Origin of the sequence: Henriciella algicola (genome assembly GCF_003576245.1) — a bacterium.
Taxonomy (GTDB): Bacteria; Pseudomonadota; Alphaproteobacteria; order Caulobacterales; family Hyphomonadaceae; genus Henriciella; species Henriciella algicola.
In genome coordinates, this window is the sequence record NZ_QWGA01000005.1 from 1 (window position 1) to 42,798 (window position 42,798).

The following is a 42,798-nucleotide window of genomic DNA, read 5'->3' on the forward strand; positions in this document are numbered from 1 at the left end:
CGAGCTTTGGCTGGTCGCCGCGGGCGCGGACGGCCCGGCCGCGCGCGTCGGATCGGTCCTGGCGTTCCTTGGCTTGCTGGGTCTTGCGTTCGGTGGCTTTGAGGCGGTTGGCGGCGCTGGTCGCTTCGGCCCTTGCGCGGGCGCGTGCCGCATTGCGGGCGGCTTCAAACTCTGACCAGCCGCCGCCGAAGACGGTGCAGCCGACAGGGGTCAGCTCCACGATCCGGTCCATCCGCTCCAGCAGGGCGCGGTCATGGCTGGCGATCAGCAGGCCGCCGGGCCCGCTCTCGATGAGGGACATGACGCTGGCGCGGCCTTCAGCGTCGAGATTATTGGTTGGCTCATCGAGGAGGATGAGGTCAGGCTCTGCCAGCAGAAGGCGGGCAAGGCCGATGCGCGTGCGCTCCCCGCCGGAGAAGGTCCCGATCTTGCGGGTTGTATCGACTCCAGCGAGGCCGGTGTCGGCGAGCGCCTTTTCGAGGCGCGCTTCCAGCGTCCAGTCAGCGGCGTCGAAATCCTCCGCTGTGCCATCGCCAGCGGTGATGCGGGCGAGGCGGGCAAGGTCTGTCCGGACGCCAAGGGCCTGGGCTACGGTTTCGGCCTCATCGAAGCTCTGCTGGAGCATGGCGGCGCGGCCATGCACGTTGATCTGGCCGCGCGCAGGGGCGAGGTTGCCCGCGATCGCTTTCAAGAGCGTGGACTTGCCACAGCCATTGCGTCCAACGAGGCCGACAGCCTCGCGTCCGAGTGACAGGGTCAGATTGTCAAAAAGTGTGTCGCCTTCAGGCGTGGCGAGCGACAGGGAGTCGAGGGTGAGACAGGAAGACATGGGGGACCTCTCGGGTCAGGTAAACAGGCAGCGCGAATTGGGTGCGTGCTTGATCCATGTCTTCGGTGTCCTTTCGGCCTCTTGAGGGGCCTTAATAGGGGGCAGCGGCGCGGGGCGCAAGGAAAACCCGTGGACGGTAAGCGCAGGCTGGGTCATGCTGGCGAACGCGACGGGAGGGCCACGATGACCAGCATTCTTGAACAACCCCTTGATCTGCCATGCGGGGCGCGCCTGCCGAACAGGCTGTGCAAGGCGGCGATGACCGAGCAGCTGGCCGGGCCGCTGAACTGCGCCGATGAGCGTCACGCGAAGCTGTATGAGACGTGGGCGGGCAGTGGCTGCGGCCTGCTTCTGACCGGCAATGTGCTGGTCGACCGGATGCATCTGGAAAGCCCCGGCAATGTCGCGATTGTGGGGGACCAGCCGCCGGAACACCTCGCAGCGCTGAAGGCGTGGAGCGCGGCGGCGAAATCGCAGGGCGCGGCGGTGTGGATGCAGATCAGCCATGCCGGGCGCCAGACGCCGACCATCGTCAACAAGACGCCTGTGTCCGCCTCCGACATCCAGCTGGCGCTTCCGGGCAACCAGTTCGGCAAGCCGCGGCCCATGACGGGGCAGGAGATACAGGCGACGATTGCGGCCTTTGCCCATGTCGCCAAGGTCGCAAAGGAAACCGGCTTTGACGGGGTGCAGGTGCATGGCGCGCATGGCTATCTGATCAGCCAGTTCCTCTCGCCGCGCTCGAACATCCGCAATGACGAGTATGGCGGCTCGCTGGAGAACCGGGCGCGCTTTCTGCTGGAAACGGTGGATGCGGTGCGCGCGGCGGTCGGGCCGGATTTTGGCGTCGGGGTGAAGCTCAACTCGGCTGATTTCCAGCAGGGCGGCTTCAGCTTTGAGGACTGTATCCAGGTGGTCGAGTGGCTGAACGAGAAGTCCATCGACCTGCTTGAGATTTCAGGCGGCAATTATGAGCAACCGGCGCTGCTCGGCATTGAGGGCATGCAGGCGCGCGAGGAGCAGGCCGTGCGTGCCAGCACCAAGGCGCGCGAGGCCTATTTCGTCGACTATGCCGCCATGGTGCGCGAGCGCGCGAAGATGCCGGTCATGGCGACAGGCGGCTTCCGCTCCAGAGTGGCGATGGAGGAGACGGTGTCCTCAGGCATGGCCGACATGATCGGGCTTGGCGCGCCGCTCTGCGGTGATCCGTATGGGCCTGCGCGCCTGCTGTCCGGCGAGAGCGAGCGGCTGGAAAACCATGCCAAGAAGATGCGCCTCGGCCCAGGCTTCCTCGGCCCCAATAGCGGCATCGGCATGATCAAGATGGTCAACGCGCTGGGCCAGATGGCGTGGAACTACCTCGCAATCGAGGCGATGGCGGAAGGGCGGCAGCCGCCAAAGGCCAAAGGGCTGCTGTCCAGCTTCATGAAGCACCAGGCGAGGCAACAGAAGCAGGCCAAGGCTCTGGAGCGTTAGACTAGCGGGATTGAGAACCAGCCAGCGATTTTGCGCGCCAGCTTGTCGCCGGAAGGCCCGTACTCTTCGCGCAGATGGTAATGCAAACCCATCATGAAGGCGATCAGATCACGCTCGGCTTCCGCGACAGCCGCGTTCAGCTCCGCATAGGTGACTTCAAGTCTTTCGGGCGGGGTGTGGCTGGAGGCCGAAACGGTTCCGCCGCCTGAGTGTAATACGACCAATTGGTCCAAGGCCTCTATCGTGGGCGAGGGGTCGTGACCGAGCCATGGGCTGTCTGCGCCCGGTTTGATGCCTTTCCACTCGGTCCAGCCTTCGAGGCCGCAGCAACAGCCGGGCACAAGGAGAAATTCGTCTTTCGATGCGATGAGGCCGCCCGAAATGACGCACTGTTCCTCGTCCGCCAAGCGTTGAATGCTCTCACCTAGAGTTCCCCGGGGTGTGTCCTGATTGTAGTCGCAGAGAGATATCAGGAATGCATCATAGTCGGCTTTGGTGGCCGTCGCCTTGATCGGGCGCAGCAGGGGCTCATCCGGCCCGCCGGTTGCGTCTTCAAAGACGGGTGTGAGGCGAAGCTCGCTCATATCTGGCCGCGCTCGCGGATGCGCTGGATGTAGTCGCGGACATCGTACTGCTCGTCGCCGTCATGGCGGGGGGCGTAGCGGGCATAGGACTGCTTCAGGGCATCCATGCGTTCATCGATCCTGACAGTATTGTAGGCGTGCGAGACAACGAAGCGTTCACCCTCGAGGATTTGCGGATAGATGATGCCCGCGAACTCATCGGCATGCATTGCGACGTCCTCAAAGCCGGGGGTGAGCTCGGTTGAGACCCAGCCGGGAATGATGAGGCCGACGGTGATGAAGTCTGGCATCTGCTCACGGAAGGTTTCTGTCAGGCCGAGGACGGCGTGTTTGGAGGCGATGTAGGCAGCCGCATTGGTGGCGCAGAAGAAGGAGTTCTCTGAGCCGGTATTGTAGATCATGGCAGGCGTGCCTTGCTCCTTCATGCGCGCGCCGAACACGCGGCAGCCATGCCAGACGCCCCAGAAGTTGACGTTCATGATGTGGTGCGCGTCGTTCATCGGCACGTCAGGCAGACGCTTCTCGCGGCTGCCGACGCCAGCGTTATTCAGAAGGACATCGCAGCCACCATAAGTTTGCCAGACATGATCAGCCAGTGCTTCGACCTGGGCCAGATCCGTTACATCGCAGACGCTGTAGCTCGCTTCAGTGCCAATCTGGCTGAGTGCCTCGCAGGCTTCCTGAAGCCGATGCTCGCGCGGTTCAGCCAAGATGATCCGCGCGCCATCCGCGCCAAATTGCTTGGCCAGCGCAAAGCCAATGCCGGTTGCGCCGCCTGTGATGACGACGGTCTTGTCTTTCATGCTGATTGCCATGCGATAGCCCTCCCTTTGGTATTTGCCCTCGATTTCCGAGATGCTTTCGGCAAGGATGACGGCATGGGCGCGAGGGGGCAATCGAAACCATGTTACTTCGTCGGTTGAGCCGGCATATCGGCGAGCAGGACTGGCTCGCTGTGGTGCTGGATTTCTTCATCGTCGTGTTGGGTGTGTTCATCGGTGTGCAGCTTGGCAACTGGAACAGTGCGCGTGCCGATCGGGCGGCGTATGAGGATGCGCTGGAGCGATATCGCGCGGAACTCGCCGTCAATCTGGAAACGCTGGAGACCGAGAATGCGAATGTCATGACGGGTTTGGGCGTTGTGGGGGACGGTATCGACGCCTTGCAATCGTGCGATGACAGCGAAGAGGCGACCGCAGCGGTAAACCGCGCGATCAACCTTGCCATGGGCACGTTTGGCATCTCTGTGCGCGATAGCGCCTTGAGAGAGCTTACGACGTCGCCCCGCCTATTGTCGCTGAAGGCTGATGATGAGAGGCGGCGCTTCAGTGATACCGCCCACATCGTCGATGTGTATGCGCGGGAGGCAAATTTCATTGAGGTCATCCCTCTGGAAAAGCGCTTACAGGACAATCCGTTGATAGGTGTGGGCCAACCAGACACCGTGCAGACGACGTATTTCGGGCAGGATTTTTCCCGCCAGAACAGGCGGCTTGAACTGGCCGTCCCGGTCTCGGTTGCCTGCGCCGACAATACGCTCATCAAGGACCTTTTCACCTGGGAACGCTGGCAGGCGGCGCAGCCTGCGGTGGGCCGCATATTGGCCGAGCGATTTCAGGAAGACCTCGACTGGCTGGACGCGCGAAGCTGAGCGGCAGCGATTTTCCCAACGTCATGTCTTGTCGCGCGCGCGCGCGAAGTTAGGTCTGCGGCAGTGAGGAATTTGCTTTAGAGGGAAGCGTCCAATGTCCGTGCCATCCATTTTTTCCAATCTGCGTCTGCCGGTCATCGGTTCGCCGCTTTTCATCATTTCCGGCCCAGAGCTTGTCATCGCCCAGTGCAAGGCCGGCGTTGTCGGCTCTTTCCCGTCGCTGAATGCGCGCCCGATTTCGCAGCTCGATGAGTGGCTGGATCAGATCACCTCTGAGCTCGACGCCTATAACAAGGCCAATCCGGACCGTCCGGCCGCGCCTTTCGCGGTGAACCAGATCGTCCACAAGACGAATAACCGCCTCGAAGAGGATCTTGAGCTTTGCGTGAAGTACAAGGTGCCGTTCGTGATTACGTCGCTGGGTGCGCGCACCGAAGTGAATGACGCGATCCAGTCCTATGGCGGCATCGTCATGCACGACGTCATCAACACGGTTTTTGCGCACAAGGCGCTTGAGAAGGGTGCTGACGGCCTGATCGCGGTGTGCTCGGGCGCTGGTGGCCATGCGGGCACGCTGTCGCCGTTTGCGCTGATCCAGGAGATCCGCCAGTTCTTCGACGGCCCGCTGGCGCTGTCCGGCTCTATTGCGCATGGCGGATCAATCGCGGCGGCGCAGGCCATGGGCGCTGACTTTGCGTATATCGGCTCTGCCTTCATCGCCTGTGACGAAGCCCGCGCGGCAGATGGCTATAAGGACATGATCGTCGATAGCGCGTCGAAGGACATCATCTATTCCAACCTGTTTACCGGCGTGCATGGCAACTATCTCGCCCCGTCCATCGCGGCAGCTGGTCTCGACCCGAACGACCTGCCAGAAAGCGATCCGAGCAAGATGAACTTTGGCTCTGGCGGCAACCAGAAGTCCAAGGCGTGGAAGGATATCTGGGGCTGCGGCCAGGGCATTGGCGCCATTGAAGAGCGCATGCCGACGGCAAAGTTCGTCGACAAGCTCGAGCGCGAATACAATGAAGCCATCGCAGCCCTGTCGACGGGCCGGGCCTTTGCGCCTGCAGGCTGATCTTTGCTGAAAGATGAGTGGGCTGATGCATCGCCTTCGGGCGGTGCATCAGCTGCTTGCGCGATGCAGAAAATTCGCGCTTTGCTGAGAAGCAGAACATGCTGGCTTTCTGTCGGGGGGCAGGAGCCGGTATGCGTAGATGAAACCGGAAGGGGACCCCGGAATGAAACATCAATTCCTGAAGCTTGCGCTTGGCCTGTCACTGAGCTTTGCGGTCGCATTGCCTGCTGCTGGCGATGCGGTGCATGACGCAATCGAATGCGAGCAATTCCTTGTCATGTCGGCGGGCTATGTCCCGCGCGGCTCTGATGCTGAGACGCAGGTGAAGGAAATGACCAGCGCCTGGTCTACGCACGCGAAGTTGCTGACCGGTGAGGCGGAGACGCTGACAGAGGACCGGGCGCAGATAAGCCAGGCTTTGTTCCAGGTCATGTCGTCCGGTGACGCAGCGCAGCAACAGGCGCTGAAGACATCCCTGCAGAGGTGCACGACACGGCCGGATTTTGAAACTGCGACCTATCCGGACCTCACCTGCGCGCGCCTTGCCCACTATGTAGAAAAGGCTTCAGAGGACACGATCGTCCAGCAGGAGGCCAAGGCCGCCGGTTTTGAGAGCGCTGGAGAAGCCGACAAGGCGGCTATCGCGCAGGGTTATGTCGATGCGGCGCGCCGGCGCCGGGGGCCTGCCTCCGCTATCAAGCACGCCTTCTTCAATGCGCAGCCAAACACCCGCGTCGAGCCGCACCATTTCGGCCTGTTTGGCGATGAGAGCGAGCCCGTATTGGCCGCCTGTACGGCATCGATGGGTCTTGATGAGTAGATAAAGCGGCGTCGTCCCATCCCGGTGGACGCCGTAGTTCCGCCGGATCCGGGCGGGACAACGCCCGCCCTTGCGGGGGCCTCCACGGGGCGGAGCGAATTGGTCCGCCCCCTGACTGGCCCGGTCATAGTGTCTTCCGTCGAAGGAGGACACGGCACTTGCTTTATGCCAACCCTGAAAGCGCGGTCCGCGCATTGTCAGCCAGCTGGCGCTGGCCGCATTTTGCCGTGCGGGAGCTTGCTTGCAGATGCGCGGGCAGGTTCTGCAGCGGGCAGTACTGGCACGATGCTGAGTTTCTGGATGCGCTGGAGGATATGCGGGCGCGGGCAGGCAGGCCGCTCGTCCTGACATCGGGACACAGGTGTGCCGGCTGGAATGCGGCGGTCGGCGGAGCGCCGCTATCGCGCCACAAGCAGATCGCGGCGGATATCCAGATCGCGGGGCATAGCCGTGGGGCGTTGCTCGATGCGGCGATCGAGGCGGGGTTCACCGGTCTCGGCCTTGGGCGAAGCTTCCTTCATGTCGACAGGCGGGCGCGGCCAGCGCGCTGGTACTATTCGGGAAGCGAAAGACTATGGATCCAATAACGGGCCTTGCCGCAAGTGCGGCAGGCGGCGGGCTGTTTGGCCTTATCGGCACAGCCCTTGGGCGGGTGGCAGGCCATTTCGAGACGCGCCAGCGCCTGCAGCACGAAACAGAGCGCTGGGCGCATGAGACAAAGCTGCTTGAGCTTCAGCGGCATGCGCGCGCGGAAGAGACCGAAGGCGAGCTGGCGCTTGCGGAGGTCAGCGGGCGCTGGGCTGGGCTGTCGGCGTCCATGGCGGCGGATGCAGCTATTGGCGAGAGCTATAGATGGGTGAGCGCAGTGCGCGGCGTCACCCGGCCAGCGCTGACACTGCTGCTCTGGTTGATTGCCGGGCTGATCTGGATTGGCGCCGACGGGGCAGGGCGGGCCTCGATCATTGAAACGGCGACATTCGCAGCGACGGCCGCAACGCTCTGGTGGTTTGGTGACCGGGGACCACGGCGCGGGCCCACCGCTTAGCAGGCAAGAAAAAAGGCGGGCCGATGAACGGCCCGCCTTCCTTGATTTGGTTTCAAGCCTTGAGGCTTAGAACGACTTCTGCAGGCGAGCGAACACGCTGCGGCCGCGATAGTCGTACTGCGTACCAACCAGGGCAACAGAGCCGCGGCGGGTTGCAGCACCGGTCGAAACGATCGGTGGAGCTTCGTCGAAGACGTTCGTCACACCGAAGGTCACGCGCCAGTCGTCAGCACGGTACTGAGCCGACACCGAGTGCAGGAAGTAAGGCTCGGTGTACTGCTTGAAGTAGCGAACCTGACCGTCACGGTACGGGAACAGCGAACCACCGAAGATCTCGTCGTTCGAGGTACGGCTGACGAAGTCGGTGAACCAGTTAAGGGTCACGTCGCCGGTGACGAACTGGATACGGCTGTTAGCCGTGAAGTCCGGATCACCAATCGTGCCGTTGTTCTCGTCGACGTCGGAGTCGATGCCACCGAACAGCTCGACGTTATCTTCGAACGTCCAGGTACCCTGGAGGTCGACGATGAGGTCGCCGAGGTCGAACTCGTGCTCGTAACGAGCGGTGAGGTCGAGACCGCGGTTGGTCTGGCTGTTGATGTTCACGTAGCTGTCGTTGACGTCCGTGATCTGCAGGTAGGTTGGGCTTGCAGGGTCAAGGTCGCGGTTGAACAGCTGGCAGAGTGCGTCGTTCGGGAACGAGTCGGATGCATAGCAACCCGAAACGATCGAACCGGCACCGAGCTGAGCAATCTGGTCGTTCACTTCGATTTCGAAGTAGTCGACAGCAACCGACAGGTTAGCGAAGGTTGGGGTGTAGATCGCACCGACCGTGATGGCTTCGGAGGTTTCAGCATCGAGGATGCCTGCGCCGCCGCCCGTGGTGATCAGAGCGGACGAGCCGAACGGATCATAGTCAGCCGGAACTTGCGTCAGACAGTTCTGACGGATGTTCGGGTTGGCTGGTGGGTTAGCCGGATCGGAGAAGTCACACGGGTCGATCGCAGCCTGGCCGAGGAACGAGGTCTGGTTGCCCAGGAACAGCTCGTAGAGGGCCGGGGTACGGTACGACGTGCCGTAGGTACCGCGAACGCGGACCGACGGGGTGATCTGATAGTTCAGACCAGCCTTGTAGACCGAGTCAGAGCCGTAGGAGTCGTACTCGAAAACACGACCGGACACGTTGAGCGTGAGCTCTTCTGCGAACGGCATGCCTGCGAGGATAGGAATTTCGACTTCGCCGAAAGCTTCGATGACGTTGTCGCTACCTGCGGTCACACCAGCAGAGGAAAGACCCCACTGCATGTTGTTGCGCGAGTAGAAGCCTGGCTGGTCGTCGAGTTCGTAGTCACGATACTCAACGCCGAGAGCCACACCGACATCACCAGCTGGCAGCGTGAAGAGCGAACCGGTCACGATGCCCGAAAGCGTCAGCTGCTCGTAAGTGGTCGAACCGCTGTCGTCCTGGATAAGGAAGTCGAGAACGTCTGGAGCGATGTTACCTTCAACGAAATCACGGGTGAAGTAGTTGTAGGTGACAGGGCAAGGCACGTAGGTGCCGTTCAGGCCGTTGTCGGCGTAGTCCTGGTCTTCAATGTAGAAACACTGGAAGTTGCCAGGCGTACCGACGTTGACTGCACCGCCAGCGCGGATCGGGTCGACAACGCGGTTAAGCGGGAAGGTCTGACGGGTGTAGTCGCCTTCGGACTTCGAGTAGACAGCCGAGGTTTCCCACGTCCAGTCCTGAAGCATGTTGCCGAAGTCGCCGCGCAGGCCAGCCGTGACGGAGTAGTAATCGATTTCTACGCCGGTGCTGAATGGAGCGATCGTGATCGGACGCGCAAAGTTGCCGTATGGGTTTTGCGGGTCAGCAGGCGATGCCCATGGGAAGAACTGGCGGTAGTATTCCTGCTCAGTCTTACGGTTGGTGTAGAGCGCGTCAGCGAAAAACTCTGCCCAGCCGAAGTTGTAGTCGGCGGTTGCAAAGATGCTGGCACGTTCCGTTTCCGGGATCACAGCCGTGTCGCGGTACTTCTCGTTGTAGTACTCACGCTCTGCGAAGGCCGACGGACGGAAGTCGCCGAGGTCTTCGTCATAGATGAGACGTGGGCCAGCGTTGATGTCGATCGCGTCCGTGATGGACAGAAGACAGATCGGACGGCCGGTGTTCGGGTCGAGCGTGTCGACGCGGGTGCCGCCTTTACGGTCATAGACATACTCTTGCGGGCAGTCGAAGTAGTCGCGGTCGCGGAAGGTCAGTGGCTCGAGCTTCTGGTAGGAAGCGGAGATGACTGCGTTACCACGGTCGAAGTTGAAGCCGTATGCACCGTCAACAGACCACTGCTCACCACCGCCCTCGTAAGGAACGTTGAAAGAGACGTTGAGCTCTGGAGCGTCGATCGAACGACGGGTGATGACGTTGACCACACCGGCAACAGCGTCGGAACCGTAGATGGACGAAGCGCCGTCCTTCAGGATTTCAACGCGCTGGACAGCGGAAGTCGGGATGACGTTGAGGTCAACCGCGCCAACCTGGCCCTGGACACCGGATGGGCCGATACGACGGCCGTTGAAGATAACCAGCGTACGCTGTGCGCCGAGGCCACGCAGCGAGATGGTGTTCACACCGGTACCACCTTCGACGACGAAGCCACCGAAGTTACCGTTGATCTGGGTTGAACCGGAAGCAACCGACTGCGACTGGATGATGTCGGTCGCGTCGATGAGACCTTCAGCCGTTGCGGTTTCAGCGGTGATCACCTGGATCGGAGAGGACGAGCTGTACTCGTCACGGCGCAGAAGCGAGCCGGTGACGACAACGCGTTCCTGACGCGATTCTGCTTCGTCTTCATCGTCCTGACTCTCGGTCGTAATGATCGGTTCGTCAGTTTCGGTTTCTTGCGCATATGCAACGCCGGTAATGGCGAAAACGCTGTAGGCTACGGAGCCAAGCGCAAGATACCGCAGATCGTTTTTAATCGACATGGATACCCCTTCAAAAATCGGAATAAATTCCCTGAGTCCCGCCCTGAGTGCCGGGATGGTCAAACGAATGCACCCATCATTACAATTCCGCAAACCCTAGTTGCATGGATTTTGGACGTTGAAAGATTGTGTGACATTTCGGTAACGGGAACGGGCAAGTCTTGCCCCGAATTCGCGCTTAGGGGGACAAATATGCGCCTGCAAGGCGAAGTTGACCAAAGCTGCACATTCGGCAACTGTTCCCAACTCATGCGTGATGGAAGGGAGCATCTATGAAGCGGCAAATTATTGCGGCGGCTGGCCTTGCCGGGCTGGCATTCGGAGCTCAGGCGGATCCGGTCTCGATTGAGGCCTTCGCCAAGGAGCCAAATATCAGCAGCCTGTCGATGTCGAATGACGGGACCTATATGGTCGGTCTGATTGCGACGCCGGGCGAAGACAATGAAACGCTGTCACTGGCCAGCTGGGAGCTGCCAGACACGATCGACACCTCGAAGCCATTGGTGCCAACGCGCATCACGCCGCCGAACAATAAAATGCGGTTTGCCGCCATTCAGGCGCTGCCAGGCGATAAGGTGTTCGTCGTTGGCCGTCAGGCCTGGACAGGTCAGACGTTCTGTACTGAAGGCGGCGGCTTTGGTGCTACAAAAACCTTTGTTGTGAAGTTTTATGTCGGGTCGAAAGACCTCGACGACCTCGACGAGGGTATCGCGGGGCTTGGCACCGAGCGTCTGCGTGACAAACAGCTGGCTCAATGCCGCGACATCAATAATACGACCGGCATCTCGAATACGCTTCCGCTTGAAGAAGACCACGTCATTGTGACGTATAACAATATCGCGAGTGGTGAGACCGAGTATTACCGCGTCAACATGCGGACCGAAGAGAAAACGTTCCTCTATAACGGCTCTGGCCGTCAGGGCATCAGCTTCACCGATCCGCGCAATGGCCGCATCCTCGTCCGTCAGGGCATTGAGCCTGCCGGCGACGGCGACTGGCGCGTTGAGACCTACATGCTCAACGAGGATACGGGGGCGATGGAGCGCGAAGAGCCGCTCGATTATCTCGCCTCAAACCGTTATCAGATGGACGTCGCTGGTTATGACGAGGCGTCCGGCCAATACTACATGATCACCGACAAATTCTCGGACAAGGCAGCGGTCTATTTCTATGACCCGAAGACCAACCAGTTCAGCAATGAACCGGTCTTTGCTCATCCGGATTTCTCGGCGACGGGCGTGGTCCTGGGTACGGATAAAGAGAACTGGAACGAGCCGCTCGGCTTCCGCTACGCTGCGGCAACCGTCGAGACGTACTGGCTCGATCCGGAGCTGCGTTCAATTCAAGAGGGTCTGGAACAGGCTTTCCCAGGTCAGATCGTCGATATCATCGATGGAGCGAAGGATGGCAATCGCGTCCTGTTTTCGACGGAAGCAGCTGACCAGCCGCCAGCCTATTACCTCCTGATCAACCGCAACAAGGTGGTGATGATCGGCGACAGCCGTCCGTGGATCGACGAGTCGGACATCGGCACGACTGAGCTGATCTACTATCCGGCACGTGACGGCCTCAACATCCCTGGTCTTCTGTCCCTGCCGGATAGCTATGACAAGAACACCGATGGCCGTATCCCGACTGTGATCCTGCCGCATGGCGGCCCTTGGGCGCGCGACTATGCCGGCTGGGATATCTCCGGCTGGGTGCCTTTCCTGACTTCGCGTGGCTATGCCGTGCTTCAGCCTCAGTATCGCGGTTCAACCGGCTTCGGCCGTGAGCTGTGGTTCGCTGGCGACGAGGAGTGGGGCCAGGCCATGCAGGACGACAAGGATGACGGCGCACAATATCTCGTCGATCAGGGCATTGCTGATCCAGACAAGCTGGCGATCTTTGGCTACTCCTATGGTGGATTCGCAGCCTTCGCAGCGACCGTCCGTGAAGACGGGCCGTACCAATGCGCGATCTCAGGCGCCGGTGTGTCCAGCCTCGCTCTCTTCCGGAGAATTGTGAGTGCGAACCGCATCTCTCGCATCGTGCAGGGCAACACGATCAACGGCATGGACCCAAGTGCCAACACGTCCAAGGCTAACATCCCAATTCTCGTTTACCACGGCGACCGGGATGTTCGCGTGCCAATCGCTGAAGGCCGCGATTTCTACAACGCTGTCAAAGGCCGCGTGAATGCCAAGTTCGTTGAAGTGAAAGACATGCCGCACAGCCTGCCTTGGTGGCCTGATCACCATCGTCAATCGCTGAAAGCGATTGATGACTGGCTGAAGAGCGACAACTGCTTCGGCTAAGGCGAATGCCAGAATGAATGAAAAGGGCCGCGCCATATGGTGCGGCCCTTTTTGATTTCAGTGGGTATGATCAGCGGGCGGTCCGTGCCCATGGCTACTGCGTCTTGTCATTGTCCTTGGCGGTGCTGCCTGGCTTTTCCTTGCGGGCGGCCTGCTTGCGGCGTTTCAGGTTGTCACGCAGCGCCGCCTTGAGGCGCGCCTCCCTACTGTCTTCGTTTTGTTTAGCTGCCATTTGTTCAGTTCCGTGCATTAAACGGCCTTTTCATCATTAGCGGCTTAAGCTAAGGCCCTCGCACGCTAGCGTAAACGCCGCGGTAGCTCAGTGGTAGAGCGCGTCATTGGTAATGACGAGGTCGACAGTTCAATTCTGTCTCGCGGCACCATCCTTCCCTGAATCATTTTCGGGAAAGCGCACGCTCCAGCGCCCCCATGCATCACTGAATTTTCGACAGATGCCCGGAGACGGTCTCGTTCTTCGGTCGCCCGCCCTCGAAATTTGGGGATAAGCAGGCGGCTGAAAAGCCCGGTGGGCAAAGGGATTTCATAGATATCTCCGAAAACCGATTTTTAAAATATTTCTGACTAAATAGAAAATATGAAACGGGTCGGACTTTCGCTTCTATCGATGCTCGCCATGGCACTTTCCGGGCGGGGCCATGCGCAAATAGCGTGCGCCTCGCTGAATGCGGCTGGTGATGCACTACAGGAAGTGCGGCTGATGCGGGTCAATCAGCGCCCGGCCGAAGGCTCTGCTACGCGGGACGAGCTTGCGCGGCTTCTCGTCGACGTGCCACTGCTGGATGGGCGCCAGCATCGCGGGGCAAAAACTGCCCTTTTCGATCCACATGAGTTCGACTGGTATTTCAAACGTCTTGGCGATGCGGTTGCAGCCTCCCAGACTGATGGTGAACTGAAGGCCCGCCGCGTCGTGAAGATGGCGGTTCCCCCGGAAGTCGGGATGACCCTTCTGGCTTATCTTCGCTCTGAAGGGTGTGTCGCATCCGACGAGGGCGTTCGCACCCTCTCGGACGGCGGCGCGGCCATAGGCGCGCGCTATGCCGATCGGCAGCAGCGCGAGTCGGTAGGGGCGCGTTTTTCAGACGAGCGTGAGCGCCCAGCTTCGTCAGTTGTGAAGAAAGAAGAAGATGTACCCGTGGCGGAGGCACAAGCTCCAAGTCGTCTCACACAGTTCATTCTACCGATTGCCTTGATCGGGGCGTCTCTATCGCTGGCAGCCTTGCTGTTTCGGCCCTGGATGCGTCAGAGAAGTTATGAGTCGACGCCGCGTATCCTCTGCGAGCGCCAGGGCCTTATGCTTCAGGGCAACAAGGAGCGGAAGGTTACCATTGTCGACTACAACCGTGACGGCATCCGGGTGAAGCATTCCGGGCTGTTGCGAAGGCGCGATGCCTCTGTCGCTCTGGCTGGCAAGACGCTGGACGGCACGCTTGTGTGGCGCAACAGGACCTATGCGGGGTTTGTCTTCGAACTGCCGCTCGACGACGACACCTATGAATGGCTGATCGATGCGCTGACCGGAACTAGCGCTGACGGCGAGGATCCACCGATCTCCTCAGCGGCTTGACCTGATCTGACCTGGCCATGTCGTGCTTGCCCGGCACCCCGGCTGGTGCGGCGTGTCACGATCTTTCACGAAAGCCTCACATTCCGGCCTTTCCCGGACCATGCGGCGCATTATAAGTCCTGCACATGGACAGTCTAAAAATCATTGGCGGACAACCGCTTTCCGGTGAGATCCCGATCTCGGGTGCGAAGAATTCTGCGCTGAAGCTCATGGCGGCCTGCCTGCTGACGGCAGAGCCGGTGACGCTCACCAATATGCCCAACCTCGCTGACACGCGTTTCCTGTCGCAATTGCTGCAGACGCTGGGCGTTGAGGTCTATTGGCCGAAGGGCGATTCGGAGTGCCGTCTGAATGCCGAAAACCTGACTTCGACGATCGCGCCGTATGAGCAGGTCCGCAAGATGCGGGCGAGTTTCAACGTGCTGGGGCCGATGCTGGCGCGCTATGGCCATGCGACCGTGTCGCTGCCGGGCGGCTGCGCCATCGGTGCGCGCCCTGTCGATCTTCACCTGCAGGCGTTCGAGGCGATGGGCGCGGACCTTCTGGTCGAGCAGGGCTATGTAAAAGCGGCCGCAATCCACGGGCTGAAAGGCGCACAGATCGTCTTTCCTTTCGTGTCTGTTGGCGCGACCGAGCATGCCATGCTGGCAGCGACGCTCGCCAAGGGTGAGACCGTGCTTGAGAATGCCGCGCGTGAGCCTGAGATCGCAGACCTTGCCGATTGCCTTATTTCCATGGGCGCAAAGATTGAGGGCGCTGGCTCTTCGACTATCACCATCCAGGGCGTCGACGAGTTGCATGGCACGCATCACAAGGTGATGTCTGACCGGATCGAGGCGGGCACCTATGCGATGGCGGTCGCTGCCGCTGGTGGGCACGTCACGCTGACTAATGCGCCAGTCGGGGCGCTGAGCGCGCTCAACCATGCGCTGCGCAATGCGGGTGTGAAGGTTGAGGCCGACAAGGACGCCGGCACGATCGAGATTGAAACAACAGGCCAGCCGCTGGCGGCCGTAAACGTCGATACGGCGCCGCATCCTGGCTTTCCGACTGACCTGCAGGCGCAGTTCATGGCGCTCATGTCGGTGGCGCGCGGGACCTCCATCATTCGTGAGAATATTTTCGAGAACCGGTTCATGCATGCGCCTGAACTCTCGCGCCTTGGCGCCAATATCGCGGTGCGCGGTTCTGAGGCGATCGTGACGGGCGTTGAAAAGCTGAAGGGCGCGCCCGTGATGGCAACCGATCTGCGCGCCTCTGTCTCTCTTGTCATTGCAGGCCTTGCTGCCCAAGGTGAGACGACGGTCAGCCGTATCTACCACCTCGATCGTGGCTTTGAGCGGCTGGAAGAAAAGCTGAGCGCTGTCGGGGCGAATATCCGCCGGACGAGCGAAGAAGATGAAGGCTAGGGGCTGAACACGCCATGGCAACAGATAAACCGCTGCGGCTCATCGCTGAGGATAGCGAAGACCTGAAAATCATTTCAGCCGCTGTGCAGGACTGCGTCATCAAGGCGGAGAATATCAGGTTTGAGCGCAGCCAGCGTCGCTTCGCGCTCGAGATCAATCGTTTCCGCTGGGAAGATGCCGCTCATAAGGGCAAGCGTGAGCCGAAGACCCGCGTGCGGTCGCTGCTGGCGTTCGACGGCGTCCTGTCTGTGAAGACACGCGGTGTTTCGCGCGCTGACCCTGACATGGTCTATTCTTTGCTCGCGGTTGAATTTGAACCAGATCAAGACCCGCCGGGCGGCATTGTGCGCCTTCACTTTGCTGGCGACGGGGAAGTGGAACTGGCTGTCGAAGTGCTCGATGTGACGCTGCTCGACAGTGACTATGAATGGACAACGCGGCACACGCCGCAGCACGACCGCAGGAGACGCTAGCATGGCCAGGTGGCTGGACGGCACAAAAGGCGACTTTGCAGACGAGCTCGCAGCCTTCCTCGCTGAGCCGCGCGGAGAGGTCGAGGATGTCGCGCAGACGGTGATGGATGTGCTGGCCGACGTGCGCGCCAAGGGCGGCGAAGCCGTGGCGCGCTATACGTCCAAGTTTGACCGGCTGACGCTGGACCCTGTCACGCTGCAATCGGACAATGTGGACCTGCATGCGCTGGCAGCCGGTTGCCCAGCGGACCTGCGTGAGGCCATCGACTATGCCGCCGAGCGCATCACCGCCTATCATGAGCGCCAGCGTCCTTCGGACAATTTCTTCAAGGACGCCGAGGGCATAGAGCTTGGCTGGCGCTGGACGCCGCTCGACAGTGTTGGTGTCTATGTGCCGGGCGGTCTCGCGTCCTATCCAAGCTCTGTCCTGATGAATGCCGTGCCGGCGAAGCTGGCCGGCGTAAAGCGCGTTGTGATGACCGCGCCTGCGCCGGGTGGGCAGCTCTCCAATGCGGTGGCCTATGCTGCGCTGAAGGCAGGGGTCGACGAGTTCTACCCGATTGGCGGGGCGCAGGCGGTTGCGGCACTGACCTTCGGGGCAGGGCATCTTAAACCTGTCGACAAGATTGTCGGGCCGGGCAATGCCTATGTCGCTGAAGCCAAGCGGCAGGTCTTCGGCCGTGTCGGCATCGATACGATTGCTGGGCCGTCTGAGATTCTGGTCATTGCAGACGAGAGCGCGAACCCGGACTGGATCGCCGCTGACCTGCTTAGCCAGTGCGAGCATGATACCTCTTCCCAGTCGATACTGATCACTGTGGAAAAGCCTGTGGGTAAGTCTGTGGAAGAAGCTGTGGAAAAGCAGTTGAAAACGCTCTCCACCGAAGTGCGCGCGAGGACCTCCTGGGAAGCGCATGGCGCTATCATCCTGGCTAGGGACCTGGACCAAGCCGCGGACATCGCAAACGAGATTGCGGCCGAGCATCTGGAGCTCGCCGTAGGTGACCCTGATATCCTGCTGCCGCAGATACGGCACGCCGGGGCGGTGTTCCTCGGGCACCATACGCCAGAGGCGCTGGGCGACTATGTGACCGGGTCGAATCATGTGCTGCCAACGAGCCGGGCAGCGCGTTTCAGCTCTGGCCTTGGGCTGACCGATTTCATGAAACGGATGAGTGTGCAGCGGGCAGGCCCTGAAGGGTTTGCCGCGTTGGCCCCAGCTGTCCTGCGCCTTGCCGAAGCCGAAGGCTTGCCGGCTCACAGGCGGTCTGTGTCCATACGTACCAATAGTGGTGGGAGCGATGGCGGATAAGCGACTTGTTGCCGTCGAGATCGATGAGGACACGCTCTCATCAAGTGGGCCGGATGCCGAGCATGAGCGGCGCGTGGCCATCTTTGACCTGATCGAAGAAAACTCTTTTGGGGTCAGGGACGATGACCGCGGGCCGTATGTGCTTCACCTCTCCATGATGGAGCGCAAGCTCGTCTTTGATATCAGGCTGGAGGACCAGACAAAGGTTCACATGTTCATCCTGTCGATCTCCCCGTTCCGGGGGATCATCCGCGATTATTTCATGATCTGCGAGAATTATTATTCGGCGATCAAGACCCAGTCGCCGCATCAGATCGAGGCCATCGATATGGCGCGGCGCGGTATCCACAATGAAGGCTCGAACCTGCTGGCAGAGCGGCTGGAGAACAAGATCGACGTCGATTTCGATACGTCGCGGCGTCTCTTTACGCTGATCTGCGCATTGCATGCCGGACAGACCCGGGCGCCGACCTAGACTTTCGGAAAAGCGATCTCTTCTGGCGGGGCCATAGGATGGAGTAGCCGGGCGGTCAGTTCCAGCCGTAGGCCATCCTCCTCGAAGACGCGGTCATAGCTTACATTCGGCATGAAGTTGAACAGCTGTGAGCCGAAGCCTGTAGCCTCTGGCGCCTTCACGCCGGTCAGGCCGCTTTCTTTCCAGCACACTTTGACAGAGTGGGGGTCATCGCCGTGCGCCGTTTCAATGCGCAGGGCACCGCCCGGGACCGAGAAACAGCCGTATTTGGCGGCATTGGTTGCCATTTCATGGATCAGAAGTGAGGCGTGCTGGGCGCCGCGCGGACTGAGGCGCACGTCTGGCCCGTAAATGGTCACGCGCTCGCAATTGCGTCCGCAGAACTGGTCGAGCCCGTCTCTCAGGACAGAATGCAGCCAGAGGCCTTCCCAATTATGATCGCGTAGCTGGTCATGGGTGCGTCCCATGGCTGCGAGGCGGGCGGCGAATTCGTTGCGGAACTCTTCGATGGTTTCGGCTTGGCTACCAGACAGCATGGCGACGGCCTGGATGACCGAGAAGATGTTCTTCACCCGATGGTCGAGTTCCTGCTGGATAATCTCGTTACGCTGGCGAAGTTTGTCGGATTCAGTGATGTCTTCGGCGTGCTGGACGATGTAGGCCACATCGCCGTCGATGCCGTAATACGGCGTCTGCACGCATTGCCAGCACTTGGTGCTGACGGTGCCGTCGGCGTGGCGGAAGTGGTAGTAAGTGCGCTCAAGCTGCGTTGTCTCGCCATTCAGTGTGCGGATGAAGGTTTCACGGACGGGAGCGGTTCGGTCGTCAGTGTCGGGGAAGGCGTGAAAGATGTTCTTTCCGACGATTTCAGGAAGCTTGCGTTCGACGGAGTCGAGATAAGCCTGGTTCGCATACATGATGGTCAGGCTTCTATCCATGATCATGTACGGCGTAAGCATGCCGTCCACGAGATGGCGAAAGTTCAAGAGTGCCGAGCCTGCTGGCAAGGCATTATGGGTCGCAAGTCGATGCGGCATGACACACACCAGGAATTGATTTTTCCTGATCTGACACCAAATTTCTTCCCAAGCCGTTACCAGACGCAATGCGCCAGCGTAGCCGCGTTGCCTTTTACGGCTTGCCCTTCCAGGTGACGAAAGTTACGAACCGCGCCATATCTGGCCCGCAGGGATGGTTTGACAGTCTCTGCGGCTGAACAAGGAGTGCCAATGTCAAAAGAAGAACTGATCGAGTTCAACGGAACGATCATGGAACTGCTGCCGAACGCGACCTTCCGCGTGAAGCTGGAAAATGATCACGAAATCATCGGCTATACAGCCGGCAAGATGCGCAAGAACCGCATCCGCATCCTGACGGGCGACAAAGTCCTCGTCGAAATGACGCCTTATGATCTGACCAAGGGCCGGATCACCTATCGCTTCAAATAGTCATGATGCCAGCGACGCGCGCGCCCCTGATCCTGGCGAGCGCGAGTCCACGGCGGCTCGACTTGCTGGCGCAAGCCGGAATTGCACCAGACCATGTCCGGCCTGCCGATATTGATGAAACCCCGCTAAAAGACGAAGCGCCTGCTGCGCTGGCCGAACGCCTGGCGCGCGAAAAGGCGTTGCACGTGCACGATGCTGGCAGCTTCACGCTCGCCGGTGACACCGTCGTGGCGATGGGGCGGCGCATTTTGCCAAAGGCAGGCGACGCAGCTGAAGTCATCGATTGCTTGAGAATGCTGTCGGGCCGCGCGCATCAGGTCATTTCCGGCCTTGCCGTCTGTGCGCCAGATGGGCGGATGTCAGTGCGGGCCGTCCGCTCCCGCGTCCTGTTCAAACGCCTCACCGATGACGAGATCAAACACTATGCCCATGCCGGCGATGGCGTCGGCAAGGCGGGCGGCTATGCCATTCAGGGGCAGGCGGCGCCATTCGTGCGCCGGATCAACGGTTCATACACGGCGATTGTGGGCCTGCCGCTCTATGAGGCGGTGTCCATGCTGCAGGGGCTCGGCTATCTTAGCGGCGCGGCCTCACCAAGCGGCGCGGAATAACGCATCAGGTCGGCTCGCCCGCTTTCATGCTGCGGAGCATGAGTGTTTGTCAGGCTGGCGGATACCATTGCACTTTCTGGAATGGGCTGAGCCAGCGGCATGAGGAATGTCCGCCGGGTTTCTGGCAGCACAACGAGGCTTGCCAGGGGCAGGGATGTGCTTTCGCTATTCGCGTCCATCTGGATCGTGCCCTGAAGGCGCGCATGGGCGGTACCCGTATTCGAGACGACCAGTCGAAGCGCGGTTGAGCCGTCTGCGAGCAGGACGCGCGTGATGGACTCTATGACGGGCAGACTCTTAGCGTCCGGTCCCGTCAGATAGATAAGGCTGGTTTTCTCGATCTTTCGAAGGATGTTGCCGCCGTCCGACGTCGTCACAGGTGCGATCGCTGAGGCGAGGAGGGCAATCCGGCGCGAAGCAGTCGGCGGCGCCGTGTCTGGGATCTTGATATCGACGAGGATTTCGCGGGCCTCTCCCGGCGCAAGTGAGACATAGGCCGGGCTGAAGCGGACCCAGTCTGTCATGCTGTCAGGCGCATCACCGGGCGGTTCAAGTTCGAGCTGGCCGTTTGCGCTGATAGCCCAGTCAGCGAGACCGATTGTGAGCTCCACCGTCTCCGCCGCGCTGTCATTGTGCAGGGCGACGAGGGCACGTTCGCGCGAACCCGGCGCGCCGGCCAGTTCCAGCGATGTCGGTTCCAGCGAGACCTGCCTGCCATGGGCGGGAATGGAAATGCCGCCAAGGCAGGCGAGCAGGAGAAGGCCTGCGCGAATAGAGCGGGTGAGCTTCATGTCCTGTCCCAGCTGACCGGTCGCATTACTGTGCGTTGACGATAAAGCTAGATGGCCCCGGTTACCGGGGGGTTTAGAGGCGCAGCGTGCGCGCCAAGCTTGCGCGGATCGCCGGGCTTGGGTAGCCAAAACAGCGATGACCCAGCCTGACCAAGAGCCAGAGCGCAAAGCGCCGCTCAAGAAAAAGAAGAAGCGCAAGAAGCCGCCGCACATTGCGCCGGACCTGACGACGGCGAATGGACGCCGCCGCGCGCAGATGGAGCTGGTGCTGGGCGATCACGGCTTTCTGCGCGAGGGCTTTCAGAACCTGCACCAGATCAGCCCCGAAATGTGGCGTTCGAACCAGCCGAATCCTCGGCAGGTCGCCGAGCATGCGAGCGCGCGCGGCATCAAGACGATCATCAATCTGCGCGGCGATAGCACGAAGGGGTATTACCTCCTCGAGAAGGAAGCTTGCGAAGCGGTTGGTATTACGCTCGTCGATTTCCAGGTCTTCTCCCGCGACACGCCGACGCCTGAGCGCATTGAGGCCGCTCGCGACCTGTTTGAGACCATTGAGTATCCAGCGCTGATGCACTGCAAGTCGGGCGCGGACCGGGCCGGTCTGATGAGCGCGCTCTATATGATCATCCGTCAGGACATGCCGGTGGAGAAAGCACTGAAGCAGCTGTCTGGCCGTTACCTGCATGTCAAAGCAGGCAAGACGGGCATGCTGGACGCCTTCTTCGAAGCCTATCTCGAGAGCTCGCGCGAGACGGGAAAAGACTTTATGACGTGGGTGAAGGAAGATTATGATCGCGACGCGGTGAAGGCTGAATTCCTTCGGAAGCGGCAGGGGCGCATCAGCTTCGACCGGATTCTCCGCCGGGAATAAACTCAGTCTTTTCTGGAGCCTCCAAAGGGTTCGTGAGAAGACTGAAGCCTAGAAAGCCTTAGAAGGACGCCACGATGAAATTCCCAGTCTCAATCCTGCTTGCCAGTATCGCTCTTGCGGCCTGCAACGGTAGCTCAAGAGACCGGGCAGCGATCATGGAGTTCTGCGAGACTGAAGTCGGTATGGAGAAGGCAGAATGCGAGTGCCTGACCGATGCGGCAGAGGAAACGCTAGACGATGAGCTGTTCGCCAAGTTTGCGGAAATTGCCCGCAACAATGGCGAAGGCGAGGTGGCCATCTCCGGCAACTCGGCAAATGAGCAGCGTCAGGTTTTCGAGTTCATTCTGGAAGCGGCACCGCGCTGCGTTTTTGGCCAGGAATAGTCCTGTAGCCAGGCTTTGTTATTTGGGGGAATAGGAATGAAGTTCTTTATCATCAACAGCTTCCGGGCGATGGTTTATATTGCCTATCTTGCGATCATCGCGTGCGGCGTTCTGCTCGGGATCTATCAGCATGGGCAGTTCGCTGCTGGTTATGGCCTCACCGGCGATATCGCGCGTGTTGCAGAGATCGTTGGTTTCACGATCGCGGGCTGGATCGTGGCCAGCGTTATTTGCGGCCTGATCGTCGCCGTTCTTGATATCCGCGACGACATCAATGACCGCCTGCCTGACGCGCGGCGCGACAGCTAGGCACGGCGCAGACCATTTTGAAGGCCGTGGTGGGACACGATGTCCTGTCACGGCCATTTTCGTTCGACTTTGTCCCGGCCTGCATGCTTAGCCTAGCGGCGTGACTTCAGTGATCTTGCAAGCAGGGTAGCGGGTTTGGCCTTACACACCGCCACAATTTCGAGAGATACTTTCAGCCATGCGCGCAAGGTGGCGATCCCGACATTGCCGGGCCTGCTTCTCATGGCGGCTGCCGTCTTTGCGCAGAGTTATGTGAACCGCTTGGCGAGCGAGGGCGGCGAGCCGGTATTTTACTGGTTTGCCATGGGGCTTCTGGTGATCTTCGTCGGAAGCTTCTGGTCTGCGACCATGTACCGGAAACTGCTGCCTGAGGCCGGAACATCAGGTGTGTTCGGGGATGCGAGCCGGTTGTTTCTCGCCAACCTTGCGGTCTACGGGCTCTATTTCATCCTTCTCTTCCTGATGACGCTGTTCTTCTCGATCTTTGCCGGCGTGCTGATTGATGCGTCGGGCTATGACCCGTCAGAAAGCGGGCAGGCGGCGGATGAGGTGTGGCGGTCGATCGATGCGCTGTCCGGTTCTGGCGCGGCGATCATCCTGTACCTGTTGCTGCTCGTGTCGGCAGGCGCGCTGATCTGGCTGGGGCTGCGGCTTTTCCTGTTCGGCGCGGCAACGATTGCAGAGCGTCATGTCACCATTTTTCGCAGCTGGCCATGGACCGCGAAGCATGTGTCCAAACTGGCGCTTGTCTGGGTCAGCCTGCAGCTTTTGCCGTGGCTTGTTCTTTCTCTGATCGCTTCGCTCGTACTGCATGCGGGCGGGATCACGACGGTGATCAGCGTCTACGCGCCGCCACCTGAATCGGCAGAGGCACTGGGTGATCTTGAATTCGCGGGCCTTGCCGCGGTCGCCTTCCTAATCCTTGCGCCTTTCTACTGGCTGGGTCACGGGCTGGCGGTCGCGCTTTATCAGCGTCTCGCCCCCACCCGTGTTGACGCGGAGACGACTTTCGGCTGATTGCTGAGGCTGTATCAGGTCCGGGGAGGGGCAGGGTGGAGCATCGTTTCAGTTTCGCGAATGCAATGCTGCATTTTGCGCAGGCGCGCGGGCCGGGCGGCTTCATCTGGAAATATGCGCTCACCTATCTCATCGCCGTGCTCCTCATGGGCGGGCTGGCCTATCTCCTCTTCCAGCCACTGATCGGGCTTTTCACGAACGCATTACTTCAGGTCGCACGCGGCGCCATGACTGGCGATGACGTGGAAGTTGTCATCACGCGCGAGATCACGGGAATGGCTGGCCGGATCATCTTTTCCTATATCGGCCTTCTGCTGCTGACCGCGCTTGTCTGGTCCATGTTCGAAGCGGCCATCCAGCGGCGCTATGTGCGCGAGGAGGGCTTCAGCATTGGTGTCGGTGCCGATGAATTCCGCCTGCTGCTGGTCGCGGTCATGTGGATCCTGTTCAACATTGTCGGTTATCTCGCGAGCGCGATCATCGCGGGCATTCTGGGCGCGATGATCATGAGCATTGGCGGGGGCGAGAATTATGCGCTCGGCTTCAGCTTTCCGATCGTCTTCCTGCTCGCGGCGTTTGGCTGGATGTATTGCACGGTGCGTTTGTCACCGGCGGCGGGCCTTACGATCCGCGATCGGCGGCTACAGTTCCTGAATGCATGGGGCGCAAGCCGCGGCCGCTTCCTGCCGCTCTTCTTTGCCTATGTGTTCCTGGGCATCATTTTCTGGATCATCGTCACGGTGCTCTATACGGGCGGGGCAGCCGCGACGATTTCCATCTTCATCTCGAACTTTGGCGACTTTGAGCAGGTCGAGCAGAATCCTGCAGAACTGATTTTCTTCATCCTGCAGGGCCGGTTCATTGCCAGCATGATCGGCATCTACGCCGTCCTGCTGACCTTCAATGGCCTGCTTGCCTATGTCTGGGCAGGCCCGGCATCGCTGGCGGCCAAGACCGATCCGCGCGGCGGCGGCATTGCGCAGGCCCCGGACGTGTTTGCGTAGAGGCAGGCGGCGCTATTCGGCCGCCTGTTTTGCTTTCAGGCTTTTGGCGTACGACGCGCGGCGTTCATCCTGACGACGGAAAGTTTCCGCAAGGAAGCGTCCGGTCCAGCTTTCTTCGATGGCAGCCACCTCTTCAGGCGTGCCGACAGCAACGATCTTGCCGCCGCCATCACCGCCCTCGGGGCCGATATCGATGAGGTGATCGGCGGTCTTGATGACGTCGAGATTGTGCTCGATCACCACGACCGTGTTGCCGGCATCGACGAGCTCATGCAGCACTTCGAGAAGCTTGCGAACGTCCTCGAAGTGAAGGCCGGTGGTCGGTTCATCGAGAATGTAGAGCGTGCGGCCCGTTGCGCGTTTGGAAAGCTCTTTCGCCAGTTTGACGCGCTGCGCCTCACCACCTGAGAGCGTCGTCGCCTGCTGGCCGACCTTGATATAGGTGAGGCCGACCCGGCTCAGCGTTTCCATCTTGGACTGGATGCTTGGCACGGCGTGGAAGAACTTTTCAGCCTCTTCCACGGTCATGTCGAGCACGTCTGCGATGGACTTGCCCTTGTAGAGGACTTCCAGCGTCTCGCGGTTATAGCGTTTGCCGTTACAGGTCTCGCAGGTGACGTAGACGTCCGGCAGGAAGTGCATCTCGATCTTGATGACACCGTCGCCCTGACATGCCTCGCAGCGCCCGCCCTTCACATTGAAGGAGAAGCGGCCCGGCTTGTAGCCGCGCGCCTTGGCTTCTGGCAGGCCGGCGAACCAGTCACGGATCGGCCCGAAGGCGCCGGTATAGGTCGCCGGGTTGGAACGCGGTGTGCGGCCGATGGGCGACTGGTCGATATCGATGACCTTGTCGAGATGGTTCAGGCCTTCGAGGCTCTCATAAGGCGATGGGGCCTGCGAGGCGCCGTTCAGTTTGCGGGCAAGCGCCTTGTAGAGTGTCTCGATGATGAGCGTGGACTTGCCGCCGCCGGAGACACCCGTAATCGCCGTGAAGGTGCCGAGCGGGATGGTCGCGTCGACATTTTTCAGGTTGTTGCCGCTCGCGCCTTTCACGGTGAGCGAGCGGGACTTTTTCTTCAGGCGGCGCTTGGCCGGGATGGCGATCTCTTCCTTGCCTGACAGGAACGCGCCCGTCAGGCTGTCCGGGTGGGAGATGACTTCTTCTGGCGTGCCTTCAGCGATGATCTGGCCGCCATGGACGCCCGCGCGCGGGCCCATATCGATGACATGGTCAGCGGTCAGGATCGCGTCTTCATCATGCTCGACGACGAGGACGGAGTTGCCAAGGTCGCGCAGGCGCTTCAGCGTTTCCAGAAGGCGTTCATTGTCGCGCTGGTGGAGCCCGATGCTGGGCTCGTCGAGCACGTAGAGCACGCCCTGCAGGCCAGAGCCGATCTGGCTGGCGAGCCGGATGCGCTGGCTTTCGCCGCCCGACAGCGTGCCGGAGGCGCGTGACAGGGAGAGGTATTCAAGGCCGACCGCATTGAGGAAGACCAGCCGGTCATTGATTTCCTTCAGGATGCGGGTCGCGATTTCCTTTTGCTGATCGTTCAGCGTGTCGACGACCTTGCCGAACCAGTCGCCAGCCTGCTTGATCGAGAATTCGGCGCTGTCGGAAATATCGAGTCCGTCGATCTTTACCGCGAGCGCTTCGGGCTTCAGGCGCTTGCCGTTACAGGACGGGCAGGGGGCGGCGGACTGGAACTTTGAGATCTCGTCGCGGGCCCACTGGCTGTCAGTTTCGCGGTAGCGGCGGTTGAGGTTCGGGATGACGCCTTCGAAGGTCTTCTTCACTTCGTAGCGGCGCAGGCCATCATCATAGACAAACTGGATTTCCTCATCGCCGGTGCCGTTGAGGATCACGTCGCGCACCTTCTGCGCGAGCTTGTTCCAGGCGGTGTCGAGGTCGAAATCGTAATGGTCGGCCAGCGCCTGCAGCGTCTGCGTCTGGTAGGGCGACGCGGCGCGGGCCCATGGGGCGATGGCACCTTTTGCAAGCGACAGATCCTTGTCAGGCACGACAAGCTCAGGGTCGACCTTGGACTGTTCGCCAAGGCCATCGCAGGCCGGGCAGGCCCCGAACGGATTGTTGAATGAGAAGAGACGCGGCTCAATCTCCGGAATCGTGAAGCCGGAGACCGGGCAGGCGAAGTTGGCAGAATAGGTGATGCGCTTGTGCTCGGTCTCGCCTTCTTCGAGGTCGGCATATTCCAGCACGGCGATGCCGTTGGCGAGGCCGAGGGCGGTCTCGAAGCTCTCTGCGAGGCGCTGCTCCATGCCTTCGCGGATGACGACGCGGTCCACGACAACATCAATGTCGTGCTTGAACTTCTTGTCGAGCGTTGGCGGGCTTTCAAGATCGTGAAACTCGCCATCGACCTTCACGCGCTGGAAGCCGTTCTTCAGAAGTTCGGCGAACTCTTTCTTGTACTCACCCTTACGGCCACGGATCATGGGCGCGAGCAGGTAAAGACGTGTCTTTTCCGGCAGATCCATCGTGCGATCGACCATTTCCGAGACGGTCTGGCTCTGGATCGGAAGGCCTGTGGCCGGCGAATACGGAATGCCGACGCGCGCCCAGAGAAGGCGCATATAGTCGTAGATCTCGGTGACAGTGCCGACGGTCGAACGCGGGTTCTTGGACGTGGTCTTCTGCTCGATCGAGATCGCCGGGGAGAGACCTTCGATGCTTTCGACATCGGGCTTCTGCATCAGTTCGAGGAACTGGCGCGCATAGGCAGACAGGCTCTCGACATAGCGCCGCTGGCCCTCGGCATAGATCGTGTCGAAGGCGAGCGAGGACTTGCCCGAACCGGACAGCCCCGTCAGCACGACAAGCTTGTCGCGAGGAATGTCCACGTCGACATTCTTCAGATTATGTTCTTTCGCGCCGCGCACGCGGATCATGCGAAGATCGGGTGACGTCATCGACATAGCCTTTCGGGACCGCGCCTCGTCTTGCGTTGAAGTATCATGTGTAACTGGAGTCCAGCTTGACGACCAGAACAAAAAATGAACATTGTGCCGTCTGCAGCCATTTAAGCTGCCGATTGTGGAAATATGGGGTGTGAGGGCGACATGCGCCAAGTGACGTATTACACCCGGAAGCTGGATTCGAACCCGAAATGAATGGAGCGCGATATGGCAGGCTCAGTGAACAAGGTCATTCTCATTGGCAATCTGGGTGCAGACCCGGAAGTGCGTCAGTTCCAGAATGGCGGCCAGGTCTGCAATCTGCGTATTGCGACGTCTGATACCTGGAAAGACAAGAACACCGGTGAGCGCCGCGAGCGGACCGAGTGGCACCAGGTGGCAATCTTCTCTGAAGGTCTTGTGCGGATCGCGCAGCAATACCTGAAAAAGGGCTCCAAGGTTTACATCGAAGGCAAGCTGCAGACCCGCAAGTGGCAGGACCAGAATGGCCAGGACCGCTATTCGACCGAGGTTGTCCTGCAAGGCTATGACGGCACGCTGACCATGCTGGACAGCGCTGGCGGTGGCCAGGGCGGCGGCGGTGGCGGCCGCATGGGCGGTGGCGGCTACGGTGGTGGCGGCGGCGGTGGCCCGCGCCAGCTCGACGGTCCGCCGCAGGACTTCAACCAGGACTTCGAAGACGAGATCCCGTTCTAGACCTAGCCTCTTACGCTCGTCGCGCGGAACCGGTGGACTAGCTAGCCGTTTTCGGCCAGCGCTATCAGGAGTTCCGTGCGATGATCAGACTTCTACTATTATCTGCGGTCACCGCGTTCGCCCTTTCGGCTTGCGGCGGCGGCGACGAGACGTCGGAAGGCGGTCTCATCTCGCCGGGCAATCCCGAAAACGCTGAGGCGCAGGCGCCGAGCGAGGCTGACAGGCAATCGGCTGCCGAACAGGCAGTGATTGAGACGCCGGAAGCGGAAGCTGCATTGCAGCGCTGGGCCAACGCCCTGGAAGCACGCGATTGGGAAACCGCTCGCCAGGTCTGGGCTCAGAATGGCGAGGCAAGTGGCCTGTCGGCAGAGGAGTACGCCGAGGCCCACGAGAAGTATCAGACCGTCTCCATCACGATTGAAGATGGTCGTGCGGAAGACAATGCCGGCAAGCTCTACTTCGAGGGTCAGGTGACCATGGAAGGTGAGCTCCAGAATGGTGACGCCTATATGATGCAGGGTCCGGTCGTGCTCAGCCGCGTCGCGGATCTGCCCGGCGCCTCTACCGAGGAGCTGAGCTGGCGCATCGAAATGAGTGACTTGCGCCCGCGCCCGGTAGATGAAGAGACCGGCGAGCCGCAATGAGCTGTCCTCTCAGGCGTCGCCCGCAAGGCGTATGATCCTGTCGACAAAAGCTCGTTTGGCGCGCGTATAGGCCTCGCGGTCTTTGCTATAGCGCGCCGCAAGGCCTTTCTTGAGCTCGGCATAGGAGTGCGCTTCTTCGGGATGGTCGTTGAGGTACTCCAGGAAGGCGAGGCGACGATGCATTTCGCTGCCGGGTTCACAGACATGAAGGTGATGCGTTCGTCTTTCGCCGCGCGGTGGCATGCCCCGCACAAAGAAGAGACGGTCGGTCTTCGGATTTTCCGCCCAGAAATCGTAGCCAAGCCTGTCCAGCCTCTCCGGTAGAACGGCGCGTGCGCGCGCCAGATCGGACACGATCATCAGCATGTCGATGATTGGTTTTGCGGGCATGTTCGCAATCGCGGTGCTGCCGAAATGAACAAGATCGAGCATATCGATATCAGTTGTCGCCGCAGCGAGTCGGCTGCGCTCGCGTTCGAAGGCGGTCGGCCAGTCCGGGTCGTAGGGCGCAATTTCAATCTCATCCATGAGGCGCAAGATTAGCAGCGCCGGGACGCCTGGACTAGCTCATCCCGCGATAGCGGCCGGGGCGGTGATTGATCGCGACAGTGAGGTTCAGCACGAACGCACCGACAATGGACAGCGCGACGAGCTTCAGCGGCAGCATGAACAGCGCGATGACCAGAATGATCAGATCGACGATGAGCTGGAACAGGCCGGCGCGGATGATGCCGCGGTCCTGAAGGAACTGGGACAGGATGGTTACGCCGCCAATGCCTGCGCGGTGGCGCAGCAGGACGACGAGGCCGACGCCCATCATGGCTGCGCCTGCGACCGCTGCGAAGGCGGGGGCGAGGAAGCTGAAATCCACCCAGAGCGGCAGGAGCCGGGTCTGCGCCGAGACGAGCGCCACCGAGGCGAAAGTCCGGAGGGTAAAGCCCCAGCCCATGCGCAGGATGGACAGCGCAAAGAAGGGCAGGTTCAGCACGAAGAAAACCGGGCCGAAGGTCAGGGAGGTGCCGAACTCCACCAGAAGGCTGGTGCCCGCGACGCCGCCGGTAATCAGCATGGCTTCGCTATAGAGGATCACGCCGAAGCTGAGCAGCAGGGTGCCAAGGATGAGCGCCTGCACATCTTCGTACCATTTGTGTGGAACGACTTCGGCTTCGGTATCGGCTTCAGGTGTGTCGGACATGCGCGCTCTTTGCGCGGGGCGCTCGCTGCGTCAAGGCGTGTATATCTCTACTGCGGCGCTGGTCCGGCTGCCGCCGCGCTCCAGCGCGCCGCCGATGAGATATATGTCTGAGCCGACCGTGACGCCGCCAAGGCCGTGACGGGGCTTCGGCATATCCTCGATCGCGGACCAGCGGTCATTGCGTGGATCGTACACCCAGGCGTCTTCATAAACGCCGCCGCCATTGTCGAACCATTCGCCGCCGAATGTGTAGAGCTTGCCGTCCACCACGCCGCTGGCGAGACCGCCCTGCGCGCGCGGCATGGGGGCGAGCGTTTCCCAGCGATCCGTGCCGGGGTCATAGACTTCATGCACGGCCGTATTGCCACCATCGACAGTGCGGCCGGCGACGATGTGAAGGCGTCCGTCGAGCACACCCGCAATGGCGCTATTGCGCGCTGTTGGCATTGAAGCGAGCACTTCCCAGCGCGCGCCGTCGAAGCAGAGCAGGGTGCCCACATCGGTGTGGTCATTCCAGTCGAGATTACGGGTGCCCGATGGCTGGCGCCCGCCCGCGAGATACAGCTTTCCGCGGATGATGCCGCCGCTGCTCTCGCCGTTCACGACGGGCAGGGACGTCGCCGGGAGCCAGGCGTCGCCAGTGGCATCATAGCGCCATGCAGTGCTTTGCATCTGCCAGCCGCCTTCGGGGCCGGACTGGAAGCCGCCAATGCAGTGAAGCGCGCCATTCACGCTGACGAGTTGCGGATGATGCCGGGCGACAGGCAGGTCAGCGAGCGGCGTCCATTTGCCGGTTTCCAGGTCAAGCGCGTTGTGGGCCGCGGTCGGGCCGGTGATGCGGCCATCTTCGGCAATGAACCCGCCCGCAAGATGGATGCGGCCAGCATGGAGGCAGGGATAGATTTCCTGAACGGGGAAGGGGAGCGACGGTCCATCGCGCCAGCCACTGGTCGTTTGGGGCTGCTCGCTGTTCGCCGGGCGGGCGGCGCATCCAGCAGCCAGGCCTGCGGCGAGCCATTGGATCGACTGGCGGCGCGTCGGTGTCAGTTTCATCTACAGAATCCTCTCTACCCATCGCGGGAGACCATAGGCTGGCGCGCAGCATTGGCAAAGCTGGGGCGCGTGAGAGGAGAATTCTTGTCTTCATCGGGGCGGAGCGACGCGGCGGCAGGCCTGTGCAGCCTGCGCAATCCTGCCTAGCCTGTCCCCAGATAACGATCAGGGAGAGAAAATATGGCTATCGATTTCACCATTCCGGAAGACGCAAAGAAAGTCCGCGAGAAGGTGCGCCAGTGGGTGCAGGACGAGTGTATTCCAGCCGAAAAGCGCCTTACCGATGGTGAGGACTATAAGACCGTCCTGAATGAGCTGCGCGCCAAGGCGCGCGCCCAGGGGCTGTGGCTGCCCTTCATTCCTGAGGAGCATGGCGGCATGGGACTTGGCCCGCTCGCCAATGCGCTAGTCCAGATGGAGCTCGGCCAGAGCCATCTTGGCGCGCTGTCGATGAACTCTCAGGGGCCGGATGACGCGACCATGCTGACGCTGCTCGCGCACGGCACTGACTATCAGAAAGAAAAATTCCTCAAGCCGATCCTGAATGGCGAGAAGCGCGTCTGCTATTCGATGACGGAAAAGGCGGCCGGCGCCGACGCGACCGGCATGCAGACCCGCGCGGAAAAGGACGGCAACAGCCATTACGTGCTGAACGGTGAGAAGTGGTATTCCTCGGCCGCCAGCGTTGCTGACATCGCCGTTGTCATGGCGAAGACCAATCCGGAAGCGCCGCGCCATGAGCAGTTCTCGACCTTCATCGTCGAACTGCCGAATGAGGGCTATAATATCGTCCGCGATATCCCGACCATGGCGGTGCATGGCCCCCTCTATGAGATCATGGGCGGCGGGCATGCCGAGGTGAAGATCGAGAACCTTCGCGTTCCGCAGGAAAATCTGCTCGGCGGCGAGGGCAAGGGCTTTGCCATGGGCCAGCACAGGCTTGCCTATGGGCGCCTGCGCCACGGCATGCACAATGTCGCCATGGCGCAGCGGGCGCTGGACCTTGCGACCGAGCGGGTCACGAGCCGGACCACGTTCGGCAAGGGCCTTGAAGACCGTCAGGGCGTCCAGTTCATGCTGGCGGAGTGCGCAAGCCAGCTCTACATCGCGCGCCTCATGCTGATGCACATCGCCTACAAGGCCGAGAACGGCATGGACCTTCGCCAGGAGAACGGCATCGCCAAGGTCTTCCTCGCGAACATGGTCCACAAGGTGGTCGATACGGCGATCCAGCTGCACGGCGCGCTTGGCTATTCGCTCGATACGCCGCTGGCCGCCTGGTACACGCACATCCGCTCACAGAGGCTCGTCGATGGCCCGGATGAGGTCCACAAATGGATCACCGGCAAGAACGTCATCCGCGCCTTCAAGAAGGACGGTACGACCGCAGCGGCGGCTGGCGGCGACCTGCTGTAATTACAAGGCTTTGTAGCCGCTTTCGCGTCACGGGGGAGCGCTGCTGAAAAGCGGCGCTCCTGTTTGTGTCGGGTGCCTGCGTTTGCTAGTCTGAAAGCTAGTGATCGCGGGCGATTCGAAGCCGCGCGCAAAGCAGACAAAGAGGCCTAAAGCCCGTGAGCGACGAGACCACTCCGCCGGACGAGCCGGAAACGCCAGAAACCCCGTATGAGGATGGCATCGACCCGGTCGATATCGAGGACGAGCTAAAGCGGTCCTACCTCGATTATGCGATGAGCGTGATCGTCAGCCGTGCGCTGCCGGACGTTCGTGACGGCCTGAAGCCGGTGCACCGCCGCATCCTCTATGCGATGCATATTAACGGCAATACGCCGGACAAGGCCTACAAGAAGTCCGCCAACATCGTCGGTGCCGTGATGGGTAACTTCCACCCGCACGGCGACAGCGCGATCTATGACGCGCTCGTGCGAATGGCGCAGCCATTCTCCATGGGCCTGACGCTTGTCGACGGCCAAGGCAATTTCGGCTCGATCGACAACGATCCGCCAGCTGCGATGCGTTATACGGAATCGCGGATGACCAAGGCGGCGCAGTACCTGCTTGCCGACATCGACAAGGATACGGTCCAGTTCCAGGACACGTATGACGGCGTCCAACAGGAGCCGATGGTTCTGCCGGCGCAGTATCCGAACCTTCTCGTCAATGGCGGCGGCGGTATCGCTGTCGGTATGGCGACCAACATTCCGCCGCACAATCTGGGCGAGGTCGTCGATGCGACGCTCGCCATGATTGACGAGCCGGGGATTGATGACGAAGCCCTGCTTGAGATCGTGCCCGGCCCGGACTTTCCGACGGGCGGTCTGATCCTTGGCTATGCCGGCTCGCGCAAGGCGCTGCTTGAAGGTCGCGGCTCTGTCCTGATGCGGGCACGCACCGAGATCGAGGACGTGAAGTCTGGCCGCCAAGCCATTATTGTTTCAGAGATTCCCTATCAGGTGAACAAGGCCTCGATGGTCCAGAAGATTGCCGAACTGGTGCGCGATAAGCGCATCGAAGGCATTGCGGACCTGCGCGACGAATCCGATCGTCACGGCATTCGCGTGGTCATCGAGATCAAGAAGGATGCAAGCGCAGACGTCGTGCTGAACCAGCTCTTCCGCTTCTCGCCGCTGCAGACGTCGTTCCCGGTCAACATGCTGGCGCTGAATGGTGGTCGGCCGGAGCAGCTGAACCTGCGCGCCGTGCTTCAGGCCTTTATCCAGTTCCGCGAGGAAGTGGTTGCCCGGCGCACCAAGTTCGAGCTGAACAAGGCGCGCGACCGCGCCCACGTTCTCGTTGGCCTTGCGCTGGCTGTCGCCAATATCGACGAAGTCATCCGCATCATCCGAAACGCACCGGACCCGAATGCCGCGCGTGAGCAGTTGCTCGCCAAGGCGTGGCCGATGATGGATATGGGCCCGCTGATCGACCTGATCGCTGACAAGCGGACACGCCGCGCTGAAGGTGACACCATCTATCTATCCGATGAGCAGGCCCGCTCTATCCTTGCGCTGCAACTGTCGCGTCTTACCGGTCTTGGCCGGGACGAGATCGGCAATGAGGCCAAGGGTCTATCGGACAAGATTGCCGACTATCTCGATATCCTGCGCTCACGTCCGCGTATCCTCGACATTATCCGGGGTGAGCTGAATGAGGTGAAAGAGAAGTTCGCTGTGCCGCGGCGCTCGGAGTTCACCTTCGTGGATGCCGATCTCGATGATGAAGACCTCATCGAGCGCGAAGACATGGTCGTGACCGTGACGCATGGCGGGTATGTGAAGCGCGTGCCGCTTTCGACCTACCGCACGCAGCATCGCGGCGGTAAAGGCCGCTCTGGCATGTCGATGAAGGACGAGGATTTCGTGACGCGGCTGTTTACGGCCAACACGCACACCGAGATCCTGTTCTTCAGTTCAGAAGGCATGGTCTACAAGGAGAAGGTCTGGCGTCTGCCCGTCGGCTCCCCGCAGGCGCGTGGCAAGGCGCTGGTCAACATTTTCCCGCTGGCAAAGGATGAGCGCATCGAAAGCGTGATGCCGCTGCCCGATGATGAGGCCGCGCGCGAGGAACTCGACCTCATGTTCGCGACCCGGTCCGGCACGGTGCGCCGGAACAAGCTGTCTGACTTCACGCGGGTGAACCGCAACGGCAAGATCGCCATGAAGCTGGACGAGGGCGACGGCATTGTCTCGGTGAAGATCTGCTCCGAGCAGAATGACGTCATGCTGACGACGGTGCTGGGCAAATGTATCCGCTTCCGGGTCGATGATGTGCGCGTCTTTGCGGGCCGCAACTCGACCGGTGTGCGCGGTATCCGTTTGGACAAGGGCGACGAGGTTATCTCGCTCGGCATTCTGCACCATCTCGACTTCACGTCTGCTGAGGCGCGTGCCTATCGCAAGCATGAGATTGCGAAGATGCGTGCGATCTCTGGCGAGGAAGAGGACGAGGGCGAAGCCATCGCCGACGATGAGGAGGATGCAGGCGAGGACGAGGTATCGCTCAGCCCTGAACGCATCGCCGAAATGGGCGCGGCCGAGGAGTTCATCCTGACGGTTGCCGACGACGGCATGGGCAAGCGCTCGTCTTCCTATGACTACCGCGTCACCGGGCGCGGCGGCAAAGGTCTCGTGGCGCACAATATCTGGGGCTCTGACAAGAAGAAGGGTCCGGTCAAGCAAATCGCGCAATCCTTCACGGTCGACGACAATGACCAGGTCATGCTGGTGACGAATGCGGGCCAGCTGATCCGTACACGCGTCGACCAGATCCGTATCGCAGGGCGCGCGACTTCAGGCGTCTGGGTGCTCCGCACCAATGAAGGCGAACGGGTTGTCTCTGTGGCACGCCTTGTAGAAGACGGCGAAGACGATACAGAGGAAGAATAAGCCGTCCCCGCCCGGGGCGGCGCCAAAAGATGACTAGGCGAGGAGAGTGTCCATGCAACGTGTCGGGCTTTATCCGGGGACGTTCGACCCCATCACGGCGGGGCACCTCGACATTATCGGCCGCGGGCTGAAACTGGTCGACAAGCTGATCGTCGGTGTTGCCGTCAACGAAGCCAAGAAGCCGCTTTTCTCTCTCGATGAACGCACCGCGATCGTCGAGGAAGAAACGGCCAAGCTGCACAATCCGCGCGGTGTCGAGATTGAGGTTCGTCCGTTCGACAATCTGCTGATGCATTTTGCAGAGGCGTGCGGCGCCCATGTCATCATCCGGGGGCTGCGGGCTGTTTCGGACTTCGAATACGAATTCCAGATGACGGCCATGAACGAGCAGCTGAACCGCGAGATTGAAACTGTCTTCCTGATGGCGGATGTTCAGCATCAGGCTGTGGCTTCGCGCCTCGTGAAGGAAATTGCGAAGTTCGGGGGCGATATTTCATCGTTCGTCACGCCAAGCGTGCGGGCCAAGCTTCTGGAGAAGTATAAGTGAGATTTTCGACATTTGCGGTAAGCACGCTGGTTCTTGCAGGCATGGCGGGCGCAACCGCGTGTGCGCAAGGGGCCTCTGAAGCCCCAGAGCCGCCAGTCTACACGATGGATGATGTCGAGGCGTCGCCAGATGCCTGGCGCGAAGCCGATGCTGAAAACCTGATGGTGATGGAGACCACCAAGGGCCGTATCATTATCGAGATGCTGCCGCAGGTGGCCCCGGCCCATGCCGATCAGTTTCGCACCATCGCTAGCGAAGGCAAATGGGACGGCACTGTCTTTCACCGCGTCATTGATGACTTCATGGCGCAGGGCGGCGATATCACGGCGCTGAATGGCGAAGGTTCTGGCCTGCCAAATATCAATGGTGAGTTTGTCTTCCGCGCCAATCCAGGCGAAATGCCGATGAACGTCATCGGTCCGATGGATTCAGCGACACAAGGCCTCTATATGGGCTTCCCGATGGGGACGCAGGCCCAGTTCCTGGCTGAGCTGACCGGTGATGCAGCCGTTGAGCGCTGGATCCCTCACTGCCCGGGCGTCGTGTCGACCGCCCGCACGAGCGACCCCAATTCCGCGAACAGCCAATTCTTCCTGATGCGTCATCAGGCTGATCATCTGGACAAGCAGTACACCGCTTGGGGGCGCGTCGTTGACGGTTTTGACGTCGTCCGCGCGATCAAGCACGGCCCAGCTGGCACAGGCGTGCCGATCGCTAATCCGGACGTTTTGCAACGGGCGTACATGGTGACCGATTTGCCAGAGAGCGAACGCCCGCAAGTGTTCGTCCAGCGCAGCGACACCGAGGAATGGACCGCACGCCTCGCCGAAGCAGACCAGACCGACACGGACATCTGCGACGTGATGCGCGTACCGGCGGTCGTTGCAGAATAGGAGGGCAGGGTGGACCTATCCGCCTTTGCTTTCGAGCTTCCAGAAGAGCTGATCGCCCTGCGGCCCGTTGAGCCGCAGGATGCTGCGCGCCTGCTTGTGGTCCACGGCGATGGCCGGCTGGAGGATGCGGGCGTACGCGACCTGCCGCGCTATCTGTCGGCTGGGGATACGCTGGTCTTCAATGACACACGCGTCATTCCTGCGGCGTTGAAGGGCGTACGCCCGGCGCGCGATGAGACAGGCGCGGACGTCAATGTCGATGCCAATCTGGTCGAGCGGGTGAGCCCGGACACATGGCGGGCGCTCGCCAGGCCGGGCAAGCGGTTGAAGCCGGGCGATACAATCGCGTTTGGCGAGGGCTTCGAGGCGACCGTCAGGGAGAAGGGCGACGGCGCCGACCTGCTGCTGGTCTTCAACAGGGCCGGGGACGCGCTCGACGAGGCGTTGGATGCGTTCGGGGCGATGCCACTGCCGCCCTATATTGCGCGGCGCCGGGCAGCCGATGCGAAAGACCGCGAGACCTATCAGACAAGCTTTGCCGGCGAAGAGGCGCAATCGGTGGCCGCGCCGACCGCCGGCCTGCATTTCACACCGCGCCTTCGTGAGGAAATCGCGGCTGCAGGCATCAAGAGTGAGTGGGTGCGTCTGCATGTTGGTCTGGGGACATTTTCCCCCTTGCAGGAGAGCCAGCTGGAGAGCGGGCGCCTGCATGAAGAATGGCGGCGGGTAAGCCCCGAAGTGGCTGAGAAGCTGAATGCGGTGCGCGCCAAGGGTGGGCGGGTCGTTCCCGTCGGCACCACGGCGCTGCGTACGCTGGAAAGCTCCGTCGAGGGCGGGACAATCGTGCCGACGCTGGGGCCGACCGACATCTTCCTGAAACCTGGCGACAGACTACAGGCGACCGATGCGCTGGTGACCAATTTCCACCTGCCTGAAAGCTCTCTCTTCATGCTGGTCTGCGCACTGATGGGCACAGACATCATGCAGGCTGCGTACGCGCATGCCATCAAGGAAGGCTATCGCTTCTACTCTTATGGCGATGCGTGCCTGCTGCGTCCCTGACGGCCCGGGCTTGCCTTGTGAGCGATAATCGCTAGAGCCGCGCCCATGGCGACATTTCCGTTTGAGATAAAGGCCCGTGAGGGCAAGGCGCGTACAGGTGTGTTGAAGACCCTGCGCGGCGGTATCCGTACACCGGCCTTCATGCCCGTCGGGACGGCGGCGACCGTCAAGGCGCTGTATATGGACCAGGTCGAACAGGCCGGCGCCGATATTATCCTCGGCAACACCTACCATCTGATGCTGCGCCCGGGCGCAGAACGGGTGAAACGCCTCGGCGGTTTGCATGCGTTTTCCGGCTGGAGGGGCCCGATGCTCACAGATAGCGGTGGTTTTCAGGTCTGGTCTTTGTCGCAGCTTCGCAAGATGGACGCCGATGGAGTGACCTTCAGAAGCCATATTGATGGCTCCGAGCACCGCCTGACACCAGCGCGCAGCATCGAGATCCAGGCCGACCTACTGGGCGCCGACATCTCGATGCAGCTTGACGAATGCACTGACTTTCCGTGTACGCATGAAGAGGCTGAGCGCTCTCTCAACCTCTCGCTCGATTGGGGGGCGCGTAGCCTTGAAGCCTTCGGGGAACGGGACACACAGACGCTGTTCGGCATCGTCCAGGGCTCAAATTTCCCTGACCTTCGAGAGAAATCGGCCAAGGGCGTCGTAGCTCAGGGGTTTGGCGGCATCGCGCTGGGCGGGCTCGCCGTAGGGGAGGGGCACGACCAGATGTGCGCGACCATCGACATGACGGTCCCGCATCTTCCGGGTGACAAGCCGCGCTATGTAATGGGCGTCGGCAAGCCGATCGACCTTGTCGAGAGCGTCGCCCGCGGCATCGACATGTTCGATTGTGTCTTGCCAACCCGCGCTGGTCGGCATGGGCAGGCATGGACGTGGGACGGGCCGATCAACCTCAAGAATGCACGATTTGCGGAAGACACTTCGCCGATTGATGAGGCTGTGCCGTCGCCCGCAAGTCAGGACTATTCAAAGGCTTATCTGCATCACTTGATAAAGTCTGGCGAGTATCTCGGCTCGATGATCCTGTCCTGGCACAACACCGCCTTCTTCCAAGCCTTAATGGCGGAAATCCGTCTCGCCATCGAGGAAAACCGGTTCGAGGCACTGCGCGCCGAGCTTAGTCGTCGATGGGCTTCAACGAAGTCGTCTGCGCGGATGCCGAAGGACGCCTGAGATCAACCGGGCCATCTGGCTCAGGCGGCTGGAGGGGGTCGGGCGTAATCGGCGGCGTACCCGAGTTTGTTTTCTCCGCCACTTTGGTCTTGAGCGGCCTGTCGCCGCGATAGACAACCGGCGGCTCCTTGTCTTCCGCAAATACGGGCGCGGCAATGCCCTCACAATTCTTGGTGCGGCCGATGGCTTTCAAATACGTCCGGCGGGCGCGGCCGCGGTCAAAGGCGGCGCGCACCTTCTTCTCATGGCTGTTGGCGCCGCTGAGACGCCTTACCCAGCCGCGATAGGGGATGAGCCCGCGCGCTTCGGAGGCGACGACGCCAAGCACGCCATCAGAAGCGGTGTCAGCGGCAAGCTCTGACAGGGAAGCCTGTTCTTCTTCTGTCAGCTCGTCCCAGTCCGGAGGCAGGACCGCGTCCAGTGTCTCGATTTCTGAGGCGATGTCGGCGCAGGATGCGTCGTGGTCGACCTTGTAGGGGTTGGAAATGGCCGCGAGCACGCCCGGCACTTCATCCTTGCGAAGGTTGAGGTCCTCAAGCGGGGAAAGGGCCGCATCGGTAAAGCCGGCGCGGGTCTGGGACACCGCCTGTCCGGCGGGTTTGCTGGCGCAAGAAGCTAGCACGAGCGGCATTGAGAGAAGGGCAAGAATGGCGACCTGTTTCATGTCTCATAGAAGACACCAGCAAGTCGGCAGAATAGTGGCGCAATTTCACCTGCAATTAGGGCGTTGCAGCGCGTTGACCTGCCGCCCGCAGTCGACTAGTTAGCACGCTTCGGCGCGCCCATAGCTCAGTCGGTAGAGCAACTGACTTTTAATCAGTAGGTCACAGGTTCGAATCCTGTTGGGCGTACCATTTTCTCCGTCAATTCAGGCGTTTGTGGCGAAGCTCTCGGGCAAATTCCGATTCCGCCTTCGGCCTCAGAAACTAGCGTATTTTAGCTTTCGGGGTGCGAAGCTTCACCTTCGCTGGGCGATGGTTTTTTCGTACAGGCATTGGCTTCCTCCGAGGCGCAGCGTCTCGAGTGCGCTCAGTTATTGCCTGTGAGACCTGTTCAGCCGCCTCCAATAGCGGCGCATCATATAGATGAGCGTATCTTGCTGTCGTTTGGGTCTGTGTGTGACCGAGCAGGGCGCCAATAACAGGCAAACTATTCCCCTTGGACACAGCCAAACTCGCAAATGTGTGGCGGAGGTCGTGAAGTCTAAAGCCCTCGATTTCGGCCTCCTTCAATACCCGCGCCCAGGTTCTTCTCACTTCCTTCAACGCCGTGCCAGTTCGGGAAGGAAAGACAAACGGGCTTTCCGCATCTGGTAACTGGGATTGTCGTTTCTTGAGCAGGATGGCAACGGCCTTTGAGAGAGGCACGCGGTGTCGCCGACGTTGTTTTGTGTTGGATTCGGGTTTCGTCCAGACCTTGAAGTCGCTGTCGAACTGCTCCCACCGGGCGCTCAGCGCCTCGCTTCGTCGACATCCCGTGAAAAGCATCAGTTTGATCGCGTCAGCTGAGTCGCGGCGAGGATGCTCATCCAGAGCTTTCAGCAAGCGATCAATCTCTACGGAATTCAGGAATCGGTCGCGCTGGTTTTCAGAGTTCAGCTCTATGCCGATAGCTGGGTTGCGTTTTATCCATCCCCAGCGAACAGCAAGGTTCAGACAGCGGCGCAGGGTCGCCAGAACACGGTTTGCGGTGGTGGGCGTCCTCTCTGAAGCGAGCCGGTGGATGAGTTCGCAATCCGTGAAGGTCACGTCCTCAACCTTTTTGGAGCCGATATGTGGGATGATCCACACCTTGAAATAACGCCGCGCATCGCGCTGACCGATCTTTGCCAGTCGAGGCAAGAAGTCTCGCTCATACCTCTGGAACAGATCTCTGACGGTTGGGCGAGAAAATGCATCCCTATCCAGATCGCTGGCATGCTGCGCCGGGTTGGACCGTTCAAACTTACTCATGCTCAAAATCCCTTGGAAAAACAGTGGGTCAATGAGCGTCTGTGTAAGCTCAGCTGTTCGAGACTAGTCAAATCCAAAGGGAGAGTGGTGCAGCACGTTTCTGAACGAATTTCCCTGTTATTGTCCGATTTACAGGGAAATCGCTGATTTTTGCAGGGTAGAGCTTACTTCCAACAGCCTAAACTTCCGTATTTACAGCGCTTTGGAGCGAAATTCCCTGCGCGGAAGAACAGGGAATTTTTCGACCCAGAGCAGGGAAATTTTCTACGCGAGCAGGGTAAATCGTCCATTAGTGATACTCTTGTCCTGCGTGCCCGGCATTTGATCTCTTTCGGCTGGTGCTCAAAAGCCGGAGGATGTGCCGATGCCGAAAATTATCATCTGAGAAGCGGGCGGAGCTGGAAGCGTCTTGGTGACCCCGTCATGAGGCGTGGAAACGCAGTGCCTCGAATCAACGCGAATATTGTTTGAATGAGCTGCCGCTGAAGCGATTTGGTGTCGGCGCGCCCAAGTCAAACGCGAGACTTGGCCCGAACCAGCGCATCTTCGTCATCGCCGCAGGACATGAGTTATATGATTAAGACCCAGGCAGCCACGAGGGCTGCAAGGCAGCCGGGCGCTTCTCCCTTACCAGTTTTGCTTCACCACGGCGATAATCACCTCGCAGTTTTCCTGCTCCAGACGGCGCACGGTTGCGGCGCCGACCATCCCGCGATGGCCGGCAACCCACACCCGTTTTCCAGCGAGGTCATACATGATCAGGCGTCCTTCCAGACCGGGTCGCGCTGCATGACTTTGAGGTCCGACTGGACCATCTCACGAGCGAGATCGCGCGGTGAGGTCTCGTGGCTCCAGCCGAGCTGCTTCTTCGCCTTGGCCGGATCGCCGAGCAGGAGCTCAACCTCGGTCGGGCGGAAGTAGCGTGGATCGACCTCGACGAGGCATTTGCCGGTCTCCGAGCAGTAGCCTTTCTCGTCGACGCCCTTGCCCTTCCATTCGAGCTTGATGCCGACATCTTCGAAGGCCCACTCGACGAACTGGCGCACATGGGTCGTCTCACCGGTGGCGAGAACATAGTCGTCCGCCTTGTCCTGCTGCAGCATGAGCCACATGCCGCGGACATATTCACGGGCATGGCCCCAGTCGCGCTGGGCGTCGAGGTTGCCGAGATAGAGCTTTTCCTGACGGCCAAGCTTGATGGCGGCAGCCGCGCGCGTGATCTTGCGGGTCACGAAGGTCTCGCCGCGCAGCGGGCTCTCGTGGTTGAAGAGGATGCCGTTGGAGGCGTGCATGCCATAGGCTTCGCGGTAGTTCACCACGATCCAGTAAGCGTAGAGCTTGGCGGCAGCGTAAGGGCTGCGCGGATAGAAGGGGGTGGTTTCCTTCTGTGGCACTTCCTGAACGAGGCCATAAAGCTCCGAGGTAGACGCTTGGTAGAAGCGGGTCTTGTCTTCCATGCCGAGGATACGGATCGCCTCGAGCAGGCGAAGCGCGCCCACGGCGTCGGCGTTCGCGGTGTACTCAGGCGTCTCGAAGGAGACCTGGACGTGGCTCTGTGCGGCGAGGTTGTAGATCTCGTCTGGCTGGGACTCCTGGACGATCCGGATGAGGTTCGTCGAATCGGTCATGTCGCCATAGTGGAGGATCAGGCGCGGGTCATCGACATGCGGGTCCTGATAGAGATGCTCGATACGTCCGGTGTTGAACGAGGAAGACCGGCGTTTCACGCCATGGACCGTATAGCCCTTCTCCAGCAGGAGTTCGACCAGATACGCCCCATCCTGTCCCGTCACGCCAGTGACCAGCGCTGTCTTGTTTTTCGATGTCATTGA

Annotated in this window: 41 protein-coding genes, 2 tRNA genes and 1 pseudogene; 29 read left to right on the forward strand and 15 right to left on the reverse strand. The window is 60.6% G+C overall.

The features are described 5' to 3' along the window. The coding region (locus D1222_RS08215; RefSeq protein WP_147371835.1) for an ATP-binding cassette domain-containing protein at positions 1 to 829 on the reverse strand (829 nt) is incomplete at its 3' end. 183 nt (positions 830 to 1,012) lie between these two features. On the opposite strand from D1222_RS08215, the gene D1222_RS08220 reads away from it, so the two are divergent. Continuing rightward, entirely contained in the window at positions 1,013 to 2,305 is a 1,293-nt protein-coding gene (locus tag D1222_RS08220) for an NADH:flavin oxidoreductase/NADH oxidase family protein (protein ID WP_182481918.1), read from the forward strand. Here the strand turns inward: D1222_RS08220 and D1222_RS08225 are convergent. After that, positions 2,302 to 2,889 carry a hypothetical protein gene (locus tag D1222_RS08225; protein ID WP_119453792.1) on the reverse strand — a complete coding sequence of 196 codons (588 nt, stop codon included), beginning with the start codon at positions 2,887 to 2,889 and terminating at the stop codon, positions 2,302 to 2,304. The genes D1222_RS08220 and D1222_RS08225 overlap by 4 nt on opposite strands. Continuing rightward, a complete protein-coding gene (locus D1222_RS08230; RefSeq protein ID WP_233348603.1) occupies positions 2,886 to 3,704 on the reverse strand; it encodes an SDR family NAD(P)-dependent oxidoreductase in 819 nt (272 codons plus the stop codon). Before D1222_RS08230 ends, D1222_RS08225 begins: the two co-directional genes overlap by 4 nt. Positions 3,705 to 3,793: 89 nt before the next feature. Here D1222_RS08230 and D1222_RS08235 point away from each other — a divergent pair, with 89 nt between their 5' ends. The 5 genes from D1222_RS08235 (at position 3,794) to D1222_RS08255 (ending at position 7,483) form a co-directional block, all read left to right on the forward strand. Then, positions 3,794 to 4,540 (forward strand): hypothetical protein, encoded by a 747-nt coding sequence (locus tag D1222_RS08235; protein WP_147371836.1) that lies wholly within the window; start codon positions 3,794 to 3,796, stop codon positions 4,538 to 4,540. A 94-nt stretch (positions 4,541 to 4,634) separates the two neighbouring features. Further along, positions 4,635 to 5,618, forward strand: coding sequence for an NAD(P)H-dependent flavin oxidoreductase (locus tag D1222_RS08240; RefSeq protein WP_119453794.1), 984 nt, complete (start codon positions 4,635 to 4,637; stop codon positions 5,616 to 5,618). Positions 5,619 to 5,781: 163 nt separating this feature from the next. Next, on the forward strand, positions 5,782 to 6,438 hold the full coding sequence (locus tag D1222_RS08245) for a hypothetical protein (RefSeq protein ID WP_119453795.1): 657 nt from the start codon (positions 5,782 to 5,784) through the stop codon (positions 6,436 to 6,438). A gap of 158 nt (positions 6,439 to 6,596) precedes the next feature. After that, positions 6,597 to 7,025, forward strand: coding sequence for a D-Ala-D-Ala carboxypeptidase family metallohydrolase (locus tag D1222_RS08250; RefSeq protein WP_119453796.1), 429 nt, complete (start codon positions 6,597 to 6,599; stop codon positions 7,023 to 7,025). Continuing rightward, on the forward strand, positions 7,013 to 7,483 hold the full coding sequence (locus D1222_RS08255; protein ID WP_119453797.1) for a hypothetical protein: 471 nt from the start codon (positions 7,013 to 7,015) through the stop codon (positions 7,481 to 7,483). Before D1222_RS08250 ends, D1222_RS08255 begins: the two co-directional genes overlap by 13 nt. Positions 7,484 to 7,549: 66 nt before the next feature. Here the strand turns inward: D1222_RS08255 and D1222_RS08260 are convergent, their stop codons facing one another. Further along, positions 7,550 to 10,468, reverse strand: a complete 2,919-nt coding sequence (locus tag D1222_RS08260) for a TonB-dependent receptor plug domain-containing protein (RefSeq protein WP_119453798.1) — start codon at positions 10,466 to 10,468, stop codon at positions 7,550 to 7,552. A gap of 272 nt (positions 10,469 to 10,740) precedes the next feature. Here D1222_RS08260 and D1222_RS08265 point away from each other — a divergent pair, with 272 nt between their 5' ends. Beyond that, positions 10,741 to 12,765, forward strand: coding sequence for an alpha/beta hydrolase family protein (locus D1222_RS08265; protein WP_119453799.1), 2,025 nt, complete (start codon positions 10,741 to 10,743; stop codon positions 12,763 to 12,765). Between the two features lie 94 nt (positions 12,766 to 12,859). Here D1222_RS08265 and D1222_RS15745 read toward each other — a convergent pair whose 3' ends face one another. Then, positions 12,860 to 12,997, reverse strand: coding sequence for a hypothetical protein (locus D1222_RS15745; protein WP_182481919.1), 138 nt, complete (start codon positions 12,995 to 12,997; stop codon positions 12,860 to 12,862). Positions 12,998 to 13,073: 76 nt separating this feature from the next. On the opposite strand from D1222_RS15745, the gene D1222_RS08270 reads away from it, so the two are divergent. The 6 genes from D1222_RS08270 to D1222_RS08295 all read left to right on the forward strand — a co-directional run bounded on the left by D1222_RS08270 (position 13,074) and on the right by D1222_RS08295 (position 18,019). Continuing rightward, positions 13,074 to 13,148 (forward strand) — tRNA-Thr (locus D1222_RS08270). Between the two features lie 212 nt (positions 13,149 to 13,360). Beyond that, a complete protein-coding gene (locus tag D1222_RS08275) occupies positions 13,361 to 14,350 on the forward strand; it encodes a hypothetical protein (protein ID WP_147371837.1) in 990 nt (329 codons plus the stop codon). Between the two features lie 125 nt (positions 14,351 to 14,475). Then, positions 14,476 to 15,759: a UDP-N-acetylglucosamine 1-carboxyvinyltransferase gene (gene murA, locus D1222_RS08280; RefSeq protein WP_119453801.1), complete on the forward strand. Its 1,284-nt coding sequence runs from the start codon at positions 14,476 to 14,478 to the stop codon at positions 15,757 to 15,759. Between the two features lie 14 nt (positions 15,760 to 15,773). Beyond that, a complete protein-coding gene (locus tag D1222_RS08285; protein WP_119453802.1) occupies positions 15,774 to 16,232 on the forward strand; it encodes a DUF2948 family protein in 459 nt (152 codons plus the stop codon). 1 nt (position 16,233) lies between these two features. Further along, positions 16,234 to 17,544 (forward strand): histidinol dehydrogenase, encoded by a 1,311-nt coding sequence (gene hisD / locus D1222_RS08290; RefSeq protein ID WP_119453803.1) that lies wholly within the window; start codon positions 16,234 to 16,236, stop codon positions 17,542 to 17,544. Next, positions 17,534 to 18,019, forward strand: a complete 486-nt coding sequence (locus D1222_RS08295) for a UPF0262 family protein (protein WP_119453804.1) — start codon at positions 17,534 to 17,536, stop codon at positions 18,017 to 18,019. Before hisD ends, D1222_RS08295 begins: the two co-directional genes overlap by 11 nt. On the opposite strand, the gene D1222_RS08300 is transcribed toward D1222_RS08295, so the two are convergent. Further along, a complete protein-coding gene (locus D1222_RS08300) occupies positions 18,016 to 19,056 on the reverse strand; it encodes an HWE histidine kinase domain-containing protein (protein ID WP_119453805.1) in 1,041 nt (346 codons plus the stop codon). The two genes, D1222_RS08295 and D1222_RS08300, sit on opposite strands and share 4 nt — an antisense overlap. Before the next feature lie 192 nt (positions 19,057 to 19,248). On the opposite strand from D1222_RS08300, the gene infA reads away from it, so the two are divergent. Beyond that, on the forward strand, positions 19,249 to 19,467 hold the full coding sequence (gene infA, locus D1222_RS08305) for a translation initiation factor IF-1 (protein ID WP_018147535.1): 219 nt from the start codon (positions 19,249 to 19,251) through the stop codon (positions 19,465 to 19,467). Between the two features lie 5 nt (positions 19,468 to 19,472). After that, positions 19,473 to 20,078 carry a Maf family protein gene (locus D1222_RS08310; protein ID WP_119453824.1) on the forward strand — a complete coding sequence of 202 codons (606 nt, stop codon included), beginning with the start codon at positions 19,473 to 19,475 and terminating at the stop codon, positions 20,076 to 20,078. Here D1222_RS08310 and D1222_RS08315 read toward each other — a convergent pair. After that, positions 20,039 to 20,869, reverse strand: a complete 831-nt coding sequence (locus tag D1222_RS08315) for a hypothetical protein (RefSeq protein ID WP_119453806.1) — start codon at positions 20,867 to 20,869, stop codon at positions 20,039 to 20,041. The genes D1222_RS08310 and D1222_RS08315 overlap by 40 nt on opposite strands. A gap of 136 nt (positions 20,870 to 21,005) precedes the next feature. On the opposite strand from D1222_RS08315, the gene D1222_RS08320 reads away from it, so the two are divergent. The 5 genes from D1222_RS08320 (at position 21,006) to D1222_RS08340 (ending at position 24,456) form a co-directional block, all read left to right on the forward strand. Further along, positions 21,006 to 21,743, forward strand: coding sequence for a fused DSP-PTPase phosphatase/NAD kinase-like protein (locus D1222_RS08320; RefSeq protein WP_119453807.1), 738 nt, complete (start codon positions 21,006 to 21,008; stop codon positions 21,741 to 21,743). 74 nt (positions 21,744 to 21,817) lie between these two features. Next, the gene (locus D1222_RS08325) at positions 21,818 to 22,126 is read left to right on the forward strand and encodes a hypothetical protein (RefSeq protein WP_119453808.1); all 309 of its coding nucleotides are present in this window, start codon (positions 21,818 to 21,820) and stop codon (positions 22,124 to 22,126) included. Positions 22,127 to 22,162: 36 nt separating this feature from the next. Next, positions 22,163 to 22,435: a hypothetical protein gene (locus tag D1222_RS08330; protein ID WP_119453809.1), complete on the forward strand. Its 273-nt coding sequence runs from the start codon at positions 22,163 to 22,165 to the stop codon at positions 22,433 to 22,435. Positions 22,436 to 22,570: 135 nt separating this feature from the next. After that, a complete protein-coding gene (locus tag D1222_RS08335; protein ID WP_147371838.1) occupies positions 22,571 to 23,452 on the forward strand; it encodes a hypothetical protein in 882 nt (293 codons plus the stop codon). A gap of 35 nt (positions 23,453 to 23,487) precedes the next feature. Beyond that, entirely contained in the window at positions 23,488 to 24,456 is a 969-nt protein-coding gene (locus D1222_RS08340; RefSeq protein WP_147371839.1) for a hypothetical protein, read from the forward strand. A gap of 12 nt (positions 24,457 to 24,468) precedes the next feature. On the opposite strand, the gene uvrA is transcribed toward D1222_RS08340, so the two are convergent. Next, positions 24,469 to 27,384 carry an excinuclease ABC subunit UvrA gene (gene uvrA, locus D1222_RS08345; protein ID WP_119453825.1) on the reverse strand — a complete coding sequence of 972 codons (2,916 nt, stop codon included), beginning with the start codon at positions 27,382 to 27,384 and terminating at the stop codon, positions 24,469 to 24,471. 213 nt (positions 27,385 to 27,597) lie between these two features. Here uvrA and ssb point away from each other — a divergent pair, with 213 nt between their 5' ends. Next, positions 27,598 to 28,086 (forward strand): single-stranded DNA-binding protein, encoded by a 489-nt coding sequence (gene ssb / locus D1222_RS08350; protein ID WP_119453826.1) that lies wholly within the window; start codon positions 27,598 to 27,600, stop codon positions 28,084 to 28,086. 80 nt (positions 28,087 to 28,166) lie between these two features. Further along, entirely contained in the window at positions 28,167 to 28,730 is a 564-nt protein-coding gene (locus D1222_RS08355) for a hypothetical protein (protein ID WP_119453812.1), read from the forward strand. Between the two features lie 9 nt (positions 28,731 to 28,739). Here D1222_RS08355 and D1222_RS08360 read toward each other — a convergent pair whose 3' ends face one another. The 3 genes from D1222_RS08360 to D1222_RS08370 are packed head-to-tail and all read right to left on the reverse strand — an operon-like array spanning position 28,740 to position 30,978. Continuing rightward, positions 28,740 to 29,258 (reverse strand): GrpB family protein, encoded by a 519-nt coding sequence (locus D1222_RS08360; RefSeq protein WP_119453827.1) that lies wholly within the window; start codon positions 29,256 to 29,258, stop codon positions 28,740 to 28,742. Between the two features lie 34 nt (positions 29,259 to 29,292). Continuing rightward, positions 29,293 to 29,925, reverse strand: coding sequence for a YitT family protein (locus D1222_RS08365; RefSeq protein WP_119453813.1), 633 nt, complete (start codon positions 29,923 to 29,925; stop codon positions 29,293 to 29,295). A 30-nt stretch (positions 29,926 to 29,955) separates the two neighbouring features. Further along, positions 29,956 to 30,978: a Kelch repeat-containing protein gene (locus D1222_RS08370; protein WP_119453814.1), complete on the reverse strand. Its 1,023-nt coding sequence runs from the start codon at positions 30,976 to 30,978 to the stop codon at positions 29,956 to 29,958. 180 nt (positions 30,979 to 31,158) lie between these two features. Here D1222_RS08370 and D1222_RS08375 point away from each other — a divergent pair, with 180 nt between their 5' ends. The 6 genes from D1222_RS08375 (at position 31,159) to tgt (ending at position 39,014) form a co-directional block, all read left to right on the forward strand. Continuing rightward, positions 31,159 to 32,394 carry an acyl-CoA dehydrogenase family protein gene (locus D1222_RS08375; RefSeq protein ID WP_119453815.1) on the forward strand — a complete coding sequence of 412 codons (1,236 nt, stop codon included), beginning with the start codon at positions 31,159 to 31,161 and terminating at the stop codon, positions 32,392 to 32,394. A gap of 155 nt (positions 32,395 to 32,549) precedes the next feature. Further along, on the forward strand, positions 32,550 to 35,321 hold the full coding sequence (gene gyrA / locus D1222_RS08380) for a DNA gyrase subunit A (protein ID WP_119453816.1): 2,772 nt from the start codon (positions 32,550 to 32,552) through the stop codon (positions 35,319 to 35,321). Between the two features lie 52 nt (positions 35,322 to 35,373). After that, positions 35,374 to 35,868: a pantetheine-phosphate adenylyltransferase gene (coaD, locus tag D1222_RS08385; RefSeq protein ID WP_119453817.1), complete on the forward strand. Its 495-nt coding sequence runs from the start codon at positions 35,374 to 35,376 to the stop codon at positions 35,866 to 35,868. Further along, the gene (locus D1222_RS08390) at positions 35,865 to 36,761 is read left to right on the forward strand and encodes a peptidylprolyl isomerase (RefSeq protein WP_119453818.1); all 897 of its coding nucleotides are present in this window, start codon (positions 35,865 to 35,867) and stop codon (positions 36,759 to 36,761) included. Before coaD ends, D1222_RS08390 begins: the two co-directional genes overlap by 4 nt. A gap of 9 nt (positions 36,762 to 36,770) precedes the next feature. Then, positions 36,771 to 37,823, forward strand: coding sequence for a tRNA preQ1(34) S-adenosylmethionine ribosyltransferase-isomerase QueA (gene queA, locus D1222_RS08395; protein WP_119453819.1), 1,053 nt, complete (start codon positions 36,771 to 36,773; stop codon positions 37,821 to 37,823). Positions 37,824 to 37,868: 45 nt separating this feature from the next. Then, positions 37,869 to 39,014 carry a tRNA guanosine(34) transglycosylase Tgt gene (tgt, locus tag D1222_RS08400; protein WP_119453820.1) on the forward strand — a complete coding sequence of 382 codons (1,146 nt, stop codon included), beginning with the start codon at positions 37,869 to 37,871 and terminating at the stop codon, positions 39,012 to 39,014. Here the strand turns inward: tgt and D1222_RS08405 are convergent. Continuing rightward, positions 38,959 to 39,678 carry a hypothetical protein gene (locus tag D1222_RS08405; RefSeq protein ID WP_119453821.1) on the reverse strand — a complete coding sequence of 240 codons (720 nt, stop codon included), beginning with the start codon at positions 39,676 to 39,678 and terminating at the stop codon, positions 38,959 to 38,961. The two genes, tgt and D1222_RS08405, sit on opposite strands and share 56 nt — an antisense overlap. Before the next feature lie 114 nt (positions 39,679 to 39,792). Here D1222_RS08405 and D1222_RS08410 point away from each other — a divergent pair. Next, positions 39,793 to 39,868 (forward strand) — tRNA-Lys (locus D1222_RS08410). A gap of 72 nt (positions 39,869 to 39,940) precedes the next feature. On the opposite strand, the gene D1222_RS08415 is transcribed toward D1222_RS08410, so the two are convergent. From D1222_RS08415 to gmd, 3 genes and pseudogenes are all read right to left on the reverse strand, one after another. Then, entirely contained in the window at positions 39,941 to 40,966 is a 1,026-nt protein-coding gene (locus tag D1222_RS08415; RefSeq protein ID WP_119453822.1) for a tyrosine-type recombinase/integrase, read from the reverse strand. A gap of 648 nt (positions 40,967 to 41,614) precedes the next feature. Next, positions 41,615 to 41,722: pseudogene (locus D1222_RS08420) on the reverse strand (NAD-dependent epimerase/dehydratase family protein); the annotation flags it as partial. Between the two features lie 2 nt (positions 41,723 to 41,724). After that, complete coding sequence (gene gmd, locus D1222_RS08425) at positions 41,725 to 42,795, reverse strand: GDP-mannose 4,6-dehydratase (protein WP_119453664.1); 1,071 nt, start codon at positions 42,793 to 42,795, stop codon at positions 41,725 to 41,727. Positions 42,796 to 42,798 lie beyond the last annotated feature (3 nt).

Excerpts from the sequence above, each read along its gene's own strand:
- D1222_RS08220 (WP_182481918.1), top strand. The coding sequence starts at position 1,013 with ATGACCAGCATTCTTGAACAACCCCTTGATCTGCCATGCGGGGCGCGC.
- D1222_RS08225 (WP_119453792.1), bottom strand. The coding sequence starts at position 2,889 with ATGAGCGAGCTTCGCCTCACACCCGTCTTTGAAGACGCAACCGGCGGG.
- D1222_RS08230 (WP_233348603.1), bottom strand. The coding sequence starts at position 3,704 with ATGGCAATCAGCATGAAAGACAAGACCGTCGTCATCACAGGCGGCGCA.
- D1222_RS08235 (WP_147371836.1), top strand. The coding sequence starts at position 3,794 with ATGTTACTTCGTCGGTTGAGCCGGCATATCGGCGAGCAGGACTGGCTC.
- D1222_RS08240 (WP_119453794.1), top strand. The coding sequence starts at position 4,635 with ATGTCCGTGCCATCCATTTTTTCCAATCTGCGTCTGCCGGTCATCGGT.
- D1222_RS08245 (WP_119453795.1), top strand. The coding sequence starts at position 5,782 with ATGAAACATCAATTCCTGAAGCTTGCGCTTGGCCTGTCACTGAGCTTT.
- D1222_RS08255 (WP_119453797.1), top strand. The coding sequence starts at position 7,013 with ATGGATCCAATAACGGGCCTTGCCGCAAGTGCGGCAGGCGGCGGGCTG.
- D1222_RS08260 (WP_119453798.1), bottom strand. The coding sequence starts at position 10,468 with ATGTCGATTAAAAACGATCTGCGGTATCTTGCGCTTGGCTCCGTAGCC.
- D1222_RS08265 (WP_119453799.1), top strand. The coding sequence starts at position 10,741 with ATGAAGCGGCAAATTATTGCGGCGGCTGGCCTTGCCGGGCTGGCATTC.
- D1222_RS15745 (WP_182481919.1), bottom strand. The coding sequence starts at position 12,997 with ATGGCAGCTAAACAAAACGAAGACAGTAGGGAGGCGCGCCTCAAGGCG.
- D1222_RS08275 (WP_147371837.1), top strand. The coding sequence starts at position 13,361 with ATGAAACGGGTCGGACTTTCGCTTCTATCGATGCTCGCCATGGCACTT.
- murA (WP_119453801.1), top strand. The coding sequence starts at position 14,476 with ATGGACAGTCTAAAAATCATTGGCGGACAACCGCTTTCCGGTGAGATC.
- D1222_RS08285 (WP_119453802.1), top strand. The coding sequence starts at position 15,774 with ATGGCAACAGATAAACCGCTGCGGCTCATCGCTGAGGATAGCGAAGAC.
- hisD (WP_119453803.1), top strand. The coding sequence starts at position 16,234 with ATGGCCAGGTGGCTGGACGGCACAAAAGGCGACTTTGCAGACGAGCTC.
- D1222_RS08295 (WP_119453804.1), top strand. The coding sequence starts at position 17,534 with ATGGCGGATAAGCGACTTGTTGCCGTCGAGATCGATGAGGACACGCTC.
- D1222_RS08300 (WP_119453805.1), bottom strand. The coding sequence starts at position 19,056 with ATGCCGCATCGACTTGCGACCCATAATGCCTTGCCAGCAGGCTCGGCA.
- infA (WP_018147535.1), top strand. The coding sequence starts at position 19,249 with ATGTCAAAAGAAGAACTGATCGAGTTCAACGGAACGATCATGGAACTG.
- D1222_RS08310 (WP_119453824.1), top strand. The coding sequence starts at position 19,473 with ATGCCAGCGACGCGCGCGCCCCTGATCCTGGCGAGCGCGAGTCCACGG.
- D1222_RS08315 (WP_119453806.1), bottom strand. The coding sequence starts at position 20,869 with ATGAAGCTCACCCGCTCTATTCGCGCAGGCCTTCTCCTGCTCGCCTGC.
- D1222_RS08320 (WP_119453807.1), top strand. The coding sequence starts at position 21,006 with ATGACCCAGCCTGACCAAGAGCCAGAGCGCAAAGCGCCGCTCAAGAAA.
- D1222_RS08325 (WP_119453808.1), top strand. The coding sequence starts at position 21,818 with ATGAAATTCCCAGTCTCAATCCTGCTTGCCAGTATCGCTCTTGCGGCC.
- D1222_RS08330 (WP_119453809.1), top strand. The coding sequence starts at position 22,163 with ATGAAGTTCTTTATCATCAACAGCTTCCGGGCGATGGTTTATATTGCC.
- uvrA (WP_119453825.1), bottom strand. The coding sequence starts at position 27,384 with ATGACGTCACCCGATCTTCGCATGATCCGCGTGCGCGGCGCGAAAGAA.
- ssb (WP_119453826.1), top strand. The coding sequence starts at position 27,598 with ATGGCAGGCTCAGTGAACAAGGTCATTCTCATTGGCAATCTGGGTGCA.
- D1222_RS08355 (WP_119453812.1), top strand. The coding sequence starts at position 28,167 with ATGATCAGACTTCTACTATTATCTGCGGTCACCGCGTTCGCCCTTTCG.
- D1222_RS08360 (WP_119453827.1), bottom strand. The coding sequence starts at position 29,258 with ATGGATGAGATTGAAATTGCGCCCTACGACCCGGACTGGCCGACCGCC.
- D1222_RS08365 (WP_119453813.1), bottom strand. The coding sequence starts at position 29,925 with ATGTCCGACACACCTGAAGCCGATACCGAAGCCGAAGTCGTTCCACAC.
- D1222_RS08370 (WP_119453814.1), bottom strand. The coding sequence starts at position 30,978 with ATGAAACTGACACCGACGCGCCGCCAGTCGATCCAATGGCTCGCCGCA.
- D1222_RS08375 (WP_119453815.1), top strand. The coding sequence starts at position 31,159 with ATGGCTATCGATTTCACCATTCCGGAAGACGCAAAGAAAGTCCGCGAG.
- coaD (WP_119453817.1), top strand. The coding sequence starts at position 35,374 with ATGCAACGTGTCGGGCTTTATCCGGGGACGTTCGACCCCATCACGGCG.
- tgt (WP_119453820.1), top strand. The coding sequence starts at position 37,869 with ATGGCGACATTTCCGTTTGAGATAAAGGCCCGTGAGGGCAAGGCGCGT.
- D1222_RS08405 (WP_119453821.1), bottom strand. The coding sequence starts at position 39,678 with ATGAAACAGGTCGCCATTCTTGCCCTTCTCTCAATGCCGCTCGTGCTA.
- D1222_RS08415 (WP_119453822.1), bottom strand. The coding sequence starts at position 40,966 with ATGAGTAAGTTTGAACGGTCCAACCCGGCGCAGCATGCCAGCGATCTG.
- gmd (WP_119453664.1), bottom strand. The coding sequence starts at position 42,795 with ATGACATCGAAAAACAAGACAGCGCTGGTCACTGGCGTGACGGGACAG.